Below are 41,029 nucleotides of genomic sequence, written 5' to 3'. Positions count from 1 at the left end.
CGCCTGCGCTCGCCATGTGTCTTGGCGAAGCGCAGCGAGCCGGGTGGAGAAGAACGGCCAACAATCCCGTTGAACGTGGATGTGCAGCCGAAGTGGCAGTGTTGTCCGCAGCGTGAAGAACGAACCGTGGGTGTTGTATTGAAGCCCTTTGCTTTGGTTACTTTCATTTGGGCTTCAAATGAAAGTGACTCGCCCGCCGGGGCGAGACCCGGCCCCTCGCCCGGGCAGGGCAAAAGAAAACGGACCCCGAAGGATCCGTTGAAAGCACTTTTCAGCGCCAGGAGGAGATCAAGAAAACAAAAGTCGCTAACTCACACTACCCAGGGAAAAACAGAAATCGTTGAGAGCTTATCGACCGCCTTGCGGCCGACTTGAGCGCACAGGCGCTCAGTGCATCTGGATGCCACCGCTGGCCTTGCCCTTGCCAGCACGTGCCGGCGGGTTGCACAGGCCGCACACGTAGTGCTTCGAAATCTCGTGCGGGTGGCTGACGAAATGGCCGCCGCACTTCGAGCACTTGGTCATCGTCAACATGCCGTTGTCGACGAACTTCACCAGGCGCCAGGCGCGGGTCACCGACAGCAGCGCTTCCAGGCCCTGTGCCTGGGTCTGCTCGGAGTACAGCTGGTAAGCCTTGATGACGGTGTCGATCTCGTCCATCTCGGCCACCTTGTTCAGGTATTCGTGGATGTTCAGGAACAGCGAGGCATGGATGTTGGGCTGCCAGGTCATGAACCAGTCGGTGGAGAAAGGCAACTGACCCTTGCTCGGCGACTTGCCGGAGACTTCCTTGTACAGGCGCAGCAGGCGCTCGTAGGACAGGTCGGTTTCAGATTCCAGAACCTGCAGGCGAGCACCCAGGTTGATCAGCGTGACAGCGCGTTCGATCTGCTTGGCTTCGGTCAGGATGCTCTTGGTGCGGGTCATGTCTCTCTCCGGAATCTTGTGTGGTGTGGCAGTTTTTCGGCAGTCGCGAAGCTCAGGCGGCTTCGTGGTGGCGGCCAGCCATCAGGATGCTGGCGTGCAGGCGGCTCGTCGTGTCGTTCGAGGCAGCCTTGCCGTGGTTGGTCAGCAGACCCCAGACCAGGTCGTCGTCCATGCGGAAACGGCACAGCAGCGTGTTGCTGGCAGCCACCTTCATCATCTGCGCCGGCGTCAGCAGACCGATCAGGGAAGCGCTCTCGTCGCTGATGCCCAGGCGGTACAGCGCTTGTTCGCGGTCGCTGCGGATCAGGCTCTGGGCCAGCATCAGGTACGACAGATTGGCTTCACGGATTTCGGTCAGGATTTGGTCGGCGTTCATGTCTCGTTCCTTGGTGTTCGTTGCGGGTTACTTGCTACTTGTCTCAACGTGGAACGAATTGTGAAGACGCAAGATGGACCCAAACATCAGGTCAGTTCTGTCGCTTGAGTCCAGCTTCTTCCATGGCCCCTGTCAGGCAAATTCCTACACGGCTGCCGGGGAAGCTGAAGCGCGAACGCAAGTGCTTGTCGCAGAAAGAAAAAAGACCGCCTGGGCGGTCTTTTCCGGTAGGTCAAGAGGGTTTTTCAGGCGGGTTTCACGCCGAAAGGGCTGCCAGGTCGGCCGCGTAGGCGTCGGACATGTCGTCCGGCAGCGCGAAATCGGCCCGCATCACCCGGGCGGTGGTGCGCTCGCGCAGCGAGGTCTCCACCTTGGCCAGCACGACGCGCATGAAGGCAGCGCGCTCCTTCGGGCATTCGCGCAGCGCGTCGTCGAGGTAGTGGAACTGCGCCAGCTGGAAGCGGTGCTCGAACCAGCCGAGGTACCAGAACCAGTCGGTGTAGTAGAGCCACGATTTCTCGTTCAGCGCGCGCAGGTGGGTCGGGTCCTGCCAGGCCGTCGCCGCGTGCTCGTACGGCACCTCGATGACGAACTGGCCGCCGGTCTTCAGCAGCGCCAGGCAGTTGCCCATCAGCGTCGGCAGGTCGGGCACGTGCTCGAGCACGTTGTTCGCGAAGATCATGTCGACGCTGTCCTCGGCCAGCAGCACATTGCCGCCGTACGACGAACTGGCCCGGTGCGGCCATGGCACCGGCTGACCGAGGTCGAGCACCAGGTCGGGCTGGGCGCGCTCGAGGATGTCGATGTTGAACCAGCCGGGCTTGTAGTCCTTGCCCGAACCGAGGTTGATCCGAGTCGGCCGCCATGGCTCCTGCGGCCGGCGCTCCTGGTGCACGCGGGCGTAGCCGACCGCGAACGCCATGATGTCGGCATAAGCCTCGAGCGGGTCGGTGGCCTCGAAGCGCTGCAGCTGCGCGCGCGCAGCCTCGTGGAACGCCGGGGTGCCGAAGTGCGAACCGAAGACCTCGTCGAGGCTGGCTTCGTCGAACCAGGTCACGCAGTCCTCGAAGGCGGCATGCGGGCGCGTCTGCGGCCGGCGTTCGGACAGCACCGGCGTGCCCAGCGACAGGCAGTGCGACACCCGGGCCTGCTCGAAGCGGCTGGCCGGGTAGAAGTGCAGGTTGACGACCGCCTTCGCCTGCAGGATCAGCTGGTCGCGCTCCGGACCGTACAGCGGCTGCTCGAAGCGCGTGACGCGCCGGCCGGTGGCCTCGATGCGCTGCAGCATCTCGAGGCGGCGCGGGTTCAGCGCGCCGATGAACAGCAGGTCGATCGGGCGCTCTTCCAGCGGCAGCGTCTGTACCGGCTTCAGGTAGGGCGCGAACAGCAGCGGGAACATCGGCACGTCGTCGGCATGGTCGGTGTAGGCGGCGATGTTGTCGGCGTCGTACTCGACGACCGCCGAGCCGCGCAGCAGCGCCAGGTAGTCGCCGCCGACCGGCGCGCCGTCGCGGCCGAGCTGCTCCAGGTTCACGAACACGCAGGTGTAGCGCTCGCGCGCCGCGGCGTCGAAGCCGAGATGGGCACCGAACACGAAGTTGATCGCGTCATGGCGCAGCCGGTTCTTCGCGAGGCTCACCTCGGCGCCCATGCGGCGGAACTGGTGGCGGAAGTAGCGGGCCTGGTCGAGGAAGCCGAGCGAATGCACGTAGCCTGCGGGCTGCATGATGCACAGGTGGATGGCGGGCAGCTCGATCGTGCTCATGCGGAGGCTCCTTCGGCGTGTTGCGGGGCGAGGGCGATGTGGTCGGGCGGCAGCCCCTGCGACCAGCGCTCGGCCATCGCCCACAGCAGGCGGCCGAAATCGCGGGTCCAGGTGTCGCTGTCGAACAGCGGCGCGCTGTCGCGGGCTGCGATCAGGTGGTCGCGCAGCGCCTGGCGCGCGCCAGCGTCACCGGCCAGCTCGAGGATGCGCGCCTCGTAGTCGGCGATCGTCGGGCAGGCCAGTTGCGGCAGGCCGACCGCATCGAGCAGGCTGGCGGCCACGCGCGATGCGAAGGTCTCGCCGGCATACGTGACGACCGGCAGCCCGGCCCACAGCGCATCGCTGGCGGTGGTGTGGCCGTTGCACGGCCAGGTGTCGATGAAGAGGTCGGCGAGCGCCAGGCGGCTCAGGTGCTCGCGCAGCCCGATCTTCGGGGCGAACACCAGGCGCTGCGGATCGATGCCGCGCGCGGCGGCCTCGGCGCGCAGTTGTGCCGGCGAGTGGTCGTTCCATTGCAGCAGCCACAGCACGGCATCCGGCAGGCGGTGCAGCAGGCGGCACCAGACGTCGAACACCTCGGGCGACAGCTTGAACGGCTGGTTGAAGCCGCACAGCACCAGGGCGTCGTCGGGCAGACCGGCCTGCGCGCGGCTGTACGGGCCGGGCAGCGGCCGCTGGCGGTCGTTCGGCTGGTAGCAACCCGGCATCAGCGCGAGCTTCTCGCTGAAGTGGGCGGCGTTCGCGAGCGGCGAGACGATCGCATCGCCGACGAAGTAGTCGATGCCGTCGGCCGGCGCCGCGCCGGTCGTGCCGGGGAAGCCGAGGAAGCTGAGCTGCACCGGTGCCGCGCGGTGGCCGAAGATCGCGAGCCGCGCATCGCGCGTGTGACCCTTCAGGTCGACCAGCACGTCGATCTCGTCATGCCGCACTTGCTGCGCGACCTCCAGGTCGCTGCGCTTCGCCACGTCGACGAAGCGGCCGGCGTTGCGCAGGCGCGCGCGCATCGGGCTGCCGTCGTCCGGACCGTGCGAATACAGCGTGATGTCGAAGCGGCTGCGATCGAGCTTCTCGAACACCTCGGCCATCAGGATCGCGGTGGCGTGCTGGTGGAAGTCGGCCGAGACGAAGCCCACGCGCAGCCGTGCGGGCAGCGGGCGCGGCGCGACGGGCGCGAAGGCTTCCACGCGGCGCGTCTGGAAGCGCCAGCACGAACGAGCGACGCGTCGCTGCGCGACCGGGTCGCCGGTGACCGTGACCTGCGCGAACACCGAGGCCCAGCTCGCGGCGTCGTCGGGCAGCGCATCAGCCAGCCGCTGCAGTGCGGCGACGTCGGCCTGCGCGTTCTGCCAGCGGCACAGCTCGCGCTCGACGAAGGCGAGCAGGCCCTGCGCGGCCAGGTCGCCCTGGCCGAGGCCGAGGACCAGCGCGGTGCGAAAGCATTCGGTCGATTCCTGCTTCATGCCCAGCGCGTTGAACGACAGGCCCAGGCGGTAGTGCGACAGCGCATGGTCGACGTTGCGCGACAGCGCCTCGAACAGCGCGGCGATCGCGGCCTGGTGCTGCCCGGCATTGAACAGCGCTTCACCGAGGTTCTGGTAGTACTCGGCGCCGCGCGGCGTCTGCTCAGGCTGCTGCTGCAGGCAGTTCGCGGCCTCCGCGTAGCGGTGCTGCGCACTCAGGCAATCGGCCGCGATCATGCGGGCCAGCGCATCGTCGGGCTTCAGCGCGAGCGCCGATTGCGCGCTGCGCAGCGCCTTGTCGTGCGTGCCGTTCTTCATCTGCGCGCGTGCGAGGTTCAGCAGGTAGACGGTGTCGCGTGGGTTGCGTTCGCTCGCGCGGTGGAAGGCGTGCTCGGCCTTCGCCCAGTCGCCGGCCTTCGCGTGCGCCAGGCCTTCTTCCCAGTCGCGCTGTGCGCTGCGTGCGAACGCCGCCACGGGAGCGGGGCGGGCCTTGGCGGGTTTGTGGGCTTTGGTGTGCATCGTGACGGCGCGCAGGCACGCCCCATGGGAGGTTGCTGAAATTCTAGGAAGCGCCGCCGCGGCGAAGACCCGGAGATGCGCCCCAGATGCCCGCCAGTTCGCCGTTTGACACACTCTGAAACGTCTTCGCGCCCCCCTCAAGTTTTCGCCGCGAATGCAGATAGAAGGCAGGCTCCCACCCCGTTGTTCGGGGGATCTCGCAGAAATTTTGGCAGCACGGACTCAAGTCTCGAAAGTGGCGGTCCGATAAAGCCTCCAACGGCGACGCAACAACGGCGCCGGGGTCCGGCAGACCAGTGAAGCCGGGCGCAGCAAGCCGCACAACCCCCGGGACGTGCGGTCGTTAAGGCAGAGAAGTGAAGCGGTAGAGAAACCAATCTGCCGAGGCAATGCCGGCGCTCATGCCGGGTCTCAGTTCAACCGTTATTGGAGTTTTTAAAATGGTCATGTCAGTCAACACCAACGTCACGTCGCTGAATGCACAACGCAATCTGTCGACCACCCAGAACTCGCTGTCGACCGCCATGCAGCGCCTGTCTTCCGGCCTGCGCGTCAACAGCGCCAAGGACGACGCCGCCGGCCTGGCGATCTCGGAGCGCATGGGCGCCCAGGTCCGCGGCATGAACGTCGCGATCCGCAATGCCAACGACGGCATCTCGCTGGCGCAGACCGCTGAAGGCGCGCTCGGCAAGGTCGGCGATTCGCTGCAACGCATGCGTGAACTCGCCGTGCAGGCCCGCAACGGCACCAACGGCGACAGCGACAAGGATTCGCTGAACAAGGAATTCCAGCAACTGAGCGCGGAAATCACCCGCGTGCTGGGCGGCACCACCTTCAACGGCATCGCCATCATCGGCGCCAGCGCCGGTGCGAAGGACTTCCAGATCGGTGCCAACACCACGACCAACGACGTCATCACAGTGACGACGACCGACATGACGGCCGATGCCAGCATCACCGCCGTGACGGCCAACACCGTGGTCATCGACAGCACGACGAACTCGGCTTCGCTGAAGACCGTCATCGACAACATCGACGGCGCGATCGACAAGGTCAACAGCGAGCGCGCCATGTACGGTGCGGCGCAGAACCGCTTCGACTCGGTGATCTCGAACCTGCAGACCTCGGTCGAGAACCAGTCGGCTGCCAAGAGCCGCATCACGGATGCCGACTTCGCGTCTGAAACGTCGAACCTGTCGCGTGCCCAGATCCTGCAGCAGGCCGGCACGGCGATGGTGGCACAAGCCAACCAGCTGCCGCAGCAAGTGCTGTCGCTGCTGAAGTAAGCCGCCAGGCTCTGCTTCACAGGCCCCGCCCGGGAAACCGGGCGGGGCTTTTTGCTTTCTGGCGCACGAAAAGGCGGGTCAGACCGGCTCATTTCCCGGTTTAACCCACCTCCAGTTCTCGGAACAATCACTTCCACAGGTTCCTCGCCCGGGATCTGCGGTCCGGATCCACTGAAGGATGCTGACGGGGCGGTGTGCAACAGCACACCTTTCATGTCGGTGGCCAACGGTGATTCGCGCCGGGTCTGACGCAGGGCATTACCCCCCTGCGGCAAGCGCCGGCGCATTTCGCCGGGAGTCATTGATTCTTGAGGAGTGCTTCATGCCACAAACCATCAACACGAACATCGTTTCGCTGAACGCGCAACGAAACCTGAATTCATCCCAGTCCGCCCTGGCGGTCTCGATGCAGCGCCTGTCGTCCGGCTTGCGCGTCAACTCCGCGAAGGACGACGCCGCCGGTCTCGCGATCGCCGAACGCATGAACGCGCAAGTGCGCGGCATGAACGTCGCGGTGCGCAATGCCAACGACGRCATCTCTCTGGCGCAGACCGCTGAAGGCGCGCTGTCCAAGGTGGGCGATGCGCTGCAACGCATGCGTGAACTGTCGGTGCAGGCCCGCAACTCGACCAACAGCGGCAGCGACAAGGATTCGCTGAACAAGGAATTCCAGCAGCTGTCGGCCGAAATCGGCCGCGTGCTGGCGGGCACCACGTTCAACGGCCAGCCGATCCTCGCGTCGACCGGCACGCAGACCTTCCAGGTCGGCGCCAACACGACGGTCAACGACACGATCGACATCAACACCGTCGACCTGACCGTCGATGCCTCGATCACCGCGGTGACCGCCGCGACGACCGTGATCGACAGCACGACCACCTCGGCGACGCTGGCCACCGTGATCGACAGCATCGACCAGGCGCTGAACCTGGTGAACGACACCCGCGCCACCTACGGTGCGAGCCAGTCGCGCTTCGATTCGGTGATCTCGAACCTGCAGACCAACGTCGAGAACCAGTCTGCCGCCCGCAGCCGCATCATGGACGCCGACTTCGCGGCCGAAACCGCCGCGCTGAGCCGCTCGCAGATCCTGCAGCAGGCCGGCAACGCGATGGTGGCCCAGGCCAACCAGCTGCCGCAGCAGGTGCTGCAGCTGCTGAAGGGCTGATGAACGACGAGTGAGACGTGGTGCGTGAAAAATTTCGCACCCGGGGGCTCAAGTTGCCGGCTGTGACTCCGATACACGCGATATCGGATTCCCCTTGGGGGAAGCCTTCCTTCTTTTAGGACAGTGGCAGCGAGGCTTCCTCTGCTTGCCGTCCACTCTTCCGAAAGGTCACGGTCATGGCATCAGTTACATCAGCGGGGATCGGCAGCGGCCTCGACGTCGAATCGATCATCACGAAGTTGATGACGGTCGAAAAGCTGCCCGTCACGCAACTGCAGACCGAAGCGTCGAAGATCCAGACCAAGATCTCCGCTTACGGCTCCATTCAATCCTCGGTGTCGGCCTTCCGCGACGCCGCGCTCGCGCTGACGCGCTCCACCACCTGGGGCGCGACGGCGGCCACCTCCGCCGACACCTCCTCCGTCACCGTGTCCAGCGGCTCCAGCGCCGCAGCCGGCAACTATGCCGTCAGCGTGCAGAAGCTGGCTGCCGCACAGTCGGTGGCGAGCACCAGCTTCGCTTCCAGCAGCACCGTCGTCGGCGAAGGCGCACTGACCATCGACGTCGGCAGCTGGGACATCGGCGAGCCGGGCTTCAAGGCCCGCGCGACCATCAACTCGATGAACATCGCGATCAGCGCGACCGACACGCTGGCCGACGTGCGCGACAAGATCAATTCGGCGGGCGGCGGTGTCTCCGCCTCCATCGTCACCGATTCGAGCGGCGCCCGGCTGGTGCTGTCGTCGACGGCCACCGGCGTCGGCAACGGCTTCCGGGTGACGGCGAGCGGCGCCGGCCCTTCGGCCTTCGCGTACGACGCGACCGACGGCAGCGCCGCGATGACGCGCACCCAGACCGCCGCCGATGCGCAGGCGAGGATCAACGGCCTGGACATCACCTCGGCGAGCAACACGCTGAACGACGTGGTGCAGGGCCTGACGATGAACCTGCAGAAGGTCACCACCGGTGACGTACAGGTCAGCGTCGCGCAGGACAACACCTCGATCAAGAGCGCGCTCACGAACTTCACGGCCGCCTACAACGGGCTGGCGTCGCTGCTGAAGACGCAGACCAAGTACGACGATTCGACCAAGACGGCCGGCACGCTGCAGGGCGATAGCACCGCGGTGTCGCTGCAGCGCCAGCTGCGCACGATGCTGACGGGCACCGGCTCGGCCTCGAGCGCGTTCCCGACGCTGTCGTCGATCGGGCTGGAGATCCAGACCGACGGCACGCTGAAGGTCAACGACACCAAGCTGACCAGCGCACTGGGCAACCTGAGCGAGATGAAGAAGGCGTTCGCCAACAGCGACGCGACCGACTCGGCCAACGACGGCTTCGCGCAGAAGCTGCGCGCGCTGGGCGACCAGGTGCTGGGCACCGACGGCTCGCTGGCGGCCCGCACCAGCGGGCTGAACAGCACGCTGAAGGACAACCAGGAACGGCAGGACGACATCACTGACCGGATGACGAACACCGAGAAGCGCCTGCGCGCCCAGTACACCGCGCTCGACACGAAGATGGCGGGGCTGAACACGCTCAGCACCTACATCACGCAGCAGATCGCCAACTGGAACAAGAGCACAGGCTGAAGGAGCGCCCCGCAGGGGCGCACTCCGGTCGATCCGTGCAACACCGTCAGACCCCGGTCCGGACGGTGTTTTCACTGGAGCAGGTGCCCGCAACATCCCTTCACACTTGAGGGAGAAATGGACCCTGTTTCACCCCACTTGTGCGGCCTAAAGGCCGCGCGGGGCGGGCCGATAAACAGTGCATCCAGTCACGCACAAGGCCAAGAACATGTTCGGTTCCGACTACTCCGCATCGCCCTTCGGCGGCCGCAGCAATGCCTACCAGGCAGTGCAGGTCGGCACCGGGGTCGACGGCGCATCGCCGCACCAGCTGATCGCCATGCTGTTCGACGGGCTGATCGATTGCATCGCCCAGGCGCGTGGCGCCATCCGCAACAAGAAGATCGAGGAGAAGGGCCGTGCCCTCGGCCGCGCGGTGCGCATCGTCGATGAAGGCCTGAAGGCCGGCCTGAACCTGAAGGACGGTGGCGCGCTCGCCGCCCAGCTGAACGACCTGTACGCCTACATGGCCCTGCGCCTGACGCAAGCCAACCTGCACAGCGACGAGGCGGCCCTCGACGAATGCGTGCAACTGATCGAGCCCCTGCGCAGCGCCTGGGCCGAGATCGACATCAAGACCGCCGCCTGAGCCAGGACCCGCACACCATGAAGCATTTCCAGATCGACCGGTCGAACGACAACGGAGACCACCCCATGAACAAGGCCCTGTTGAACTACTACGAAGCCATCGAGCGCGCCAGCCAGGACATGCTCGAAGCCGCCCGCGTCGGCAACTGGGACCACGTGGTCAAGCTCGAAGGCGCCTGCGCCGTGCTGATCTCGCAGCTCAAGCACGCCGCCGCGCAGCGCCCGCTGGATTCCGAGGAAGCCCAGTTGAAATCGCGCATCATGCAGCGCATCCTGGTCAATGATGCCGAGATCCGCCACCTGGCCGAACCGTGGCTGGAAGACCTGGACGCGATCCTCGCCGGCAAGCCGAAGACCGTTCACTGAGCCGTTCGCTGACGTTCACTGATCGCGGCGGGCCGTCCCGCCGACCGGAGCCGAATTTGGACACGATGCCGATGCCGCTGGACGTGCTGGCCGCCACCCATGGCGGGCTGGACGATTTCCGCCTCTCCGCCGTGCCCGAGGTGCTGGCGATGCTCAAGCGGCTGCAGGACGGCAACGTGATCGTCCACCTGAACGGCAGCGACGGCGCCAACTACACCACCACGCTGTGGTCGATCGACCCGGTGCGCGGCCTGATCAGCTTCAGTGCCGAAGGCGAGAACAACCAGGTGCAGGCGCTGGTCGAGTCGGCGGACGCCGTCGCGGTCGCCTACCTGGACAGCATCAAGCTGCAGTTCGACGCGGTCGGGCTGGTGATGGTGCACAACGGCCGCAACGCGGTGCTGAACTGCGCGATGCCGCGCGAGCTGTTCCGCTTCCAGCGCCGCAGCGGGTTCCGCGTGCGCCCGCTGCTGCGCAGCACGCCGGTGGCGCGCGTGCGCCACCCGGCCATCCACGAGATGCCGCTCGCGCTGCGCGTGCTCGACGTGAGCATCGGCGGCTGCGCGCTGTTCCTGCCCGACGACGTGCCGCCGCTGCCGGCCGGCGTGGTGCTCAACGGCGTGCAGATGGACCTCGATGTCGACACGCGGGTGCACGTCGCGCTGCGCCTGCAGCACGTGACCTCGATCAACCCCGATTCGCGCGGCGTGCGCCTCGGCTGCGAGATCGTCAACCCGAGCAGCGACGTGTCGCGCGCGTTGCAGCGCTACATCGACCAGACCCAGAAACGGCAGCGCCTGCTGGCCGGAGGCTAGCCTTCCTTCGCGCGCGGCCGGGCGTGGCAAGATCGCCCCTGGTTGAACAACGAAGGCCAGCGCGTGCGCATCCAGATCGAGCCCGGTGTGAGGCTGTTCGTCGACGTCGAAGGCCCCGGCCACGTCCCCGACGGCAACGGTGTGCGGGAAAAGCCCAGCCTGGTGCTGCTGCACGGCGGTCCGGGGTTCGACCACGTCGCCTTCAAGCCGCTGTTCTCCCGCCTGGCCGACCTGGCCCAGGTCGTCTACTACGACCACCGCGGCCACGGCATGAGCGACCGCCGCCCGCCGTCGGAGTGGACGCTGGACACCTGGGCCGACGACGTGGTGCGGCTGTGCGATGCGCTCGGCATCGTCAAGCCGATCGTGCTCGGCCAGTCGTTCGGCGGCTTCGTCGCACAACGCTACATCGCGCGCCACCCGGCGCATGCCGCCAAGGTGATCCTGTCGAGCACTGCCGGCAGCATKGCGATGCCGCGCAAGCTGGCGATGTTCGAGCAGCTCGGCGGCCGCGAGGCGCGCGACGTGGCCGAGCGCTTCTGGGCCGATCCGAGCGACGAGAACAACGCCGTCTACCAGCGCGTCTGCAAGCCGCTGTACAACCCGAGCCTGGTCGGCCGCGTCGAGAGCGCGCCCTGGCGCTTCACCGCCCCCGAGATCCTGCAGGCCTTCATCCGCGGCGAGCAGCGGCAGATGAACCTGCTGCCCGGACTGGCCGCCGCGCAATGTCCGGTGCTGGTGCTGGCCGGCGAACTCGACCCGGTGTGCCCGCTCGAAGATGCGCAGGACATCGCCGCGGCGCTGCCTGCGCGCTGGCGGCAGTTCCAGTCGTTCCCCGGCATCGGCCACGGCGCCTGGCGCGAGAAGCCGAACGAGGCCTTCGACGTGCTGCGCCGCTTCATCACCGACCCCGCTTGACGCCACGACCACGGCCAGGATGCACGCGATGACCACTGAAGAACTGTTCCGCGAAGACGCCGCGCTCGACGAATGCGAGGCGCGCATCACCGCCCTCGGCGAGACCGGCGTGCAGCTCGACCGCACCGTGTTCTACCCGCTCGGCGGCGGGCAGGCCGGCGACCGCGGCGAGCTGCGGCTGGCCGACGGCCGCGTGCTGCAGATCGCCGACACCCGCAAGGGCGTGGCGCCGGGCGAGATCGTCCATGTGCCGGCGCCCGGCCAGGAGGCGCTGCTCGCCACCCTGGCGCCCGGCCAGCCGGTGACCGCCCGCATCGACCGGGCGCGCCGCGAGCGCCACATGCGCTTCCACACGGCCACCCACCTGCTGTGCGCGCTGGTGCCGCACCCGGTCGACGGCTGCTCGATCACCGCCGACTCGGCGCGGCTCGATTTCCACATGACCAACCCGCTCGACAAGGAGGCACTGACCGCCGGCCTCGCCCGCCTGGTGGCCGGCGCGCACCCGGTGCGCCACCGCTGGATCAGCGAGGCCGAGCTCGATGCCAACCCCGGCCTGGTGCGCAGCATGAGCGTGCAGCCGCCGCGCGGCCTCGGGCGCGTGCGGGTGCTGGAGATCGAAGGGGTCGACCTGCAGCCCTGCGGCGGCACGCATGTCGCGAACACCGCCGACATCGGCGCGGTGGTGGTGACGAAGATCGAGAAGAAGTCGGCGCAGACGCGGCGCGTGGTGCTGGGGTTCGCGGCGCCGCTGTCATGAGCTCGAACGGCGACGCCGGCTCTGACCAGCGTGAGCTGCGTTGGTCGACGACGCGCTGGGGGGCGGAGCCGCCGTCGCTGCCGATGCTCGACCCGGTGCTGATGGGCGTGCTGCTGGAGCACATCAACACCCGCGTCGCGGTGGTCGGCCGCGACGGGCGCTACCTGTACGCCAACCTCGAGGCGCTGCGCTTCATGGGCCTGCCGTCCGAGCGCGTGATCGGCCACCACATGTCCGAGGTGCTCGACGACGGCGTCTACCGCAACTTCGTGCCGATCTTCGAGCGGCTGTTCGCCGGCGAGTCGCTGCACCTGCAGGGCTGGGTGCACTACCAGCAGCAGGGCCGCCGCTACCGCGAGCAGGTGCTGGTGCCGTACACGCCGGGCGGCGGGCCGGTGCAGGCGGTGGTGGTCTGCGGGCTCGACCACACCGACCTGCGCCAGGGCGAAGAGGAACTCGCGCTGCGCCAGGAGCAGCTGCGCGCCAGCGAGGCGCTGAAGTCGGCGATCGTCGACCACGCGCTCGCCGCGCTGATCTCCACCGACGCCGACGGCCGCATCGTCGAGTTCAACCCGTCGGCCGAGGCGATCTTCGGACGCCGGCGCGCCGACGTGGTCGGGCTGCCGGTCAGCGAGGTGATCGTGCCCGAGCGCCACCGCGCGGCGCACGAGGCGGGCCTGCGCCGCATGCAGGCGGGCGGGCCGCCGCACGTGCTCGGCAAGCGCATGGAGCTGCACGCGCTGCGCGCCGACGGCAGCGAGTTCCCGATCGAGATGGTGCTGTGGCGCAGCGATGTCGGCGGCACCGCGTTCTACACCGCGTCGATCGCCGACGTGTCCGAGCGCCACGACGCCGCGCGCGAGATCGAGCGCCAGCGCGAGGCGCTGCGCCAGGGCGAGCGGCTCACCGCGATGGGCAGCCTGCTGGCCGGCGTCGCGCACGAGCTGAACAACCCGCTCGCGATCGTGATGGGGCGCGCCACGCTGCTCGAGGAGAAATTGATCGAGCAGAGAGGCGAAGACCGGCCCGACCTGCAGCACGACGTGCAGCGCATCCGCGAGGCCGCCGAGCGCTGCGGGCGCATCGTGCGCACCTTCCTGAACATGGCGCGCAGCCGCCCGTCGCAGCGTGGCGTGGTGGTGCTGAACGACCTGGTGCGCGCGTCGGCCGACCTGCTGGGCTACACCTACCGCAGCCACAACGTCGCGCTGCAGCTCGACCTGATGCCGCAGCTGCCGGGCGTGATGGGCGATGGCGACCAGATCTCGCAGATCGTGCTGAACCTGATGGTCAATGCGCAGCAGGCGCTGTCGATGACGACCGGCGAGCGGCGCATCCACATCAGCACCGGTGTCGAGCAGCGCCGCACCGACCGCGAGCCGCGCGTGTGGCTGCGCGTCGTCGACACCGGTCCGGGCGTGGCGCCCGAGGTGCGCGCGCGGCTGTTCGAGACCTTCTTCACCACCAAGCCGGAGGGGCTGGGCACCGGGCTCGGGCTGTCGGTGTCGCGCTCGGTGGCGCGAGAGCATGGCGGTGACCTGGTGCTCGAGTCGACGGCGCAGGGCGCGTCGTTCCGCCTGAGCCTGCCGCTGAGCGGCGAGGCCGAACCGGTGCCCGACGAACCGGCCCCGCCGCCGGCCGAGGTGCCGGCGCTGGCGCAGGTGCTGGTGGTCGACGACGAGCCCGAGCTGGCCGAGCTGCTGCGCGACATGCTGGAGCGTGCCGGCTATGCGGTGGCGACGGCGCTGTCCGGTGCGGTCGCGCTGGAGCTGCTGGAAGYGGCGCGCTTCGATGCGGTGGTGTCCGACCTGCGCATGCCCGACATGGACGGCGCGGCGCTGTGGCGGGCCGCATCGGCGCGGCAGCCGGAACTGGCGCAGCGCTTCCTGTTCGTCACCGGCGACACGCTGTCGCCCGATGCGAGCGAGTTCCTGAAGGCGACGCGCTGCGCCGGGCTGGACAAGCCGTTCTCGAAGCCCGACCTGCTGGCGAAGATGGCGGAGATGCTGAAGGCCTAGGTTCGTCGTTGTTGTTGCGGAAGGCGCGGGTGGGGAGTGTGGGGCGCGCCGGTCGCGGCGGTCATCGCCCCTGGCGGGGCGCTGACTACCCTGCGCTGACTGGTTTCATGGCCCGTCGCCCAAACTCCCTCCGCTCGCTTCGCTCGCTGTGGTCAAACAGTGGGCGACAGTCAGTTCACGAAGCGTGCTGCGCACGCGGGCCATGAAACCAGCCAGCTCCGGCGCCACTCCCTTATTGGCGCTCCCCAGACTCCCCACCCGCGCCTTCTGCCACCGCCCTGCCTGTTGAGAGATGACAAGCGAACAAGTGGGGGTTGATCGGGTTACGAGGCTCGGCTGCCGAAGCGTTCGGCGGATCGTGCGCGGGCCTTTGCGGCTTCGACCTCGCGGTCGCGCGGCTCGGCGTTCGTCACCATCGAATCGATCAGTGCGCGCGCCGACGCGGCGACCTCGGCCACCGCGCGCTCGAACGCCGCTTCGTTGGCCTTGGACGGCACGGTGAAGCCGCTGAGCTTGCGCACGAACTGCAGCGAGGCGTCGCGGATCTCCAGCTCGGTGGCCGGCGGCTCGAAGTTGAACAGGGTCTTGATGTTGCGGCACATCGCGATGACTTCCTAGCGAAGCTTCCAGGCCAGCAGCACGCCGATCGCGGCCGGCACGGCGAAATTGAGCAGCAGGATCGGCAGCTCCTCGGCAACCGAGTAGCCCGCGCGCGCGACGCCGACCCACATGTTGACGGCGCAGATCAGCAGCCACAGCACCAGGAAGCCGGCGCCGGCCCAGGTCACCGCGGCCGGGTAGTGGGCCACGAACAGGCGGGCCAGCACCAGCATCGAGCCGAGCAGCAGCAGGCCGGCGGTCAGGAACAGGACGGTGCGCATCAGGGCTCCTTGGGTGGGCCAGCGGGTGGCGTGGGCGGGGCAGGCGCCGCGGACGGCTGCCGGTCCTCTCGTCGATTCTTGTGCCGATTCTGCCGCGCGGCGACGCGCTCGCGCGCGGCATCGGCCGACGAGTTGCGGCTGCAGCGCTTCTTGCGATCGACGCAGTCGGCGCAGTCCAGCGCATCGCAGGCGCACTCCGCCACGTCGCAGGAGTCGAACGGGTTGCAATCGGCCCCGCCGCAATCGAAGTCGCACAGGCCCGATTGCGGATGCGGCCGCGGCCGATGGCGTGCCGCCTGCAAGGCCTCGTGGCTCAGCGCACAGGCATCGAGCCGGCAGCCCAGCACGCCCAGGCCGTTCCACAGCCCGTGGCGGCGGATCGCGCGGGCGCCCAGCGCCGAGCAGCCGCGCCGGCCGGTCTGCACCGCATGCGCACAGCGAAAGCCCTTGTGCGGCGAGACGAAGCGCTGGTACAGGCCGATCATCGCGAGGGCCGCCTGCGCCGGCCAGCGCTCCGGGTGCATCGGCTCAGGCACCGGCGATCGCCAGCGAGAAGCCGTCCCAGCCCTCACTCGACATCGATGAATCCCTTGCTGAAGGCGGTCGCCTCGTCGTCGAAGACGGCCATCGCGGTGCGCATCGGCCTGAAACCGAACTTGCGGTAGAAGGCTTCCTTGCCGGGGACGGCGTAGAGGATGATCTTGCGGTGCCCGGCACACATCGCGAGCAGCCGCGACATCACCTCGGCCCCCACGCCGCGCCCCTGCTGGTCCGGGTGCACCGCGACATCGCACACATAGGCGCAGTCGGCCCCATCGGACAGCACCCGCCCGGCGGCGACCAGCCGGCCGCCGGCTTCGCGCGCGAAGCAGCAGAAGCGGCTGTTCGTGAACACGGTCTGCAACAGGGCGGCCGTCTTCGTGCCCAGCGGCGCGGCGCGGTACAGCGCCTCGAGTTCATCCCAGCCGATGCCGTGCCAGGTGGTGGTCCAGGTCAGTGCCAATCGAGGTGCTCCGGAATCGTTCACGGCTTCTCAGCGCGGCGCGGGGCGCGGTACGCGCTGCGCCGGATCATAGAAGAAGGTTTCTTCGGCGATGCGCTCGCCCTCCCAGCGCTGCCAGGCGAGCTCTTCCATGTGGGTCGTGCTGCCGTCGAGCCATTCGAAATCGAAGATCCAGCGGATCACGACGTGGTCGCCGTTCACCAGCACCGGCCGCACGCACTGCGAGCGCACCGACCGCGCACGCGCCATCACCTTGTGCTCACCCGCCACGTGCGCGTCGCGGCCGATGCGTGGCGGCGACTGGTTCTCCTGCATCGTCGAACGCTCGGTGTAGAACGCCTCGCAGGCCTCGGCGTGCGCGTTGCGCTCGACCATCGCGATGAAGCTCTCCAGCGTCTCGGGCATCGGCATCGTCGTTCTCCAGAGCGGGTCGGGGAAGGGCGACATTGTGCGTCGAATAGCCCGAATGAACGTCGGATGACAGCGGTTCGACAGGCCGGCTGCGCACCATCGCGGCCACGTTGCGGCACCGCCTGGCAACGACAGCGACAAGGAGACACCCCATGCAGATCACCGGCATGTTCCACGGAGCGCGCCTGTTGCAGTTCGTCGGTTTCCCCGCCACCGAGGTGCTCGGGCCCGGCGCGAGCGAGGAAGAGATCAAGTCGCTGATCGATCGCCATGGGCAGGTGTTCGTGAAACCGATGTTCAAGGGCGGCATCGGCCAGAAGGGCAAGGCCGGGCTGCTGGGGCGGGCGAGCGACCTGCGCGCGGCGCTGGCCGAGAAGGAGCGGCTGTACTTCGCCGAGCACGCGGTGGGCGGGCAGCGCGCCAAGGCCAACGGCGTCACCTTCGAGGCCGGCGTGCCGGCGCGGCACGAGGTCTATTTCTCGATCACCGATTCGACGCGTTTCCGGGCACCGACGATGACGCTGACGCACCGCGGCGGCGTCGACATCGAGGAGGTCGAGCGCCGCGAGATCGCCGTCGTCCCGTTCGATCCACTGACCGGCCTGAAGGCCTTCGTCGTCGCGAACGCGCTCAGCGAGATCGGCGCGCCGCGCGAGATCATCTCGCCGCTGGTGCAGCAGTTGCCCAAGCTGTGGGACCTGTTCCACGACTTCGGCATGACGACGCTCGAGCTGAACCCGATCCGCCTGCGCGAGGACGCGAAGGGCCGGCTGGTGCCGGTGGCCTGCGACTTCAAGTGCGGCTTCGACCGCGACGATCCGCGCTGGGCGCGGCTCGGCCTGCCGGCGCACCTGTTCACCGCTGATCACTCCGATTTCGAGCAGGAGATCAACCAGCTGCGCACGCACCAGGGGCAGAGCGATGTCTACGTCGTCAACGACGGCGGCACCATCCTCGCGCCCACCTTCGGCGGCGGCGCGAATTCGCTGGTGACCGAGATGCTCGGCGACGCGGCCATCATCTCCTCCGACTTCGGCGGCAACCCGCCGTACGAGAAGATGAAAGAGGTCGCGCGCATCTGCTTCCGGCACTGGCTGAAGCAGGCCAACGTGCTGTTCATCATCGGCGGCAAGTCGAACAACACCGACATCCACGAGACGCTGCGCGCGATCGCCGACGCGCTGCGCGAGCACGTCGGCCTGCACGGCGCCACGCCGCTGTACGTCGTGCTCGGGCGCGGCGGGCCGAACCTGGTGCGCGGCATGGCGGTGCTGCGCGACACCTGCGACCAGCTCGGGCTGCCGTACCGGATGTTCGGCTTCGATTCGGACATCAGCCAGGTGATCTCGTACGCGAAGCAGGCCGATGCGTGGATGAAGTCCGGCGGGCGCGCGCAGCTCGCGGCCGGGCTGGGCCTGCCGGAGTCGGCATGAGACCCCTCACCAGGAGAGCAACACCATGCAGATGAATCCCTTGCAGAAACAAGGCGTCGGCGATTTCAGGTACTTCGTGGGCACCAGCTCGCTGGCGCAGATCGCGACGCGCGACGACCGCGTCTGCGTGCTCAACATCCTCGGTGCCGAATCGAGCGAGGTGACGCCGATCGGCCATGCCTGGTCGGGCGGCAACGTCGTGTTCGGCACCGCGCCGGGCAAGGGCGGGCAGGTGCTCACCACCGCGTCGGGCGACATCCCGGTCTACAACAACGTGCGCGACGGCCTGCAGGCCGGGCACCGCTTCAACTGCGGCGTGGTCTACCTGCCGCCGGCGGCCGCGCGCGACGGCGTGGCCGAGCTGATCCGCGTGAACCCGCAGCTGAAGAAAATCTTCATCGTCACCGAGAAGATCCCGGTGCACGATGCGCGCGAGATCCGCGCGATGGGCCAGCAGGCCGGCGTCGACATCTTCGGCGCCAACGGGCTGGGCGTGGCCGACGCCTGGAACCGGGTGCGCATCGGTGGCGCGCTCGGCGGCGATGCGCCGGGCGACACGCTGCGGCCGGGCTCGATCGCGATCTTCTCGAACTCCGGCGGCTTCTCGACCACCATCGCGCAATACCTGCGCATGAGCGGCTGGGGCACGACCACGGTGGTCTCCAGCGGCAAGGACGTCTACATCCACTACGCCGCGCCCGAGTTCGCGTTCGCACTCGCCAACGACGCGCGCAGCAAGGCCGCGGTGCTGTACTGCGAGCCGGGCGGCACCTACGAGCTCGACGCCCACTTCACGAAACCGGTGGTGGCCTGCGTGGTCGGCCGCTGGAAACGCCGGCTGACGCGCGCGGTGGGCCATGCCGGCGCGATGGCCGGTTGCGAGGACGATGCGCTGGCGAAGGAGCGCTGGTTCCTCGACAAGTTCGGCGTCGACGGCATCTTCACGCCCGAGGAACCGCGCTTCTCGGCGCGCGGCGCGCTGGTCACCAACATCGCGCACATCCCGGCCGCGCTGCTGGCGGTGATGCGGGCCAACGCGACGCTGCCCGACTTCGAGCCCGAGGGCAGCCTGGTGCTGAAGCCCTGGTTCGCGTCCGACGCCGGGCTGGCGCTGCCGCCGGCGCTCGCGCTGCAGGTGGTGGCGCCGGCCGCGCCGTATGCCGCGCAGGTCGAGCAGGTGAACCGGCAGGTGGGCGGCATCGTGCCGCGGCAACCGATGAAGGATGCATCCGGCGCCTCGCAGATGGATGCGCAGACGCAGCTCAGCAGCCTGCACGGCGTCTCGATGCTGCAGGCGGCGACGCTGCCGTTCGAATCGCTCGTCAAGCTGGCGCTGCTGCACGAGGCCRGCGACGAGAACGACCGGCGGCTCGTCGCGACGGCGATCGCCGCGCACGTCAACCTGCACGGCACGCCGATGCTGGCGGCAGCCCAGGCGGCACGCGAGGCCGGCAACGCGCCGAACGCGGTGCTGGCGGCCGCCGTGGCGATCGTCGGGCCGCGCGGCCAGCAGGGCGCGCGCGAGGCGGCCCGGCTGCTGATCGACCGCTTCGCCGCGGCCGGGCTGAAGGACGCGCTGGACGAGCGGTTCGACCTCGGCAAGGTCGACATCCTCGGCTGTGAAGGGCTGGTCAGCGGCACGCCGGATGCGCGCGCGCAGGCGCTGCTGGCCGCGCTCGATGCGCGCGGCGCAAAGTCCGCGCTGCTGCGCTGGCTGCGTGCGCTGCCGGGCCATCCGACGGCCGATGCCGTGCTCGCCGCCATCACGACCACGCTCGCCTGGACGCCGCTGATGGCCAAGCGCGTGTCGCGCCTCACGGCCGAGAGCCTGCCGTGGTGGATGGCCTTGTTCGGCACGCTGATCGGTGCTTCGGCACCGGACACGCGCCACCAGGCCGGGCAGTTCTGCAGCTTCGACGACGCGCAGTTGCTGGGCCGCTGTTCGCTGACCGAGATCGCGTTCGCCGCGTTGATCGGGCTGCCGCCGGTCGATGAAGACCTGTTCGTCTGCCAGACGCTGTTCGGCTTGCTGCTGACGAACGGTCCGGGGGCGATCTCGGCGCAGGGCGCGAAGGGCGCAGTGTCGGCCGATGGCCCCGAGGCCGCTCAGCGCGTGCAGCTGAACAAGGCGCTGATGGGCTTCCTGACGCACACCGGCTACACGCATGGCGGCAACGGCTACGAGGGCATCGCGTTCCTGAACGAGCAGTTCCGCGACACCCGGCTGGCCGACCCGGCCGATCCGGAGCACGGCATCGACCTGGCGGCGCTCGCGTGGCGCACCGCGCAGCGCTATGCGAGCTACAAGGCCGAGCGCCGCAGCATCGGCAGCACCGACATCGCGAAACTGCCGGGCGTGAACCACCCGGTCTTCAAGGACAAGCCGGTCAACCACGACCCGCGCGAGGTCTTCATCGCGCAGCTGCTCGAGCAGCGCGGCGAGCACAACGTGTTCCACGCCTACTACCGCGCACTGGTGCAGGCGCTGCTCGACGCCGGCGTGTCGCGCAACGTCTACTGCGTCAACATCGATGCGGTGATCGCATCGTTGCTGCTGAAGATGCTGTGGAAGCGGCTGCGGCGCGGCGAACTGGCCGAGCGCGACCTGGAGACGGCGGCGTTCACGATCTTCCTGATCCCGCGCATGCTGGGCTGTGCCGCCGAGATCGACGACCACCTGAACCGCGGCCGCAACATGGACACGCGCACGCCGGCGTCGAGCTGCCGGTTCGTGGCCTGAGCTGGCAGTGTCGCGGCTACGCCTGCGGGCTGTGGCAGACAGCCTCGAAGTTGTGCCCGTCCGGGCCGATCACGTACGCGCCGTAGTAGTTCGGGTGGTAGTGCGGCCGCAGGCCGGGGGCGCCGTTGTCCTTCGCGCCCGCGGCCAGCGCGGCGGCGTGGAAGCGGCGCACCTGCTCGCGGTCTTGCGCCGCGAAGGCGATGTGGATCGGCCCCGGTGCGTTGCCGAACGAGCCGAACCAGAACTGGCCTTGGCCCTCGCGGCCGATCATGGCCCAGCCCTCGGCCTCCTTCGTGATGCCGATGCCCAGCGGCTCCAGCGCAGTGACGAGGAAGCTGCGCATCGCGGTGAAGTTGCTGACGTTGAAGCCGATGTGGTCGAAGGTCATCGAGGTCTTCCTTTCAGGCGGGCGGTTCGTGCAGGGGCGCATTGTGGCCCGGGGCCGCGGCGGATTCCAGCGCCTTCTTCATCGCCTGCAGGCCCTGCCCGATCATCGCGGCGATCGCCGGGGCCATCGTGTCGGGCAGCAGGTCGGCGATCCACACGAGGCGGCAGCGCTCGGCGCCGTCCTCGAACACCTGGGCCGAGGCATTGTGGTGCATCAGCCGGCCTCCGGCCGCGCTCCACACCAGCCGGCGCGCGCCGTCGTCGAGGGTGACGATCAACTCGCGGGCCACCACGCCGTTGGCGAAGGTCACGACGCGGGCGCTGCCCCCGTCCTCCAGCCGGCAGTCGGTGACGAAGCCGGGCACCAGCCGGGTGTGCAGCGCGCCGATGTCGCGCACTGCATCCCACAGCTCGCGGGCCGGGACGTTGATCGAGATGTGCTGGTGGATCGAGGCCATCGTGTGCTCCGGTGTGCCGTGCGGCGAATGGCTGCAGCGTAGGTGCGGCGGCGCGTCAGCGGTCGCCGCTTCCGGACATCTTCATCGCTTCCCACTCGCGCCGCAGCAACCCGTAGAGCCAGCTGTCCGACACCTCGTCGCCGACGATCCAGCGCTCGCGCAGGTAGCCTTCGCGGGTGAAGCCGAGCCGCTCGAGGCTGGCCGCCGAGCCGCGGTTGCGCGGGTCGATGTCGGCCTCGACGCGGTTCAGGTTCATCGCGGTGAAGCCGTGGTGCAGCAGCGCTCGCAAGGCCTCGTTCATGTGGCCGCGGCCCCAGGCCGGGCGGGCGAGCACGTAGCCGACCTCGGCGCGGCGGCAGGCGGCATTCAGGTGGAACAGCGTGCACAGGCCGATCAGCGCGCCATCGTCGCGCCGTTCGATGGCGAGGCGCAGGTGCTCGCCGGCGGCCATCGCGGAGCGGTCGCGCTCGATCATCGCGTGCGCCTGGTCGATCGAGGTCCACGGCGGCGCGCTCCAGTAGCGCATCGTCTCGGGGTCGCTGAAGATCGCCAGAAGCGCGGGCGCGTCGCCGTCATGCACAGGGCGCAGTCGCAGCCGCTCGGTGTGCAACTCGACCGCGGCGTTCAAAGGGGGCGTCTGGGAGGGGATCGGGGCGGACATCGTCAATACAAGGTCGTGCGCTGCCGCTCGGGCAGGTCGCGGTCGTAGGCCTCGCCGTCGATCGCCGCATCGGTGAGCGCGGCCAGCATCGCGCCGGCCGACGGCACGGTGCTGCGCACGTCTGCTGCGGGCGGCGTCCACAGTTTCGAGCGCTGCAGTGCGCGGGCGCACTGGAACAGCACGGTCTCGATGTGCACGACGATCACGCACTTCGGCGGCGTGCCGTCCATCGCGAGCCGCTGCAGCAGCGCCGGGTCGACGCTGATGCGGGCGCGGCCGTTGATGCGCAATGTCTCGCCGACGCCGGGGATCATGAACAGCAGCGCGACGCGCGGGTCGGCGAGGATGTTGCGCAGGCTGTCGATGCGGTTGTTGCCGCGCCGCTCGGGCAGCAGCAGCGTGTGCTCGTCCTGCACGGTGACGAGCGGCGCCGGGTCGCCGCGCGGCGAGGCGTCGAGCCCGCCCGGGCCGCTGGTGGCGAGCACCGCGAACGGGGCGGCTTCCAGCCAGCGGCGGTACACCGGGTGCAGCGAGGGTGCCTCCTTGCGGATCGAGGCCTCGCCGACGGTGCCGAACAGGGCTTCGAGGGTGGCGAGGTCGCTGACGGTGAAGGGAGCGGGGGTGGTGGTCGGATCGGTCATGGTTGAACCGCATGTTGCCATCGCAGGCCGTGCGGCGGATCGGCGGGTGCGAACAGGAAGTGCAGCACCCGGCGGCGGCCGGTGCCGGTGGCCTTCGACGACGCGTGCAGCAGCAACGGGCGCATCACGAGCGCGTCGCCCTTCGCCGCGCAGAGGGTGGCTTCGAGACCCCGGCTGCGCAGCGCGATGGCCTCTTCGTCGGCGATGTGTCCGCGGCGATGGGTGCCGGGGATCACGCGCAGCGGCCCGTCCTGCGCGGTGCAGGGATCGAGGTGCAGGCGCACGGCGATCAGTTGCGCGAGGAAGTCGGCGGGCGGCTGGACGAACAGCGCGCCTTCCTTCTCGGACCAGGCGCGCAGGGCCGGGTGGTCGACGCGCTCGGCCACCGGGATGCCGAGGTCCTGGTGGACCGGCACCAGCCAGTTGATGGCCGCGGATTTCTCGAAGAAGGTGCACTGCACGGCGACGCCGCCGGCCGGCATCCATCCGGACAGCACCGGGTGCTGCCGCAGCCGGCGGGCGAGGGCCGCGCACCAGGGCTGAGCGAGCAGGCTGCGCGTGCCGGCGCCGGCGGCGCCCAGGGCCTGGACGAGGTCCGCGACGCGGTCGCATTCGTCCGGCGCCAGGACGGCGGGGACGAGCGCGCTGCCGGTTTCCTCGAAGGCCTGGGATGTGAGCAGCATCGACATGGTGCGCGGCAGGCTAGCACGATCGTTGCTACGTGGCCTGCACCGTCCACAGGAGCATTGCCATGAGCCGCCTCGATGTCACCGAGAAGATCATCGCGACCAAGGTCGCCAAGGGATTGAAGTGGTCCGACGTGGCCGCGAAGGTCGGCCTGAGCAAGGAGTGGACGACGGCCGCCTGCCTCGGCCAGATGACGTTGACGCCGCAGCAGGCCGGCGTGCTCGGCGAGATCTTCGGGTTGAGCGATGCCGAGCAGAAGTGGCTGTGCGTGGTGCCCTACAAGGGCTCGCTGCCGACCTCGGTGCCGACCGATCCGCTGATCTATCGCTTCTACGAGTTGGTCAGCGTGTACGGCACGACTTTCAAGGAATTGATCCATGAAGAGTTCGGCGACGGGATCATGAGCGCGATCGATTTCAGGATGGATCTGCAGCGCGAGCCGAACCCGGCGGGCGATCGGGTCAGCATCGTGATGAGCGGGAAGTTCCTGCCGTACAAGACGTATTGAGCCAGGCAGGTATTGGAGCCCGCCTGAGCGTGGCTCATCCGGTGACGTGGAAGTACCCGATGGTCGGGTAGACGCCGTTCCACTGCACGAAGCAAGTCGAGTAGTAGACCGAGACCACCTTGCCCGACGCGTAAGCCGCGAGGAATGATCCGTAGGCCAGCTTGCCGCCGGGCGTGCTGGCGTCCCAGCGAAACTCGAGCGTCGGCGCCGCGCAGGTGGTGCCACTCGGCCCGGGGAAGGGCGCCCCGTCCAAGGTCATGAAGCAATTCACGCCTTCGCATCCGATGTCGACGATGTGCCGGAAACCGGTCGATCCAGCGTCTGCATGCGCACCGGCGGGGATGATGGCTGCTGCGAGCACCAGCGCAGAGGCGATGCTGGTGGCTGACCGCAGGGCGGAATTGAGATGCGAGCCAAGATTCAGAGACACGAAAACTCCTCCCGATGGATTGACCAAAGGCGGAGAGCATAGCCGCGCGCACGATGGCTTCTGTTGGCACGGCATCGCGGGCATCGAGCCGCCCCAGACGCACAGTGATGACATCCACAAATCGAAGGATGGCGACATCTTTTATTGCGGTCGAGCTTGCGGGAGCAAGCCGGCTTCGGTTAACGTTGGTGACAGCGGTCACATCTTGACCGCGCAATGAATCGACAGGCGCCCACGAGCGCCTTTGTGCTGGAGGGATCGCCCGGGATGTCCATCGCTTGTGCAAGCGGGGAGCGCTCGTGCGTCCGTTGAACGAGGAATGTGCGTTGAAGACGATGTATTTCATTGGCGGGCGCGAAATGATGTGCCGACTGGCATGTGCTCTCGGAGGATGCGTCGTTCGCGCGTTGCTTCTTGCCGGAGTCTGGTGCGTGGGTTCGAATGCTTGTGCTGCCGAAGGGAGCATCACCGGCAACCTTCAATTCGTGGCGGTGATCCAGGCCAACGCCATTGGTCACCAGGCCGGGAATCTCGAGATTCAGGTTGTGGGCGGTTTCTCGGTCCCGACCGGGATGTCGTGCGATCCGAACTACATCACCACGCTGAAGAGTGTCGATGCGGACAAGCGCATGTTCGGCCTGCTGTCGATGGCGCTGCTGGCGCAGAAGCCCGTCACGCTGTACATCACCGACAACCCGGCGGTCACTGCATTCCCGGGGCGTTGCAGCCTGGTCGCCGTGACGCTGCCGCGGTGACGCAGAACTTCTCAATGCGCCGGTGCGGGTCTATGTCGGCGACATCACCCCCGATTGGAATTTCATGAAGAAACTGCTTGCGTTCCTCGCGACTTGCGCCATGGCCGTGCCGGCCTCCACGCAGACGGCCTATGACTGGCAGATCTCGAACGTGCATATCACGGCCATCGAGGCGACCTACATGCCCACGGCGGTGCTGTTCACCGTCGACACCAACGCCGGGGCCTGCGGTGCGGGCACGTGGTTGAAGTGGAACGGCATCGATGCCGACCAGGCCACGGCACAAGCGAACAACAAGGCCATCTACGCGCTGCTGCTGGCGTCCAAGCTCAGCGGCTCGACGGTGCGCATGTTCGGCAGCAATGCCGGATGCCTGGTGAAGTTCATCTATTCGGCCTGATTGACGGAATCAACATTGACTTGTTTTCCAGCAAGTCCCCGCGTGACGCTCACGTAGAAGGTGCCATGAAAAAGTTTGTCCAAAGAGTTCTCCCGGTCTTCGTGGCACTCGCGGCTGCGGTTGCCTCACCATGCTTCGCCGCCGTCCAGATGGGAATTCCCGGTCAGTTTGATGTGTCGCCGCTCGGTGCGGCGACCTACACCGTTCCCATTCAGGTGCCCCCCGGCATCGCGGGCATCGAGCCCAAGCTTTCCATGAGCTACAGCAGCCGCGCAGGCAACGGCTTGCTGGGCGTCGGGTGGACCTTGGATGGGCTGCCTGCCATCACCCGCTGTCCGCGCACGACGCCTCAGGACGGTGTCAAGGGTGGCATTCTTTACACCTCCGACGACCGCTTCTGCCTCGATGGCAAGCGACTGATGGTGGTCTCGGGCACCTATGGCGCTGCGGGGTCAGAGTACAGGACTGAAATCGATGCATTCCTGAAGGTCACCGCAATGGGGGCGGCGGCTTCAGGCCCGCAATCTTTCGTCGTGAAGACGAAGGATGGCCTGACGATGGAATTCGGAGGCAGTAGCGACAGCCGGGTCTTTGCAGCCAACGCGGCAGGCATTCGCGTCTGGGCGCTGAACAAGGTGTCCGACGTGATGGGGAACACCCAAAGCATCGTCTATGGCCTGCCGTCGGTGATCGCCGGTAGCACGACCGAATTCAACACCTATCCGCTGCGGATTGAATACACCAGCAACCCCAAGACCGGTCTGGCGGCGGCCAACAACGTTGAATTCAACTATGCCGTTCGCTCCATAGCCGAAAAATTGAACGCCTACCAAGGCGGTCAGCAGTTCCTGACGTCCGTTCGCCTCTCCGGAATCGTCACCAAGACCAACGGCAACGTCGTTTCGACTTACACCCCGTCGTATTCCTCGCAAGCGGATCAACGATCGACAATGCAGTCCTTGACGCTCTGCGGGAAGGCCGGGCCATGCGCTCCGGTCACGAGCTTCAAGCTCGGCAGTGCGGGAAAAGGGCTCTACCCCTTCCCCGGATCGATGATCACGGCGGTGTCCCAGGCGGAGAGCTCAGTCTCTGGTGGCAAATGGGTCACGCTTGATGTCGATGGTGATGGCATCACCGATCTCGTTCATTTGACGGAGATCAGCGGCGTCTACCGCATCTGGAAGTCGAACGGTGATGGCACCTTCAGCATTCGCGAGTTGACTGCGTCCGGAGACACCAGTCTTTCAACCGGCTCGTGGCAAGTGCTGGACGTCAATGGCGACGGATTGGCCGATCTCGTGCATATCACGGCGACCTCCGGACTAGTGCAGGTGTGGAAGTCCAATGGCGATGGGACGTTTGCCATCACTCCCTTCTCGAGTGCCAGCAAGGACGATGACCTCTCTCATGGAGGGTGGTTGATTCTGGATGTCAACGGCGACGGGCTGGCAGACCTCGTGCATCTGGTCGGTGCTGTTCAAAACACGATCTGGCAAGAGACCGAGGACATGCGAGTCTGGAAATCGAACGGTGATGGAAGCTTCACCATCTCCAGGTTTCTGGGCACCGGTGGAACGGCGCTTTGGATCGAGGAGGGCCCGCTCGCCGCCGCGTTGTTTCGCAGCAAATGGCAAGTATTGGATGTTAATGGTGATGGCCTGGCTGACATGGCCCAGCTCTATCTGGATCGAGACAACTTCAGCGTCTGGCTCATCGTTCGCAAGTCAAAAGGCGATGGAACCTTTGACATTTCAAAGGTCCAGGTTCTCGGGCCGACCGGGTCCTGGGGCGTGGCCGACGGCAGTATCAGTCGCGTCTATACCTGGGTGCCAATCGATGTCAATCAGGATGGGCTGACCGATCTGGTCCTGCAGGTGACATTCAGGGACCACCGAAACGGGCAGCTCATCAGTGAGGCGGGCCGCAATCAATCGATCACCCTGCTGTCGAAGGGTGATGGAAATTTCGAATGGAAAGCGCTGCCTTCGACACCAGACCGACCGTTGGTCGACGGCACATGGCAGGTCGTTGACACGGACGGTGATGGCTTGGCTGATCTGATACACACGCCTTCCAACCTTGCGGGTGTCGGGGCGTACACCGTGTGGCGTTCGAATGGTGATGGCTCGTTTGCCGTCAGTTCCTCTCCCGTCAATGGGGACCCCTGTTCGTCCGCATGCACGGACATGTACGCCGGTGACTTCACGGCGAGCGGTGCGGCCGGATTCGTCCGCGTCGACGGTCAGACCGTGAAATCGGCATGGCTGCTTGGCCGCCCTCCATCGAACCTCATGATCGGGGTCTCCAATGGCGCGGGAAGCATCCTCTCCTGGGAAATCGATGCTTTGCCGATCATGCTGATTCGGCAGAGCTATGCAAAAGATGTCGCCAGCGACAGTYCCGTCTGGACGATCGCATCTGCCATTCCTGTCGTGACGGAGGTTCGGAAGCAGGCAGTGAGCTGGGTGAGCAGTAGTTCAACGATCAGCCGCTTGAACCGAGTCACCTCCTTCTCCTATGGCTCGGCACGGGTCGAGCGCAACGGCCGAGGGTTCGTCGGATTTCGTTGGCAGCAGACAGCCGATTCGATCACCGGCTTGCGCACACGCACGACATTCCGACAGGATTTCCCGTACATCGGCTTGGTGGAGAGTCGGAGCACGGGCAGCGGTGGATCGTGGGACAACCTGAGTACCACCACAAACTCGTATTCAGCGATGGTCGCCGGCTTGCCCGACACGGCCGCATCCAGTCCTTACGGATGCAGGCTGTCGATCGACGCGAACTGCTTCATTGCCCAGGACAAGCGCTACTTCGTGTATCCGTCGGAGATCAATGCGCAATCCAAGGATCTGAATGGCGCGCTGTTGCCCCGCACCCGGATCCTCAACGCAGACCCTGATCACTACGGCAATCTGCGCCAAGAGACGACGCAGATCCTGAATTCGGACGGTTCGCCCACCGACTACTCAACCGTGGTGGCGAGCACGTATTACAACGACCCGGCCAACTGGTTCATCGGGCGATTGACCAAGCGAGTGACCGACCGCGGCGGGCCTACAGTGGCCACCCCAGTAGTTCCTGGTTCGGGAGGATTGCCGCCGGCGCCCGCCCCTCAGCTGCCGGCACAGACGACGGCAACCATCATGACCATTCTTCAATTGCTCCTGAGCGATGACTGACATGCTGACAGTACCTCTCAATCGCTGGAAGCGCGTGGCCACTCGGGCGGTCTTGTCGTGTGTCTCGGGCATGCTTGTGCTCGCCGCTGTGCCAGCCTGGTCAGCCACGACAATCAGGACGACGACTTCATTCGACTACGACCCCGCGACAGGTCGGCTGACGAAGACCATCGTCGAGCCGGAGATTTCGGACTTGTGCGTGGTGACCGAATACAAGCTGCCGGATGAGTATGGTCGACCAACCGTCGTCACGACACGGAACTGTGCCGGTGCCGCCGCAACGGTCAGCGGGGCGGTTGGCGAGGCGGCTGCGCCGACCGGGATGGCGAAGTTCTCGCCGAGGGACGTCACGAACGCATGGTCGACGGACAAGCGCTTTCTTGAGACCACAGTGAACCCGCTGGGTCACGAGGAGAAGAGAACCTACGACGGTCGATTTGGCACGGCCACCAGCCTTCGCGATCCGAACGGGGCGACGCAGAGTGATCCGAGTCTTTCGACGACCCAGTGGACCTATGACGATCTGGGTCGCAAGACGCTGGAGATTCACGCCGACAAGACACGAATCAAGTGGGAGTACGTCTACTGCACGTACAACGATGACATTGCGTGGAAGCAGGATGTCTCTGTGCCGGCCGGTGCTGCTACCGGTTTGTGCAGCACCGTGCGAGCAAGTTTCCACTCGGGTTCCTTCTCCGTGGGGCCGAGCGTGGTGAAGCCGGTGTTCTACGTTCAGGCTACGCCGCTCAGATCTGACGGCACGGTCAACGGAGCCTACACGCGCACCTACTACGACGCATTAGGGCGAGAGATCCGATCCGAGACGGAAGGCTTCGACGGATCGAGCAGCAGCGAACCGGTGCAGGCAGACCTCATCTATGAGCTCGATGACGAAGTCATCGCGAAAGTCCTGCCCGGCGCGTCGTCCGTCAGCTACACGCGAGATGTGCTGGGCCGCGTGACTCGACAGTTCGAGTTGAACGCAGCGGGTGGCCCGGCTTCGATCGACACCTCGTACAACGGCTTGACCACCACGGTGAGCGATGCCAAGGGAAATCCGCTCGTCTACGTCAAGAATGCGGCCGGGCAGCTCGAGAGCATCACCGACAAAAAGGGCAGGCTGACTCGCGAATACGATCCGCTGGGCAATCTGGTGCGAACCACCGACGCTGCCTTCAACGTCGTTTCGATCTCGTACGACTCGCGCGGGCGCAAGACTGCGCTGTACGACCCGGACCTCGGCGTCGTGGCCTATTGCTATGACGCACTCGGCCAGCAGAAGGCACAGCAGGATCAGAAGCTGCGAGGTGGTGCGGTGCCGATCGCCTGCCCAGCCATTTCCGATGTGGGTACCACCGCATCCGATGTGGCGGGGTGGGTGACCATGGCCTACGACAAGCTCGGCCGCCAGACCGCACGCAGCGAGCCGGACCTGAAGAGCAACTGGTACTTCGACAGCAGGACGTACGCCGATGGTTCTCCCCCTTGCAAGACGGGGATCGGACGGCTTTGTGAGGCCACGGCCGGCAACGGCTATGCGCGCCGGCATTACTACGATGACCTCGGTCGCCCGAGCACTGTCACGACCTTTGCCAATGACAAGGTCTTCACCACGAGCACGGGCTATGACGCGATCACCGGACGCGTGAGCTCGCGGACGTATCCGACCGGCCTTCAGATCAACAATGTCTATACCGCGCGCGGCTATCTGCGGCAGGTCGTCGATGCACGCAACAACCTCGCCCTGTGGACGCTGCAGCGCCAGAACCCGAACGGTGCGCCGCTCGAGTTCAAGTACGGCAACGACTTGGTCACCACGAACACCTACTTTCCGGATGGGCTCCTGAAGACCAGCCAAGCAGGGTCGAGCGGCACGGTCAGCAACTTGGTGTATGGCTACGACCTGAATCGGAACATCAACAGCCGGCTGGATGTCAGCGCCGGCATCACGTTGACCTATGTTCACGACGAGTTGAACCGGCTGACGAGTGAAACGCGCTCCGGCGGCGCCTTGAGCACTCCGCAAGTGATGGGCTGGGGCTACGACGCCATCGGCAACATCACCACTCGCACAGAGGCCGGTGTGACGAACACCTATCTCTACAACACGAGCGGGCAGGGAAGCCAGCGCCCCCACGCGGTGGCGGGTGTGAGCGGGTCCGTCAATGGAGTAGCAGCGCCGCGCTACGCCTATGACGTGAACGGCAATCTCGAATCCGGCGCCGGCCGCACGGTGGCATGGACCGCATTCAACATGGTGCGGAGCGTGAGTTCCGCTGGGGCGGAGGTGAGCTTCCTCTACGACGCCGAGCACGAGCGGACGGTGGAACGGTATTCGCGCAGTGGAGTGCCGCAGCGGAGCACTGTGTATATCAATCCGAGCGCCGGGGCAGGTTTGTTCTACGAAGAAGAAACCGGCGCTTCAGGTACGAAGATGAAGCATTACATCAGCGCGGGTGGTCCTGCCTTCGCGCTGATCGTCTGCACATCGAACCCGTGCACGAGCGTCGCCAACACCACGACGCAGTACTGGCACAGGGATCACCTGGGCTCCGTGGTGGCCATCAGCGATTCGACGAGCGCGGTCGAGCACCTGGCCTTCGAGCCGTTCGGAAAGCGGCGCAACAGCAATGGTGTGACCGACACCAACGGGCAACTCATCCCGATCAATACGGATCGTGGCTTCACCGGCCATGAGCACATGGACGAGGTGGGGCTGATCAACATGAACGGCCGCGTGTATGACCCCGCGCTGGCTCGCTTCATGAGTGCGGATCCGCAGATCACCTATCCAGACGCGACAGGTAGCTACAACCGCTACAGCTATGTGTTGAACAATCCGCTCGGAATGACGGATCCGTCGGGTTTTGATCCGTGGGGTGCGGAGAGCACCTATGGGAGTTCAGGGGCCAGCTATTCGAATGGATCCTGGTCGTTCAGTTGGGGGCAGTCAGGAGGCAACTACAACCTCGGCCTCCCGGTCGCCAGCTATGGGGCGACCTACTCGGTCTTCGGCGGGAACGTCGGGTGCTATTCCTGCGGGATTCCTTCGGCCGATTCATCGATGGCCTTTATGGGCGGATATTCTGAGCAGAGCAACATCAGTTTGGCTGCCGGCGGGATCAATTCAGCGGGAGGCGACCGGGCTACCATCAGCTCCTCTCCGAATTTCTTCGTGGACAATTTCGTTGGCCGGATTGCAGGGCACATGGTCGCGCCGCTTGCACTGTTCACTACGGACAACCTGAATCCGTTGACGGGTTATTATGAGAATTTCAATGGTTATAAGAGGGCAGAGGCGACGATTGGTCTATTGACGCTTGGCATCGGTGGGGAAGCTCGTACTGAAGCGGTTGTGGTCAAGGAGTTGGCTACTGCTGCAAAGGGGCTGGGTGGTTTTAAAATTGGCATGTCGGCAGAGGAAATCTCGGCACTCAATCGAACTTTCGGAAATGGTGTTGCCTACCGGGAAGTCGACAACGTTCTGGCGAATGCGTCCAGATATGATGGTTTCTATAACAAGATGGCCTCCGTGATTCGTGATATCGCGGGCGGACATCTGTTTGAGAATGGGAATAAGAGAACGGCTGTTGCTGCAGTTGAGTCGCTGATCTCCCGGAATGGCGTGAATGGACCGCCACAGGCGCTGATCTGGAATGTGGTAGATCGCGTTGCGACTGGTGAGTTGAAAGATGTTCGAGCAATTTCTAAGGCGCTGCAGGGCTTCTAAATGAATACAATTGACTTCAAAGAATTTGCGGCCGAATGGGGTGTCGATTTGTCGATGGCGCAAGCTTGGACTGATTTGCTTCCCCTCATTGAGCGAATTTGTGAAACGAAGCGGGGCTACTTCATCTTTAAGGTCGATGGGGAGCGGCCAACCCGCAAGTACACGTTTACGCTGAATCTGCCCTATCCCGCAGATGTTGTTTTGCGGAGAGACACGGATAGCATGGAGGATGGCTTGGTTGCGATTGTGCAAGACCTTCGCTCTACGGGAATTCATCCCGGCGACTAGTGCTGAAGGGCGGGTCGGTCGTCGGGTGGTCGATCACGGTGGCGTCCCCAGTGATCAGCCCAACTGCCAATTTCACTTCACCGGATCGCACTGATCCACCTCGCACTGCCCGCTCGACCCGATGCCCATCGTGTAGACGGCTGCGATGTTCTTGCCTAGCGCGAACATCATCATCGCCGTCGCCACCGCCGCCTTGTTCTCGCTCTTGATGAGCATCCCGAGAGCGGACTGTCCCATCCCTCAATGAAAGGAATTTCAATGATCCCCATCAAATCACCGATCACATTTCTATCCTGCTTGATCGCAGGACTGGTCATGCAGATCGCACCGCTGAACGCCTATGCATACATAGAATGCACCCTGACGCCGGTGAAATTCTATGTGGGCGACTCCATCCTGTGGGTCAATTACCAGGAAGGTGGCGTTGGCACCATCGCGCAGTCAAGCCCCGACTTCAAACCAGTCTTCGCCGTCATCATGACGGCCATCACGACGCAGAAATCGGTTCTTGTCAGGTATTCCGACGGAGCGGGTTGCACGAGTCAACAAGACATCAAAGGCATCTGGCTGTCGAGGTGACGGAAACAGGGGTGAGGAGCGGGCGTCGGGAAGCCCGCGGAGCGCTTTCTGGGGGCGCGTCGACCTCAGCTCACTCCACCGGATCGTACTGATCCACCTCGCAATGCCCGCTCGTCCCGATGCCCGTCGTGTAGACGGTCGCGGTCTTCTTGCCCAGCGCGAACATCATCATCGCCGTCGCCATCATTGCCTTGTTCTCGCTCTTGATCAGCATCCAACCGAAAGGCGCACCGTTGCAGTTGGTCGGGCGCCCGGCGTCCAGCCTGATCAGGTAACCGGCGGGCGTGCTGGTCGTGTCGACGACGGTGCCGGTCACGTAGGCAGCCTGGACCTGCGCTTGTGCGCCGAAGGTTGCCAACGCGGCACTGGCGGCCAAAGCAACTCGTGCCGCGCGGAAGGTCTTCAGACAGGTACGTTTCATGTGTGCTTTCGAAGAGGAATGGGTATGTGGCTGGGACGGCGAACAGCACCGCACAGCCTGCGGATTTTCTCCGCAGTCATGCGCGATACGCCACCCTCACTGGGCATCACCCGGTTCCGCGCTCCGGCCTGTGAACTGTGATGGCTGCCAGTTTTTCAATTCAAAGGAGGATGTGATGAAGCATGGATTCCGGACGGCAATGGCCGTCGCTCTGTCGCTGGCCACGCAGGCCAGTTGGGCCAACTACGCATGCACCGGATTGGTCGACTACCTGGGCGTCGACCAAGGCGGGGCGGTGGTGGTGGCGCTGAAAGACGCAACACCGATCCACAAGATCTGCTCGATCGGAGCCCAGGGCTCCTTCTTCATGCTGCCGGCCGCATGTAAGACGGTCTATGCGACGTTGCTGGCAGCCAAGCTGTCGAACCGGAGCATGACGGTTTTCTACAACGAGAACGGATTCACTTGCGGCTCTCTGCCGCAATGGGAAAACGTTCCGGGTGTCTACTTCATCCAGGGGCCGAACTGAGCGACCGCCGGGCGCCTCAAAGACCGCCCATGCTCAGAAGGCGTAGCGGCCGGTGATGCCACCTACCCAATTGCGCTCCGGCGCCGGCTCGAAATAGCGGGCATTGCCCTCATTGACGATCACCGACCCCGCATAGGTGCGATCGAACACGTTGTCGACCCGCACGAAGCTGCTGAACTGCCAGGCGCCGATGGGCAGCACATGCCCGACGCTCGCACCGACGGTGGCCTGCCCGCCAGCCGCATCCGAGTTCATGTCATTGACGAACACCTTGCTCAATGCCCGCACGTCGACCCCCGCGCGCCAGCCCTGCGGCGGCGCCCACGCCAGGCTCGCCTGCAAGCTGCTGCGCGCGATGCCTGGAATGCGCTGCCCCGACGCGATCTCGACGTTTGGTGCGGCACACGGCGTGGCGGCGCAAGTCATGAACGCGTCGCGGTAGCGCGCATCGAGCCAGGTGGCCGCCGCCTGCGCCTTCCATGGCTCGGGCAGCGCCGCGACGGCGCTGAGTTCCAGCCCGCTGCGCCGCGTGCTGCCCGCGTTCTGGAAGGTCGATCGCCCACCGGTGTTGGTCAGCGTGACGATCTCGTCCGACGTGCGAGTCTGGAACACCGCCGCGTTGAACTCGCCGATGCCGTCCAGCCGGCTCTTCACGCCGAGTTCCAGGCTGCGGCTCGTCGCAGGCTGCAGCGCGAAGTTCAATCCCGTCGCGCCATTCGGCCGGTAGCTCAGTTCGTTCAGCGTCGGCGTCTCGAAGCCCTTGCCGGCCGTCGCATACAGGTGCACCGAGCGGCTCGCGGCCCACAGCACGCCCAGCACCGGCAGCGTCGCGCGGTGGTCGGCGCGGCCGCTGTCGTCGGGGTTGGCACCCACGATGTAGTTGTCGTGCGATTCGAAGCGCACGCGGCTGTGCCGCACACCGGCGTTCAGCGTCCAGTCGGCCGCCGGCTGCCACGAGGCCTGCAGGTAGGGGTCGATGTTGCTGACGAAGTTGGTCTCGTCGCGCCGCATCGCCCCGCGCTGGCCGCGTTGGGGCGTTGCCGCATCGCCGGTGTAATCGAGATACCCCTGGCGCAACTCGCGCAGCCGGTCGTAGGCCAAGCCGCCGATCAGCGTCAATGGCCGGTCTGCGACGGCGGTCTTCGTCGTCCAGCGCCAGTCGGTGCCGCTGTAGTCGCGCCGCAGGTCGATCACGCCGCCGGGGTGCAGCGCGTTGTTCGCCTGCGTCGCCACCGGAATGGCCTGGAACTGCTCGGTGCGCCGGTGCCCGCCGTACACCATCACCCGCAGCGCGTGGTCGGCCGACACCCGCCGGTCGAGCACGATGCCGGCCTGCGTCTGCGAGACGGTCTTGCGCGTGTCGAAATCGGTCGCGACCGGATCGGCGCTGCGCGGATTCGCATCGAACGCGGCCCGCGTCAGCCCGAGCGGATCCTGCGCGAACGGCAGCGCAACGCTGTTCAGCACCACGCTCCATCGCGTGTCCTCGTCCGCGCGCCACACCAGCTTCGCGTTGCCGATGTCGCGCCGCGCGGCGCCGTGGTCGCGGTAGCCGTCGGTCTCGAAATGGCTCGCGCTCAGCAGGTAGCTCAGCCGGCCTTCGGCCCCCGAGAGCTTGCTGCTGGTGCGCATCGCGCCGTCGCTGCCGCCTGCTACGCCGAAGCTCAACGCTGGCCGGCCGACACCCTCTTCGGTGAACACCTGCAGCACGCCGCCCGACGAATTGCCGTACAGCGCCGAGAACGGCCCGCGCAGCACCTCGATGCGCTCGACCGAGTTCAGGTCGACGTTGGTGATCTGGCCCTGCCCGTCGGGCAGCGTGGCCGGGATGCCGTCGACGTAGAGCCGCACGCCGCGGATCCCGAAGGTGGATCGCGCGCCGAAGCCGCGCACCGAGATCTGCACGTCCTGCGCGTAGTTCTGCCGGTCGCGCGCTTGCAGGCCGGGCACGCCGGCGAGGCCGTCAGAAAGATTGACCTGCAGCCGGCCGTCGCGCAGCGTGTCGCCATCGATCACGTCGATCGAGGCCGGCACGTCGAAGCGCGGTGTCTCGGTGCGGGTGGCCGTCACGGTGACGGTGGGCAGCACCTGCTGGGCCGGGGCGGCGGGGGCCAGCGCGCACAGCGCCAGCGCCGAGAAAGCGGTTCGTCGATTCATGCGCGCTCGCCGGGCCATCGACATGCCGTCACCGGCGCTAGCCGATYACGATCGCCACGCTGGTGAACAACGCGGCCGCCAGCGTCGCCGCCAGCAGCCACGGCCCGCGCCGCCAGCGCTGGCGCGGCGGGGGCGGCGTGGCGAGCAGGTCGCCGTCGCGCAGCCGCACCAGGGCGGCCTCCGAATCGAAACGCCGCGACACCGACAGCAGCGCCATGTCCGGCGCGAACGACGCGCGCGTCATCGACTGCGTCGTCGCGAAGCTCTGCGCCAGCGGCGTGAACGAGGTCATCGAGACGCCGGCGCCGGGCGGCGTTTCGCCGTCGGCGGCCTCGTCGGCGCTCGGGTCCGACAGGCTGCTGCGGCAGGCCAGCAGGTCGGCCGCCAGCGCCTCGGCGCTCTGGTAGCGGTCGGCCGGCTGCTTGGCCAGCGTCTTCGCGACGATCAGGTCGAGCACCACCGGCACGTCCGGGTTCAGCCGGCTCGGGATCGCCGGCTCGGCATGGCCGATCGCGTACATCAGCTGGTTCACGTCGGCGCCGTTGAACGGCGTCGTGCCGGTCAGCATCTCGTGCAGCACGACGCCCAGCGAGAAGATGTCGGCCCGGTGGTCGATGTCGTTGCCGGCGATCTGCTCCGGCGACATGTACTTCGGCGAGCCGAGGATGGTGCCGGTCTGCGTGATCACGTCAGACGTCGGGATGCGCGCGATGCCGAAATCCATCAGCTTCGCGTGCCGGCCGTGCACCAGCATGATGTTGGCCGGCTTGATGTCGCGGTGCACCACGCCCTGCGCATGCGCGACGCCGGCGCCCAGCGCCACCTGGCGCACGATGTCGACCGCCATCGCGAGCGAGACCCGGCTGCTCGCCAGCCGGTCGCGCAGCTCCACGCCCTCGAGCAGCTCCATCGCGAGGTAGGCCCAGTCGCCGTCGCGGCCGACGTCGTACACCGTCACCAGGTTCGGGTGGTTCAGCCCGCCGGCGGCGCGCGCCTCCTGCTGGAAGCGCACCGCGTGCTCGGCGGCGGCATCCTCGCCCATGTACAGCGTCTTCAGTGCGACCGGGCGGCCCAGCTGCTCGTCATGCGCGCGGTACACCACGCCCATCGCGCCGCGGCCGAGCTCCGACTGGATGCGGTAGCGGCCCAGTTGCGACGGGAGGCGCGGGTCGACGTGCGTGTGGATGATGGTGTCTGGAGAGTTCACGGCGTCTCAGTTTCCGAGCCGGCGGCGCAGGTCCTGCCAGAAGCCCGACTTGCCCTGCTTGACCGGCTTGGCCGGTTTCGGGGCCGCGACGAAGCGGTGCTGGATCGTGATGCGTTCGCCCGGCGCGACCTGAACCTCGGTACTGTACGGCGGGAAACCGGCCGCGGTCAGTTCCAGCGTGTGCGGGCCGCTCGCGAGCTCGATCTGCGTCAGCGGCGGCGTGCTGCCCTTGTGCTCGCCGTCGACCGACACCTCGGCCTGCGGCTTCACGTCGAACACGATCACCGCGCCCTGGGTCGCCTCGCGCCATTCGTCCAGCCCCCAGCGCACCGCGATGCCGCCGCCGATCAGCAGCGCGCTGCCGATGATGCCGCCCAGCAGCAGCCGGCGCTGGTACTGCAGGCTCGCCTGCGGGTTGATCGCGAACAGCTCGTGCGTGCGCACCTGGTCGTCGATCGAGGTGCCGGCCAGCTCGAGCCGGCGCGCCGCGCCCGGCGAGTTGACATCGAGCGCGTCGCGGAAACTGCGGGTGGCCAGCATGCGGCCCGGCTTGGCGAAGGTGGCGATGGCCGCCGCGGTGCTCAGCCCGTCGCCCATCAGCGCGGGCCCGCCCTGGGCGTCGGTCACCAGCTTGACGGCACCGTGGTTCAAGCCGACCACGGTGCGCCGGCTGCGGCTCTTGCGGGCCAGGCGCTGCGCGACGTCGAACGCCACCAGCGGATCGGCGGTGATCACGATCGCGATGCCGTCGCGGGCGTCGAGCACGACGCGCTCGCTGGCAGGAACTGCGTCCAGGGCCGCTGCGGCGCGCGACTCCAGCCGGGCTTTCAGCGTCGCCTGCTCGGTCACCGATGAGCTGCCGAACTCCCGGATGCGGGCGAACACGACGCTCGCAGGCCTCGCGGTCGGGACTCGGTTTTCTTCAGGCATCGGGGGCGCAGGCGTTCGGATGGGCAATGGGAGACGCGATTGGAAACGCATTTGAGCCTACCACCGCCCCCCCGCCGGTGGCGGGATGCAACCGGTTGTGCCATACGTCACGCCGATAGCGGGTGATTGCTCACGGCTCGACGACCACCTGCACCATCGCGCTGTTGAACCGGGAGATGCCGTACTCGATCGGCCGGCCCGCGGCGTCGACGTAGACGCTCTCGACGACCAGGATCGGCGTCGCCGGCGGCTGCTTCAACTGGCGTGCCACCGTCCGCTCCGGCGTTTTCGCAGTCACCCGGCCGAGGCGCCGCTCGAAGCTGTCGACGCCCAGCCGCGCCAGCGCCAGGTGCGTCTTGCCGAGTTCGCGGTAGACCTGCGCGATGCCGGCAAATCGCGGCAGCGGGAAATACTGCGTGCAGACGCCGACCACCTTGTCGTCGACGACATCGAGCGAATCGACCTGCACGACGCGGCTGCCGGCCGGCAGCTCCAGCAGCGCCAGCACCTCGGGCTCGGGCACCCGCTCGGCGTCGTGCGTCAGCCGGCTGGCGCCGACCCGCCGCGCCTTCGCGAGGCTGTGCGCGAAGCGGCTGCGCCGGCCGAGCGCATAGTCGATCGCCTCCTCGCGCACGAAGGTGCCGCGGCCGTGCAGCACCTCGACCAGCCCGCGCTCGGCCAGCGCCTTCACGGCCTGGCGCACGGTGTGGCGGTTGACGCCGAAGCGATCGGCCAGCGCCAGCTCGTTGGCCAGCCTGCCGGTGACGCGCCCGCCGAGGATGTCGTCGGCGAGTGCCTTCTCGATCTGCAGCCAGATCGACACACCCGCGCTGCGCGTCAGCGGAAGCACGCCGCTCATGCCGCGATCACCCGTTCGGCCAGCGCCGGCGCGATGCTCATGCCGACGCCCGCGGTGATCGCCACCGCCTGCACGCCCGGCGCCGGGCTCAGCACCTCGAACGGCCGCGGCCCGCTCGCGTACACGCCCTGCCAGCGCTGCAGCACGCGCAGCGGCTGCCCGAGCAGGTCGCCGGCGAGCGCCAGCAGCAGCTCGTCGACCTGCTCATCCTGGAAAGGCACGACGCTGCCACCGTAGCGATGCGAGTCGCCGACCACCAGCTCGCCGCGCTCGCCCAGCTGCTGCACGATCAGGTGGATGCCGTGCTCGAGCAGCGCCGGCGTGTCCTGCTGCACCCGGCGGCGCAGCGCGTCGATCCCGTCGACGCCGGCGAACGACGGGTAGTGCAGGCACGACAGGCCGGTCAGCAGCGCCTGCCCGTAGCGCGGCCCCGGGTTCGCGAGCCGCAGCATCTGCAAGGCACAGCGCTGCAGCGCGAGCGGTGCGAAGGCCGCGGGGTACAGGGTCTGGAAGTCCGAACCGCTGCAGACGATGGCGCGGTCGGTCGCGAAACGCCCGCGCGAGGTCTCGATCCGCGGCAGCTCGATGGCATGCACCTGTGTCCCGACATGGAACTCGACGCCGTACCGTTCGGCGAGCCAGCGCGCGAAGGCGGGGATCACCTCGCGGGCTTCGAACGCGATCTCTTGCGGGCTCCACAGCGCGCCGATGCCGTTCAGCGAACGATCCGCCACCTGCGCGGCCGTCCGCAATTGCGTGGTGTATTCGCTGCCCTTCAGCGCATGAAAGGACTGCAGCAGCGCCCATTCCGCCGCGTTGCGGGCCACCGTCAGGCTGCCCTCGGCCTGGTACCAGGTGCCGAGGGCTGGCAGCAATTCGAGCCACAGCCTTCGGCTGCGCCGTGCCAGCTCGAGCATCTCGCCCGCCGGCTGGCCGAGCACCAGCCCGAGGCCGAAGTTGCGCACCGAGGCGCCGACCGCCTGCGCATCACGCTCGAACACGCTGACCCGCCAGCCGCGCCGGGCGGCGGCCCAGGCGTGCGCCAGGCCGACGACACCCGCGCCGACGATCGCGAGCCGTCCGCTGCTCACGGCCGCTCGCCGCGCGCGAGTCGCGCCTCGATCGCCTCCAGCACCGCGGGCAACCCGGCGACGC

Annotated in this window: 41 protein-coding genes; 19 read left to right on the top strand and 22 right to left on the bottom strand. The window is 66.9% G+C overall.

Going from position 1 to position 41,029, the window contains the following annotated elements:
• Positions 1–387: 387 nt before the first annotated feature.
• From flhC to AC1D1T_RS08700, 4 genes are all read right to left on the bottom strand, one after another.
• On the bottom strand, positions 388–927 hold the full coding sequence (gene flhC, locus AC1D1T_RS08715; protein ID WP_047510166.1) for a flagellar transcriptional regulator FlhC: 540 nt from the start codon (positions 925–927) through the stop codon (positions 388–390).
• 52 nt (positions 928–979) lie between these two features.
• Entirely contained in the window at positions 980–1,303 is a 324-nt protein-coding gene (flhD, locus tag AC1D1T_RS08710) for a flagellar transcriptional regulator FlhD (RefSeq protein ID WP_047510164.1), read from the bottom strand.
• Between the two features lie 256 nt (positions 1,304–1,559).
• The gene (locus AC1D1T_RS08705; protein WP_477843366.1) at positions 1,560–3,068 is read right to left on the bottom strand and encodes a class I SAM-dependent methyltransferase; all 1,509 of its coding nucleotides are present in this window, start codon (positions 3,066–3,068) and stop codon (positions 1,560–1,562) included.
• Entirely contained in the window at positions 3,065–5,047 is a 1,983-nt protein-coding gene (locus AC1D1T_RS08700; protein ID WP_477827823.1) for an O-linked N-acetylglucosamine transferase, SPINDLY family protein, read from the bottom strand. Before AC1D1T_RS08700 ends, AC1D1T_RS08705 begins: the two co-directional genes overlap by 4 nt.
• Positions 5,048–5,487: 440 nt before the next feature.
• Between AC1D1T_RS08700 and AC1D1T_RS08695 the strand changes: the two genes are divergently transcribed.
• The 9 genes from AC1D1T_RS08695 to AC1D1T_RS08655 all read left to right on the top strand — a co-directional run bounded on the left by AC1D1T_RS08695 (position 5,488) and on the right by AC1D1T_RS08655 (position 14,597).
• A complete protein-coding gene (locus AC1D1T_RS08695; RefSeq protein WP_047510162.1) occupies positions 5,488–6,333 on the top strand; it encodes a flagellin domain-containing protein in 846 nt (281 codons plus the stop codon).
• 322 nt (positions 6,334–6,655) lie between these two features.
• The gene (locus AC1D1T_RS08690; protein WP_477991773.1) at positions 6,656–7,501 is read left to right on the top strand and encodes a flagellin N-terminal helical domain-containing protein; all 846 of its coding nucleotides are present in this window, start codon (positions 6,656–6,658) and stop codon (positions 7,499–7,501) included.
• 176 nt (positions 7,502–7,677) lie between these two features.
• Entirely contained in the window at positions 7,678–9,093 is a 1,416-nt protein-coding gene (gene fliD, locus AC1D1T_RS08685; protein ID WP_465113657.1) for a flagellar filament capping protein FliD, read from the top strand.
• A gap of 208 nt (positions 9,094–9,301) precedes the next feature.
• Positions 9,302–9,721: a flagellar export chaperone FliS gene (gene fliS, locus AC1D1T_RS08680; protein ID WP_047510156.1), complete on the top strand. Its 420-nt coding sequence runs from the start codon at positions 9,302–9,304 to the stop codon at positions 9,719–9,721.
• 65 nt (positions 9,722–9,786) lie between these two features.
• Complete coding sequence (locus tag AC1D1T_RS08675) at positions 9,787–10,086, top strand: flagellar protein FliT (RefSeq protein ID WP_047510193.1); 300 nt, start codon at positions 9,787–9,789, stop codon at positions 10,084–10,086.
• A gap of 65 nt (positions 10,087–10,151) precedes the next feature.
• Positions 10,152–10,901, top strand: coding sequence for a flagellar brake protein (locus AC1D1T_RS08670; RefSeq protein ID WP_477991774.1), 750 nt, complete (start codon positions 10,152–10,154; stop codon positions 10,899–10,901).
• 42 nt (positions 10,902–10,943) lie between these two features.
• The gene (locus AC1D1T_RS08665; RefSeq protein ID WP_477991772.1) at positions 10,944–11,819 is read left to right on the top strand and encodes an alpha/beta fold hydrolase; all 876 of its coding nucleotides are present in this window, start codon (positions 10,944–10,946) and stop codon (positions 11,817–11,819) included.
• 28 nt (positions 11,820–11,847) lie between these two features.
• Positions 11,848–12,579 carry an alanyl-tRNA editing protein gene (locus AC1D1T_RS08660; protein ID WP_477825506.1) on the top strand — a complete coding sequence of 244 codons (732 nt, stop codon included), beginning with the start codon at positions 11,848–11,850 and terminating at the stop codon, positions 12,577–12,579.
• On the top strand, positions 12,576–14,597 hold the full coding sequence (locus tag AC1D1T_RS08655) for a hybrid sensor histidine kinase/response regulator (protein ID WP_477991771.1): 2,022 nt from the start codon (positions 12,576–12,578) through the stop codon (positions 14,595–14,597). The genes AC1D1T_RS08660 and AC1D1T_RS08655 overlap by 4 nt, the downstream gene beginning before the upstream one ends.
• Before the next feature lie 323 nt (positions 14,598–14,920).
• On the opposite strand, the gene AC1D1T_RS08650 is transcribed toward AC1D1T_RS08655, so the two are convergent.
• From AC1D1T_RS08650 to AC1D1T_RS08630, 5 genes are read right to left on the bottom strand one after another with little or no spacing between them, the layout of a single operon-like run.
• Positions 14,921–15,199 carry a DUF2277 domain-containing protein gene (locus AC1D1T_RS08650; RefSeq protein WP_477825504.1) on the bottom strand — a complete coding sequence of 93 codons (279 nt, stop codon included), beginning with the start codon at positions 15,197–15,199 and terminating at the stop codon, positions 14,921–14,923.
• Between the two features lie 12 nt (positions 15,200–15,211).
• Complete coding sequence (locus AC1D1T_RS08645; protein ID WP_477825503.1) at positions 15,212–15,478, bottom strand: hypothetical protein; 267 nt, start codon at positions 15,476–15,478, stop codon at positions 15,212–15,214.
• Positions 15,478–16,014, bottom strand: coding sequence for a membrane protein insertion efficiency factor YidD (gene yidD, locus AC1D1T_RS08640; protein WP_477839277.1), 537 nt, complete (start codon positions 16,012–16,014; stop codon positions 15,478–15,480). The genes AC1D1T_RS08645 and yidD overlap by 1 nt, the downstream gene beginning before the upstream one ends.
• Before the next feature lie 32 nt (positions 16,015–16,046).
• A complete protein-coding gene (locus AC1D1T_RS08635) occupies positions 16,047–16,505 on the bottom strand; it encodes a GNAT family N-acetyltransferase (protein WP_477825501.1) in 459 nt (152 codons plus the stop codon).
• 6 nt (positions 16,506–16,511) lie between these two features.
• On the bottom strand, positions 16,512–16,892 hold the full coding sequence (locus tag AC1D1T_RS08630; RefSeq protein WP_465113652.1) for a nuclear transport factor 2 family protein: 381 nt from the start codon (positions 16,890–16,892) through the stop codon (positions 16,512–16,514).
• 152 nt (positions 16,893–17,044) lie between these two features.
• On the opposite strand from AC1D1T_RS08630, the gene AC1D1T_RS08625 reads away from it, so the two are divergent.
• Together AC1D1T_RS08625 and AC1D1T_RS08620 are read left to right on the top strand one after the other, a co-directional pair.
• Complete coding sequence (locus AC1D1T_RS08625) at positions 17,045–18,325, top strand: ATP citrate lyase citrate-binding domain-containing protein (protein ID WP_465113651.1); 1,281 nt, start codon at positions 17,045–17,047, stop codon at positions 18,323–18,325.
• Positions 18,326–18,350: 25 nt separating this feature from the next.
• The gene (locus AC1D1T_RS08620; RefSeq protein WP_477991770.1) at positions 18,351–21,065 is read left to right on the top strand and encodes a CoA-binding protein; all 2,715 of its coding nucleotides are present in this window, start codon (positions 18,351–18,353) and stop codon (positions 21,063–21,065) included.
• A 16-nt stretch (positions 21,066–21,081) separates the two neighbouring features.
• On the opposite strand, the gene AC1D1T_RS08615 is transcribed toward AC1D1T_RS08620, so the two are convergent.
• From AC1D1T_RS08615 to AC1D1T_RS08595, 5 genes are read right to left on the bottom strand one after another with little or no spacing between them, the layout of a single operon-like run.
• The gene (locus tag AC1D1T_RS08615; RefSeq protein WP_477828160.1) at positions 21,082–21,453 is read right to left on the bottom strand and encodes a VOC family protein; all 372 of its coding nucleotides are present in this window, start codon (positions 21,451–21,453) and stop codon (positions 21,082–21,084) included.
• A gap of 13 nt (positions 21,454–21,466) precedes the next feature.
• Entirely contained in the window at positions 21,467–21,910 is a 444-nt protein-coding gene (locus AC1D1T_RS08610) for an SRPBCC family protein (protein WP_477828159.1), read from the bottom strand.
• A gap of 55 nt (positions 21,911–21,965) precedes the next feature.
• A complete protein-coding gene (locus AC1D1T_RS08605; protein WP_477828158.1) occupies positions 21,966–22,571 on the bottom strand; it encodes a GNAT family N-acetyltransferase in 606 nt (201 codons plus the stop codon).
• A gap of 2 nt (positions 22,572–22,573) precedes the next feature.
• On the bottom strand, positions 22,574–23,212 hold the full coding sequence (locus tag AC1D1T_RS08600) for a pyridoxamine 5'-phosphate oxidase family protein (RefSeq protein WP_477991769.1): 639 nt from the start codon (positions 23,210–23,212) through the stop codon (positions 22,574–22,576).
• Positions 23,209–23,901: a phytanoyl-CoA dioxygenase family protein gene (locus AC1D1T_RS08595; RefSeq protein WP_477991768.1), complete on the bottom strand. Its 693-nt coding sequence runs from the start codon at positions 23,899–23,901 to the stop codon at positions 23,209–23,211. The genes AC1D1T_RS08600 and AC1D1T_RS08595 overlap by 4 nt, the downstream gene beginning before the upstream one ends.
• Positions 23,902–23,963: 62 nt before the next feature.
• Between AC1D1T_RS08595 and cynS the strand changes: the two genes are divergently transcribed.
• The gene (gene cynS, locus AC1D1T_RS08590) at positions 23,964–24,407 is read left to right on the top strand and encodes a cyanase (RefSeq protein WP_047510140.1); all 444 of its coding nucleotides are present in this window, start codon (positions 23,964–23,966) and stop codon (positions 24,405–24,407) included.
• A gap of 34 nt (positions 24,408–24,441) precedes the next feature.
• Here the strand turns inward: cynS and AC1D1T_RS08585 are convergent, their stop codons facing one another.
• Entirely contained in the window at positions 24,442–24,666 is a 225-nt protein-coding gene (locus AC1D1T_RS08585) for a hypothetical protein (protein WP_477827310.1), read from the bottom strand.
• A gap of 497 nt (positions 24,667–25,163) precedes the next feature.
• On the opposite strand from AC1D1T_RS08585, the gene AC1D1T_RS08580 reads away from it, so the two are divergent.
• The 5 genes from AC1D1T_RS08580 (at position 25,164) to AC1D1T_RS08560 (ending at position 33,192) form a co-directional block, all read left to right on the top strand.
• Positions 25,164–25,592 carry a hypothetical protein gene (locus AC1D1T_RS08580; protein ID WP_477827311.1) on the top strand — a complete coding sequence of 143 codons (429 nt, stop codon included), beginning with the start codon at positions 25,164–25,166 and terminating at the stop codon, positions 25,590–25,592.
• A gap of 64 nt (positions 25,593–25,656) precedes the next feature.
• A complete protein-coding gene (locus AC1D1T_RS08575; protein WP_477827312.1) occupies positions 25,657–25,992 on the top strand; it encodes a hypothetical protein in 336 nt (111 codons plus the stop codon).
• Between the two features lie 65 nt (positions 25,993–26,057).
• Positions 26,058–29,174 carry an FG-GAP-like repeat-containing protein gene (locus AC1D1T_RS08570; protein ID WP_477991767.1) on the top strand — a complete coding sequence of 1,039 codons (3,117 nt, stop codon included), beginning with the start codon at positions 26,058–26,060 and terminating at the stop codon, positions 29,172–29,174.
• Positions 29,167–32,904, top strand: coding sequence for an RHS repeat-associated core domain-containing protein (locus AC1D1T_RS08565; RefSeq protein WP_477991766.1), 3,738 nt, complete (start codon positions 29,167–29,169; stop codon positions 32,902–32,904). Before AC1D1T_RS08570 ends, AC1D1T_RS08565 begins: the two co-directional genes overlap by 8 nt.
• Complete coding sequence (locus AC1D1T_RS08560; RefSeq protein WP_477825397.1) at positions 32,905–33,192, top strand: hypothetical protein; 288 nt, start codon at positions 32,905–32,907, stop codon at positions 33,190–33,192.
• Between the two features lie 72 nt (positions 33,193–33,264).
• Here AC1D1T_RS08560 and AC1D1T_RS08555 read toward each other — a convergent pair whose 3' ends face one another.
• On the bottom strand, positions 33,265–33,408 hold the full coding sequence (locus AC1D1T_RS08555) for a hypothetical protein (protein WP_477825396.1): 144 nt from the start codon (positions 33,406–33,408) through the stop codon (positions 33,265–33,267).
• A gap of 42 nt (positions 33,409–33,450) precedes the next feature.
• Here AC1D1T_RS08555 and AC1D1T_RS08550 point away from each other — a divergent pair, with 42 nt between their 5' ends.
• Entirely contained in the window at positions 33,451–33,771 is a 321-nt protein-coding gene (locus AC1D1T_RS08550; protein ID WP_477825395.1) for a hypothetical protein, read from the top strand.
• A gap of 70 nt (positions 33,772–33,841) precedes the next feature.
• On the opposite strand, the gene AC1D1T_RS08545 is transcribed toward AC1D1T_RS08550, so the two are convergent.
• Positions 33,842–34,192, bottom strand: a complete 351-nt coding sequence (locus tag AC1D1T_RS08545; protein WP_477825394.1) for a hypothetical protein — start codon at positions 34,190–34,192, stop codon at positions 33,842–33,844.
• 175 nt (positions 34,193–34,367) lie between these two features.
• On the opposite strand from AC1D1T_RS08545, the gene AC1D1T_RS08540 reads away from it, so the two are divergent.
• Complete coding sequence (locus AC1D1T_RS08540; protein WP_477825393.1) at positions 34,368–34,721, top strand: hypothetical protein; 354 nt, start codon at positions 34,368–34,370, stop codon at positions 34,719–34,721.
• 33 nt (positions 34,722–34,754) lie between these two features.
• On the opposite strand, the gene AC1D1T_RS08535 is transcribed toward AC1D1T_RS08540, so the two are convergent.
• The 5 genes from AC1D1T_RS08535 to AC1D1T_RS08515 all read right to left on the bottom strand — a co-directional run bounded on the left by AC1D1T_RS08535 (position 34,755) and on the right by AC1D1T_RS08515 (position 40,965).
• Positions 34,755–36,878: a TonB-dependent receptor family protein gene (locus AC1D1T_RS08535; RefSeq protein ID WP_477991765.1), complete on the bottom strand. Its 2,124-nt coding sequence runs from the start codon at positions 36,876–36,878 to the stop codon at positions 34,755–34,757.
• 37 nt (positions 36,879–36,915) lie between these two features.
• A complete protein-coding gene (locus AC1D1T_RS08530; protein ID WP_477825391.1) occupies positions 36,916–38,085 on the bottom strand; it encodes a serine/threonine-protein kinase in 1,170 nt (389 codons plus the stop codon).
• Positions 38,086–38,091: 6 nt separating this feature from the next.
• Positions 38,092–39,015 (bottom strand): PEGA domain-containing protein, encoded by a 924-nt coding sequence (locus AC1D1T_RS08525; protein ID WP_465113642.1) that lies wholly within the window; start codon positions 39,013–39,015, stop codon positions 38,092–38,094.
• A 130-nt stretch (positions 39,016–39,145) separates the two neighbouring features.
• Entirely contained in the window at positions 39,146–39,874 is a 729-nt protein-coding gene (gene phnF / locus AC1D1T_RS08520; RefSeq protein WP_465113641.1) for a phosphonate metabolism transcriptional regulator PhnF, read from the bottom strand.
• A complete protein-coding gene (locus AC1D1T_RS08515; RefSeq protein ID WP_465113640.1) occupies positions 39,871–40,965 on the bottom strand; it encodes a TIGR03364 family FAD-dependent oxidoreductase in 1,095 nt (364 codons plus the stop codon). The genes phnF and AC1D1T_RS08515 overlap by 4 nt, the downstream gene beginning before the upstream one ends.
• Positions 40,966–41,029: the final 64 nt, after the last annotated feature.

The sequence above is a fragment of the Rhizobacter sp. P2_H3 genome (assembly GCF_056403355.1).
The sequence above is the reverse complement of the archived record's forward strand: the minus strand, read 5'-3'. Positions and strand labels throughout refer to the sequence as shown.

Coding starts and splice junctions, on each gene's coding strand:
- phnF (WP_465113641.1), bottom strand. CDS start 39,874: ATGAGCGGCGTGCTTCCGCTGACGCGCAGCGCGGGTGTGTCGATCTGG.
- AC1D1T_RS08615 (WP_477828160.1), bottom strand. CDS start 21,453: ATGACCTTCGACCACATCGGCTTCAACGTCAGCAACTTCACCGCGATG.
- AC1D1T_RS08660 (WP_477825506.1), top strand. CDS start 11,848: ATGACCACTGAAGAACTGTTCCGCGAAGACGCCGCGCTCGACGAATGC.
- AC1D1T_RS08675 (WP_047510193.1), top strand. CDS start 9,787: ATGAACAAGGCCCTGTTGAACTACTACGAAGCCATCGAGCGCGCCAGC.
- AC1D1T_RS08575 (WP_477827312.1), top strand. CDS start 25,657: ATGAAGAAACTGCTTGCGTTCCTCGCGACTTGCGCCATGGCCGTGCCG.
- AC1D1T_RS08525 (WP_465113642.1), bottom strand. CDS start 39,015: ATGCCTGAAGAAAACCGAGTCCCGACCGCGAGGCCTGCGAGCGTCGTG.
- AC1D1T_RS08650 (WP_477825504.1), bottom strand. CDS start 15,199: ATGTGCCGCAACATCAAGACCCTGTTCAACTTCGAGCCGCCGGCCACC.
- AC1D1T_RS08705 (WP_477843366.1), bottom strand. CDS start 3,068: ATGAGCACGATCGAGCTGCCCGCCATCCACCTGTGCATCATGCAGCCC.
- AC1D1T_RS08605 (WP_477828158.1), bottom strand. CDS start 22,571: ATGTCCGCCCCGATCCCCTCCCAGACGCCCCCTTTGAACGCCGCGGTC.
- AC1D1T_RS08540 (WP_477825393.1), top strand. CDS start 34,368: ATGAAGCATGGATTCCGGACGGCAATGGCCGTCGCTCTGTCGCTGGCC.
- AC1D1T_RS08600 (WP_477991769.1), bottom strand. CDS start 23,212: ATGACCGATCCGACCACCACCCCCGCTCCCTTCACCGTCAGCGACCTC.
- AC1D1T_RS08625 (WP_465113651.1), top strand. CDS start 17,045: ATGCAGATCACCGGCATGTTCCACGGAGCGCGCCTGTTGCAGTTCGTC.
- AC1D1T_RS08695 (WP_047510162.1), top strand. CDS start 5,488: ATGGTCATGTCAGTCAACACCAACGTCACGTCGCTGAATGCACAACGC.
- cynS (WP_047510140.1), top strand. CDS start 23,964: ATGAGCCGCCTCGATGTCACCGAGAAGATCATCGCGACCAAGGTCGCC.
- AC1D1T_RS08645 (WP_477825503.1), bottom strand. CDS start 15,478: ATGCGCACCGTCCTGTTCCTGACCGCCGGCCTGCTGCTGCTCGGCTCG.
- AC1D1T_RS08595 (WP_477991768.1), bottom strand. CDS start 23,901: ATGTCGATGCTGCTCACATCCCAGGCCTTCGAGGAAACCGGCAGCGCG.
- AC1D1T_RS08670 (WP_477991774.1), top strand. CDS start 10,152: ATGCCGATGCCGCTGGACGTGCTGGCCGCCACCCATGGCGGGCTGGAC.
- AC1D1T_RS08565 (WP_477991766.1), top strand. CDS start 29,167: ATGACTGACATGCTGACAGTACCTCTCAATCGCTGGAAGCGCGTGGCC.
- AC1D1T_RS08700 (WP_477827823.1), bottom strand. CDS start 5,047: ATGCACACCAAAGCCCACAAACCCGCCAAGGCCCGCCCCGCTCCCGTG.
- flhD (WP_047510164.1), bottom strand. CDS start 1,303: ATGAACGCCGACCAAATCCTGACCGAAATCCGTGAAGCCAATCTGTCG.
- fliS (WP_047510156.1), top strand. CDS start 9,302: ATGTTCGGTTCCGACTACTCCGCATCGCCCTTCGGCGGCCGCAGCAAT.
- AC1D1T_RS08545 (WP_477825394.1), bottom strand. CDS start 34,192: ATGAAACGTACCTGTCTGAAGACCTTCCGCGCGGCACGAGTTGCTTTG.
- fliD (WP_465113657.1), top strand. CDS start 7,678: ATGGCATCAGTTACATCAGCGGGGATCGGCAGCGGCCTCGACGTCGAA.
- AC1D1T_RS08555 (WP_477825396.1), bottom strand. CDS start 33,408: ATGCTCATCAAGAGCGAGAACAAGGCGGCGGTGGCGACGGCGATGATG.
- flhC (WP_047510166.1), bottom strand. CDS start 927: ATGACCCGCACCAAGAGCATCCTGACCGAAGCCAAGCAGATCGAACGC.
- AC1D1T_RS08560 (WP_477825397.1), top strand. CDS start 32,905: ATGAATACAATTGACTTCAAAGAATTTGCGGCCGAATGGGGTGTCGAT.
- AC1D1T_RS08535 (WP_477991765.1), bottom strand. CDS start 36,878: ATGAATCGACGAACCGCTTTCTCGGCGCTGGCGCTGTGCGCGCTGGCC.
- AC1D1T_RS08610 (WP_477828159.1), bottom strand. CDS start 21,910: ATGGCCTCGATCCACCAGCACATCTCGATCAACGTCCCGGCCCGCGAG.
- AC1D1T_RS08630 (WP_465113652.1), bottom strand. CDS start 16,892: ATGCCGATGCCCGAGACGCTGGAGAGCTTCATCGCGATGGTCGAGCGC.
- AC1D1T_RS08550 (WP_477825395.1), top strand. CDS start 33,451: ATGATCCCCATCAAATCACCGATCACATTTCTATCCTGCTTGATCGCA.
- AC1D1T_RS08585 (WP_477827310.1), bottom strand. CDS start 24,666: ATGACCTTGGACGGGGCGCCCTTCCCCGGGCCGAGTGGCACCACCTGC.